The sequence below is a fragment of the Enterobacter cloacae complex sp. IR5450 genome, assembly GCF_049238665.1.
In the GTDB taxonomy this organism is placed as follows: Bacteria; Pseudomonadota; Gammaproteobacteria; order Enterobacterales; family Enterobacteriaceae; genus Enterobacter; species Enterobacter hormaechei_C.
Genome location: NZ_JBMKIC010000006.1, coordinates 112067 through 167763 on the forward strand (window position 1 = coordinate 112067; position 55697 = coordinate 167763).

Sequence of the window (55697 nt, forward strand, 5' to 3'; positions counted from 1 at the left end):
TGCATGTTATCGAGTACTGATAAAATCAGCTGGTTCTCCTCACTGACACTGTGCAGGTCAAGCCCGCCGGCGAAGTTACCGTACAGCATGTCATACAGAGACGGACGCGGCATCATTCCCCCTCCAGCGGTTTCAGCGTCAGACGATTATTACTGACTTCGATAAACTCAGCGCTCAGGATCACCGGCGGAGTGAATCCGGCGATCAGGCTCAGCTGTTTCATCTGCTGGCGCAACGCTTTCAGGGTCGCGCGCAACACCGCTTCATCCTGGTACCCGTCGGGATGGGAGGCATACATAACGGCGATCTGTCCGGCCTGGCGCGGCTGCCGCTCCTGAATATCGCGCACGAAATCACTGAGCCTGCTGACGTCATTCACCCGCAGCCACCAGCCATGCGCTGTTTTACGCAGAGTATGCTCCCCGAACAGGGCATCCAGCCTGTCTCCGCAAACAAGAACAACCGGACCCGCATCAGCAAGTACGGGCAGATCAAAACTAGTCCCGCCATTGCCCTGAGCCTGGCTGAAACGGCTTTTTCGCCGGATCTGCCAGACGGCCAGCGCAACAATGCACAGCGTCATCACGCCTTTAAACAGCGTGCCTGCCGGAATGAAGCCCCACAGAAGCCATAAAAGCGCCGCGGCACCCGCCAGTACGTGGAATATCAGAGAAACCATGACCGATTTACGCATTAATGGGGCAACTCCGGTAACTGCGCGGACAGCAGAGCCTGGAGCCAGAGATGACCGCCCCACCATACGGCACCGGTGATTACCGCCGCCGCCGCGATCCAGAACCAGACAGAGCGCAGCAGGCTGTAACGGTGTTTTCCGGTCCTGCGAACCACCAGAGAAAGGCCGGCATCAAGAGGCGGAACCCGCTCAGCAAGCGCTTTCATTGCCTCTTCACGCTGGGTCTGGCTGACAGAGCCCATGCTGTACAACCCCTGGAATCCCAGCGCGAGCACCCGGTGATAGCAGGTCAGAACGGCCATGTTTGGCGCTGGCTGGCGCAATACTTCCGCAATACGATCCCACAGGGCTTCACCTGCATGCAGCGACCCAAAATAGCGCGCCTGTAGCGGCGCTTTTCGCCAGGCTACCTGGCCCGCATCAGCATCTGCCCCGTCAGGCAGTTTTCTGCTCATGACCACTTCGTCAAGCAGCGCACATTGCGCATAAGAGATATGATCGACACTGGCTTCATCATATCCTGCTCGATCCAGCGCCTCGCGCACGCTTTCCACATGTTTGCAGCAGGTGTCGTACAGCACATTCCCGTCAGGCGTTGTTGCCCCCTGCTTAAGCAGGGTGACGGTGAGCCAGGTCTCCGCCATCAGAGCATCGATATCGGTTTCTTTTCTCATGATCGCAGTACCGCAAACAGTTCAAGTTCAAGCTGTCCCAGCAAAGCAGGCACATAGAACATACAGATCCCCTGCTCCAGCATGTCCCGTGCCGCAGCACTTTCCATGTCCAGCGCGAAGTACTGGTTCTCCATTCGCACCGGTAACGCAGCAGGCACGCGATTCACGGCAATGAGTGGGATCCCCTGCAGCGCAACGGTGGAAATCGCATTCACATCATCCGGGGAACCCGCCTTGCATAATGCCGGGAATTTCTCCGCCACTTGCCAGGCCGGAACGTCAGACCGGACAGAGAGCCAGAGATCGGCTTCTTCACGCAGCCGAATGTCGTGCAGCGAGGCTTTCCAGGTCTGGGCGTCAGGTCGGGACATCTCCAGCGCTATCACACGGGACGGCAGGCTGGCTTCCAGTAAACCGGCGATCAGTTCAAACAGCGGTGGAAACGTCATTTCAGGCCGGGCGTGGTCATAGCCAGGGATTGCGTCCAGATCGCTGTCCAGAGAAAACGTCAGCATACTGCCCGCAAGCCGCGCAAGCTCTGCCCACACCTGTTCCGGATGGCGAGCCGGAAAACGTTCAAACTCGACCAGTACCCTGGCATGAGAGTTAAGCGCATTGAGAAGCCAAAAAAGAGAAACATCCGCCACAGCAAAATCCGCCAGTCGCTCATTACTTTCCCGACGCATAGCCATCAACCGTTGGCGGCGGGAGCGAAGCTGGCGGTTCAGTAACACCAGCCTTTCCCGCATCGCCGGGCTGGCAGAAAACAGGGCCATAGGCGGAATGAATGCCGGATCATGACGCCAGCTCCCCTGTCCGTCCCGGATCAGCCGTGCAACCGGACAGCACTGCCACGACGCGTTATCCTCATGCTCAAAACGGATCGCCAGATTAAAGCGGGCAACAGCGACGGACTCCTCTTCGCTGCCAAACGCATCCTGAACATTGACCCACTCCTCACGATAGCGGAGCGGCCGATCAGCCACTGCCGCTTCCTGGAGCACGTTATTTAACCCGGACTGCATCAACGGCAGGGCAATCACCACCGTAACCGCGTCTGAATGAGGTGATAAATCCAGTTCACGCGGTTCCGGCGGCAGGTCGCTGACTACCGTATCCACCAGCGTGCCATCGGGCAGCCAGAGCCGCAGCTGTGAAATCTGTATCAGACCTGTTTCCAGCAGTCTTTCATCAATTTCAACTCGCTCAACGCCCCATGCAAACGGCGAGGCAAGTGCCGCAACGCCTGTGCTGCGAAAAGTTTCCCAGTCGGACTGTTGCTGGAATTGTTGAGGGGACAGCAACGCCCCCTCGTTCCACAGCGGACGATAAATTTTCATCCCTGCTACCGCCTTACGCTTTCGCTTTCGGCATCTGGCTCACCAGAGACAGGTTCACATCCATGCCTTCCACCTGGAAGTGCGGCACCGCAAACAGCTTCACGCGGAAGAAACCCGGGTTGTCTTCGATATCTTCCACCACCACCTTCGCGTCACGCAGCGGATGAGAAGCCTGCAACTCATCGCCCGGATCGGTCATTTCCGTCACCAGACTACGCACCCAGGTATTCAGCTCCAGCTCCAGCAGACGGCGGTCCTTGGTGGTGCCGATGTTCTCGCGCTGGATGAGCTTCAGGTAGTGCGCAATACGCGACAGCAGGAAGATGTACGGCAGACGGGCGTTGATGCGGCTGTTGGCCGTGGCATCTGCGGTGTCGTACAACGCCGGTTTCTGCGCGGAGTTCGCCGAGAAGAAGCAGGCATAGTCGCGGTTTTTGTAATACGAGAGCGGAATAAAGCCGAGGTTGGCAAACTCAAACTCGCGGGTCTCCGGGATCATCACCTCAGACGGGATTTTCACCTGGTTGCCGGTGCCCAGATCGTACAGATGAATAGGCAGATCTTTCACCGCCCCGCCCGCCTGCGGGCCACGGATCTGCACGCACCAGCCGTTATTGATGAAGCTCTTCACCATGTTTGACGCGAAGGAGAACGACGCGCTGGTCCACAGGTATTTCTCGTGATCCGGGCCTTTCACCTGCTCAACGTAGTTAAAGCTGCGTACAGGTACGGTGTCCGGGCCATACGGCAGACGCCCCAGCACGCGCGGCATCACGAGGCCGATGTAGCGGGCGTCGTCGGTGTCGCGGAAAGATTTCCACTTGATGTACTCGGCGCGGTCGAAGTAGTTGCCGATATCCTTAATTGCAGCGACCTCTTCCATCGAGTCTTTCAGGAAAAATTTCGGACCGACAGAGCCAATAAACGGCATATGTGCGGCAGCTGATACTTTAGAGATGTTGCGCAGCAGCGCCACATCCTGCGGGCTGGCGTCAAATTCATAGGATGAAATCACGGAACCAATCGGCTCGCCGCCCGGGGTGTCGTATTCGGCGGTATAGGTGTGCCAGTAGAGGCCGCTCTGAATAAGTTCCGGCGCGTCTTCAAAGTCCTGACGCAGATCTTCTTTCGACACATCCAGAATTTCGGTTTTCACATTCTGGCGGTAGTCGGTGCTGTCCACCAGCTGCTTCAGGCCGCGCCACAGGGACTCCACCTTCTGGAACTCCTGGTGATGCATTACGGCATCCAGCTGACGGCTGATCTGGAAATCCAGTTCAGCGATATGGTGGTCAATCAGCGTTTTGTCGAGCTTCTCCACCGGCTGACCGGATTTGCGGATGCAGTCCATAAACACCTGCATCGCCGCCGTCAGGCGTTCACCCGCCGGAGCGTCAGAAAGCGCGGCGTCATCCAGAAACGCATTGATATCCCCCAGGCTGGAGGCCGGGGTCAGGTTGATTTTTTCAAACAGGGAGGCGTAAACGCCCTCTTTTTCCAGTACGGTGGTCTGCCCCTGCGCGGAGGCGGTTTCAGTACTCACAGACATCAGCATATTCCCGGTTAATCCATTAAATTACACATGCCGCTTATTTCGGGGCCAGTGCACTCATTTCGTCGCGTAATTCCTGAGACAGCTCCGGGTCTTTGAGAATTTTCTCGAGTTCTTTTCTGAAAGTAGCGTTATCAAGGAGATTGGATTTGAGGTCGCGTAATAAATTACGCATGGCCAGCATGGCGCGGAGCTGGGGGATCTGGCGGGCAACCTGTTCAGGTTCGAAATCCTTAATATCGGAGAAATTCAGTTTTATGCTTTCTTCCGAGCCATCCCCGGCCATTGTGTTAGGAACCGTCAGATTCACTTCCGGGTTAAATTCCGAAAGTACGCTGTTGAAGTTATTTTTATTGACGTTGATTTTCTCCCTTTCCGATAATGGGCGATTCTCTTTTCCATTACTGAAATCACCGACGGTGAGGAGTTTAAGCGGCAGTTCGATTTTCTTCTGCGCGCCACCTGTATGCAGAGCCAGCTTTAAGTTTATGCGTGCCTTGGGCACCTCATTCTGGAATGAATCGGCCATAGCAATCCCTTTCTTTAAAAGAAATAAATGTTAAGTGAGTGACGTTTCTTTACAAAGCCATATTAGAGCAAATGTCCATTTGAAATCAAATTTTCAGATCAAAGATCTACAATTGGACTTTTCTTAAGAATATTCCACCAATAAGAATAAAAAAGAACGCCGCGTAGCGGCCTACCGAAATGCCCTTGCGCGCTTTTTGTGAGCCTGACAAAAAGTTGCTCAAAGGTTGGCTACCAGATTATTTTGTTACTTTATCGAAGTGATGGAATAGTCCAGCCACGGACTATTCCATCACTCACAGTTATAAAAAATAAGGATAATATTGGCCCCACTATATATTTAAATATCCTATCTCTTTTTTTAACCCCTATCACATACAGATAATCGATAAACCTGGGACCAAACAGTTATTCCTTTCAGAAAATCAGGCAGAATTATATCTAATCAGCAGGGTCAATTGAATTGACTTTCCCATAAATTCAGGAAGGGGCGCAACATCTCCTCTTCTAAACGTCTTAATTTCTCCCTTCATTGAATGACTTAGCCTTTCTCCTGCTACGCTTGTTGTATGGTTCAGAAACGCAGGAACGCTTTCGATGAAAAAAATCGCCATTATCGGCTCAGGCCCAACAGGGATTTACACCTTTTACTCACTTCTTAACAACGCAGCGCCGCTTTCGATCACCGTTTTCGAAAAGGCAGACCAACCCGGTGTCGGAATGCCCTACAGCGACGAGGATAATTCCCGGCTGATGCTGGCGAACATCGCCAGTATTGAAATACCGCCCATTTTCATCACTTACCTGGACTGGCTCAAACAGCAGAATGCGGCCCGCCTTGCTCGCTATAACGTCGACAGTGAGAAGCTGCACGACCGGCAATTTCTGCCCCGTATTCTGCTGGGTGAATATTTCCACGACCGGTTTCTCGCTGTCGCTGCCGAGGCGAAAAAGGCTGGGTTTCATATCGAGGTTCACCCCAACGCAGAAGTCACTGATATTAAGGCTGATGCAGACGGCGTGGCCCTTTCAGTGAACGATGCCCCTTTCTCAAGGCGGTTTGATCTTGCGGTTGTTGCCACCGGCCACGTCTGGCCTGATGAAGATGAAACCACCCGCGCATATTTCCCAAGCCCATGGTCAGGGCTGATGGACGCGGAGGTCCGAGCCTGTGAAGTGGGGATCATGGGTACATCCCTCAGCGGGCTGGACGCTGCAATGGCGGTTGTGATGCAGCATGGCCGGTTTAGCGGGAAGCAGTTCGTTGTCAATAAAGGCAGCGAAGGGCTAAAAATCATGCTGATGTCCCGCACGGGCGTTCTGCCGGAGGCCGATTTTTACTGCCCTATCCCTTATGAACCACTGTCGGTGTTAACGGATTGTGTGGTGGCAAGCGAAATCGACAAAGGCCCGGATGGGCTGCTTGACCGCATCTTTGCGCTGATGGTGAAAGAGCTTGAGCTGGCCGATCCGCGATGGTGTCAGGCGATAGCGCTCGGCACGCTGAATGCCGACACGCTCCGTGATGCCTGGTTTGAGGATCGTAAAAAGCACGGTCCTTTCACCTGGGCCGAAGCGAATCTGAAAGAAGTGGAGCGCAACAAGCGCGAAAAACGCACCGTTGCCTGGCGCTATACCGTGCTTCGTCTGCATGAAGTGGTACAGGCCATCGTCCCTTCACTCAATGAGCATGACAGAGAGCGGTTTAAATCGGGGCTGGAGCGTGTGTTTATCGATAATTATGCCGCCATTCCACCGCAGTCTATCCGCCGGTTACTGGCGCTGCGCGAGGCAGGGATCATTAGCGTGGTCGCACTCGGTGATGATTACGACCTGGATATCGGCAGCGATCAGACCGTCATCACCACGGCAAAAAAAAGTTACCGCTTCGACGTGTTTATCGACGCGCGCGGACAAAAGCCGCTCAGAAACAAGGACATTCCCTTCCCCACCCTGCGTAAACAGCTTGCGGGAACCGGCGATGACGTTCCGGACGTGGGGGAAGACTATACGTTGCTGGCGCCGGCATCACTGCGGGGGCGTATCGCTTTTGGGGCGATCCCCTGGCTGATGCACGATCATCCATTTGTTCAGGGTTTGTCTGAGTGCGCTGAAATTGGTAAAGCGATGGCGAAAGCGGCTGGAAAACCTGCGTCGGGGGTGCGAAGGAAGTTACCTTACATGGAGTTTTAACAGGGCTTCCCTGCCCTGCGGTGTCGGATTACTCGAAGAAAACTTCCGGGTTTTCCGACAACGACACGAACGATTTTGTGTTCTTGTCCAGGGCAAGGATTTTGCCGCTTTCGATGTCATATACCCAGCCGTGCAGGCGAATGGCATTGTTGCGCAGGCCTACCGCCACCGACGGATGGGTCTTGATGTTGCTCAGCTGCGCAAAGACGTTTTCCTGCACCATCGCATTCACTTTATCGATTGGCTTATCCCAGGTTTTCTTCTCCACCACCGCTTTTGCCGCATCAGAATAGCGCAGCCAGTGGGAAACGGCCGGCATCGGCTCCAGATCGGCGTTGTCAGCAATCGCCTTCATCGCGCCGCAGTTGGAGTGGCCGCAAATAACGATATCGGTCACGCCCAGGGCCACGACCGCATATTCGATGGTCGCAGAGACACCGCCAGGCTCCGGCCCGAACGGAGGCACAATGTTGCCCGCGTTTCGAATGACAAAGAGCTGTCCTGGCTCCTGTTGCGTAACCAGTTCCGGAACCAGACGGCTGTCGGAGCAGGAGATAAACAGCGCTTTGGGATTCTGACTGGACGCTAAACTACGAAAAAGCTCTTTACGTTGCGGGAAAATCTCTTTTTGAAAGCTGAGAAAACCTTCAATGATATGTTGCATAGCCATTTCTCTTTTATCTGTTTTAGTTTAGGTATGATCGCGATCACACTCGTAAAATTTAACCACCGCGTCTTAGCGGAGACAAGCAATATATTTCTGGCCCGACCGCTGCACGATCTCATCTGCGTTCACCGGGATGTTCTGCCCTTCAAAGGCCCCGTACAGGCGCTGGTACGTTTTCCCGGTCAGTCGGCCGATCACCGACTCAACGGTGCGGGCAGGCAGCGGCAGCATATTCGGATAACTCCACATAAACGACACGGCGTCTTTTCCGGGTGTAACCTGCAAAATATCACCGGCCAGCAGCACGCCGTCGCCTGACTGCCAGTGCAGCACCGTGCCGCCTGCAAAATGCCCGCCAAGCCTTAGCAGAGTCACCAAAGGCATAATCTCCAGGGCGTCCTCCTCCCAGAAGCGTATCGCCGGGCTGTCACGCATCACCCACTGCCGATCGCTGGCGTGCAGGTAGATCGGCGCGTTAAACGCGGCGGCCCACTCCTGCATGGTGGTGTAGTAATGCGGGTGCGAAATCGCGATCGCGCTGATGCCCCCGAGCGCGTCAACTAACGCTCTGGTCGCCGGGTCAAGATTGGCGATGCAGTCCCACAGAACATTGCCCTGTGGCGTACGCAGCAGAAGCGCGCGCTGGTTGATGGCAAAAGAGGGAACGGTTTTGATGCTGAACAGCTGCGGCTCCAGCTGTTGCCATTTGTTGGTGTGCGTGGTCGTAAGGCTGTCGAAGTCTGTCCATGCCTGGCCCGTCACCGGGACATACTGGCGCTCATCGTCGCAAATCGGGCAGTTTTTGGGCTGTTCATCGTAAGCGGTACCGCAGGTTTTACAGAGTGTAATCATCGGCTTTCCTCAGCAATAAAGCACTGAGTATGGCAGGGATTATCCATATGTGCTGAGGGGTGCCTGGCCCGCTTTTTTTGACTTATACTGTGCCAGTATCAAAAACTGAATAACGCAGGTGGCACATGGAAATTGATCTCGATAACTTAGTCTTTAACGGGCTGGATGAAGCAGAAGAGCGCAACGCGGAACGTCTCGACGATGCGGATAAAAAAGCCCAGGCGATTGTCGCCGATGACGACTGCGGCGATGCCTGCAAGATCTGAAGAAAAAGCACCGGGCTCCCCGGTGCTTTTTTTATGAATGCCTTTTGCTACCTGATATCAGATCTCCGGCGTTTTGCTAAACCCGGTCAGCATCAGGATCAAGCTTTGGGGAGATGAGCCCGTCTCAAACTGATAGTGATTTCCCTGACGATCGCCACCGATATACCACGAAATTTCGGTCTTCCCTTCTGCCAGCGCCTTACGCACCGCTTTATCCACGTCCACCATCCGGTATTCGCGGGAGTGGTTCAGGTAAAGCACCGCATCCGAGCGGTAGTTGCAGGACGGTCGTGAATGCCAGCTTACGGTGGCCGGATCCCAGTCGTTACTCGCCGGATAGAAGAAAATTTGATCCGCGCCGTTGGTTTCCACTTTCCCGCCAAAAATTCTTACGCGGTATTTAAACTGGGCAGGATCCTGTCCGGCAGGCAGCGGTGGAATGTGGAACTTCACCAGCGACAATGTTTCGCTGTTTTTCGTGCGTCCACCATTCTTCCAGTTATCCTGCACCAGTAAGATCTGGGGATCGGGCTGTGAAAGTGCGGGTTCCATGCTGCTGAGCCAGACGTTGGCCTTCGCTTTTGAATAACCATACGGCACGGTGGTGCCGCAATCCATTCCGCGGTTCATGCACAGGTCGGTCATAAAGCGCGCGGCATCTTCCGTCCAGCCGTTCATGAAGTCAGCATGTGCCGTATACAGGCTACCCCACCGCTCTTCACGCTCACTGCCATGCATGATGGGGTCGAGGGAAAGCTGGACTTTACTGGTATCCAGAGAGCTAATTGTCGGGAGCACGTACGCAATATTCATGTTCACCGTCGGGATCTTCACCGGGAAGGCGGACGGACACTGTCCTTTCGTATCGTAGGTGGCGTTAGCCAGGCCGTGGGCGGGCTTCAGGTTAACCCCGTCCCAGCAGTTCGGGAACTGAATGCCGATATTAAACTGCACGGCATCCTTCGCCTTGCGTAAGCCGCAGACTTCACCCGTTCTGGTGGTGTAACCCTTGCCATTCGCGCATAAAAAGGTGATATGCGGATTTGGCGCGGTGCCGTGGTGATCGCCCGCCAGCAGCGACAGCCCCGCCGGGAACGGGTGCAGCGGCCAGGCGTCAACGTTCGATGCTTGATAATAGGTTTTTTGATAGGCTGGTTTGACCACCGTTCCGTCCGGCAATTTTAGCGACGGAGCCCAGTAGGCCGAGCTGTCTGCTTTGTTATCGCAGGTGGTCTTTTCCTGGGTACGCAGCGATTCACGGCTGGAGTAAGCATCCGTATGCACGTTACCAAAAAAATCGTGCAGCATAGCCTCGTTGGGCATGCTGAACATCATAATGGCATCATCGCCGAGGGTGTGGGAATAACTGCATACAACATGTGCCTGTGGACCAGCGTGTGCCGCCTGCATGGCAAGCAGAAGTGCGGTGGCAGAAAGCGCGGGGGTTAATACTGTCCGTTTCATTATCATCTCCATCTGTGAAAGGAGATAGTGGTAACAAAACGGCCATCAATTACCGAGGATTAGCCTGGGTATTTTTCCCTTCATCCTCGCTTTACAGACACCACGCACAACTCATTCCAGTACATTTCGCGCGTCCGGCGCAGTTCAGCGTGACGTTTTATCATGGAACCACTCCGGGTCGATGTTGGCTACGTCCACGCCATACAGGCTGGCGACAGGCAGTATTGACTCAAGAACACGTTGCGCGCTGTTCTCCGCATTCACTGGTCGGGGCGCAAAAAACCGCCGTAACGTGCTTATCCATTTTTTCATCGTCATTACCCTTCTCGCTTAACCTGTCCTCAGTTAAACACCCAAATTGCGCCCGGGGGAAATATCAAAATCCACTGTCGATGTGCAGGATCTGCAAATAGCGCCCCGCCGTCTGCTCTCTTCTTTAACACCTTGTTCACTCATGCTTTTTTTCTCATAGCAAAGAACGATTTCTTATTTGGCGATAGCTTTCCCTTATGGGAGCGTAACGGGGTAAAACAAAAACAACGGGATGGCGTATGACTATGGCTGCAAAAATGAAAGGGTTTAAAAAACGGGCGCAGGTTCTGGGATTAGTGGCTGCCTGGGGCCTGGTTTCAGCGCAGGCGCAGGCCGATCGGCTGGCGGATATCAAGGCAGCAGGCGTGGTGAAAGTGGCCACGTTTGATGCTAATCCACCCTTTGGCTCGATTGATGCCAAAACGCATGAGATCGTGGGTTACGATGTGGACTTCGCCAAAGCGCTGGCGAAATCGCTCGGCGTCAAGCTTGAACTGGTCGCCACCAATCCGGCTAACCGCATTCCGCTGCTACAGTCCGGAAAAGCGGATCTCATCGTGGCGGATATCACCATCACCCCGGAACGCGCACAGGTCATTGATTTCTCGACGCCTTACTTCGTCACCGGCCAGCAGTTCCTGGTCCCGGCAAAATCACCGGACAAGCTTGATGACTATAGCCGGGCACGCATTGGCGCCGTAAAAGGTACGACGGGTGAACAGGCGCTGCACCAGCGTTTTCCGCAGTCCCGCGTCCTCTCTTACGATGACATCCCGCTGGCGCTGACGGCACTGCGCAATGGCAACGTGCAGGCCATTACCCAGGACAGCACCATTCTGGCTGGTCTGCTGGCGCAGGCGCCGGATAAAGCCGACTTCAAAATCCTGCCCGACCTGCTCAGTAAAGAAGAGATTGGCGTGGGGGTGAAAAAGGGTGAAACGGCGCTGCTGAAAGCCGTTAACGATGAGCTGGTTAACCTGGAGAAAAACGGCCAGGCGGCAAAAATCTATGACGTCTGGTTCGGTCCAGGCAGCCCTGCTCCACAGCCTCGTAACTTTAAAATAGAAGCCCGGTAATATGCTCTCAGGTTTATTTTCGCACTCCGCGGCCAATGCCGCGGATTTTTCACGTCTGGAACAGGCCAGCGTTGAGTTTCGCCATGTGGACAAACGCTACGGCGACCATCCGGTTTTAACCGACATTAATCTCACCATCATGCCGGGTGAAGTGGTTGCCATTCTCGGCCCTTCGGGTTCCGGAAAATCGACCCTGATTCGGCTTATCAACCAGCTTGAGAGCCTGAGCGGCGGGGAGATTCTGGTCGACCACAAGCCGACCGGACAGCTTTCCGGCAGCAGGCTACGTCAGTTACGCAGCCGCGTCGGGTTTGTATTCCAGCAGTTCAATCTCTATGCCCACCTTACCGCCAGCCAGAACATCACCCTGGCACTGGAGCACGTTCACGGCTGGAAACCCATGCCCGCCCAGGAGCGCGCGCTGGCGCTGCTGGAGAAGGTCGGCATGCTGGAGAAGGCGCACCGCTACCCTGCTGAACTTTCCGGCGGACAACAGCAGCGCGTGGCGATTGCCCGCGCTCTGGCCTCGTCGCCGCAAATCATTCTCTTTGACGAGCCAACGTCGGCACTCGACCCGGAGATGATTGGCGAAGTGCTGTTGGTGATGAAAGCCCTTGCCCACAGCGGGATCACCATGATTGTCGTCACCCATGAGATGCAGTTCGCCCGGGAAATTGCCGATCGAATCGTCTTTATCGACGGTGGACACATTCTGGAAACCGCGTCCCCGGCCCAATTTTTCAACCAACCGTCGCATCCGCGTGCGAGGCGGTTCCTGCAAAAAGTGCTGGATCCGCTGCGTCAGGAGCAACTGTAATGCCCGCTCTGGACTGGCAGGGGGTGCTGGCCGGACAGCCCCTGCACTGGATCCTCTCCGGATTTCTCACCACTCTGTGGGTGACGCTGGCGGGGATTATGCTGGCAAGCCTGCTCGCCTTGTTCTTTATGCTTTTACGGCTTTCCGGGGGACGTCTCGGGACCTCGTTCGTCAGCGGCTGGGTATCGCTGTTTCGCAATACGCCGCTGCTGGTGCAGCTGCTGTTCTGGTATTTCGCCGCCTGGAACGGGTTGCCGCAGGAGCTGCGTGACGCGGTGAATGCAGACCACAGCTGGTCCATTTTGCCCGGTGACGTCTGGTGGTTTACGCCCGAATTTTTATGCTCCGCCTGGGGGTTAGGCGTATTTACCTCAGCGTTTTTAATTGAAGAAGTCGAATCGGGGCTCCGTTCCGTACCTGCCGGGCAACGGGAGGCGGCGCTCGCCCAGGGATTTTCCTCATGGCGTCTGTTTCGCTACATTCTTCTGCCACAGGGACTCGCTAACGCCTGGCAACCCGTCGTTGGCCAGTACCTTAACCTGATGAAGCTCTCCTCGCTCGCGAGCGGAATTGGCTTCGCCGAACTGACCTACCAGGTTCGCCAGATAGAAAGTTACAACGCCCATGCCCTGGAAGCCTTTACCGTCGGTACGGTGCTCTACTTACTTACCGGGATGGTGACGGGGAGCGTGCTGGTGCGCCTCGGCCCCCATTCAGGGAGGAAAAATCATGATCCCCGGATTTAACGTTATTGTCGAAAACCTGGATTATCTGCTTTGGGGACGTGCGACTGCGGGAGAACCCGGCGGCGTACTGCTCTCACTGCTGATGGCCGCTGGCGCCGCCGCGCTTGCCCTGCCCGGCGGGATTGTGCTGGCATGCGTCGCCTGCCGCTATCCCGGCGTGGTGCGCAGTGCGCTGTTTGCGTGGGCAGAGTTGATTCGCGGGATCCCCCTGATCTTCGTAATATTCTGGATGTGGTATCTGCTGCCGCTGATAACCGGCAGGGATCTCCCTGGCGCGACGACCGTCACGCTGGCGCTGGCCTGGTTTACCGCGGCTGCGGTGATGCATTCGGTATTAGCCGGACTGAGAGCTCTACCGTCGGGCCAGAATGAGGCCGCGCTTTCTCAAGGGTTCAGTACGCAGCAAACGCTGTGGCGCGTGCTGCTGCCGCAGGCGCTGAGAAATATTCTGCCGTCGCTGGTGGGGATTTTTATCAGCCTGCTGAAGGATACGTCGTTGGCGTTTATCGTGAACGTTCCTGAACTGACCACGGTGGCGGGACAGGTCAACAACCGGGTGCAAATTTACCCGGCGGCCATTTTTATCTTTACGGGTGTGATCTATTACCTGCTCTGCTGCTCGCTTGAGCTGCTCGCGAAGCGCTGGCGCGTTAGCCGGCCAGCGCTTTAACCACCGTTTCCATCGCTTTGGTGGTCAACTCACTGCGCTTAACGCGCTGGTTCGCCAGCGCGGTACGCAGTACGCCCGCAATGACAATATGTTTCGGCTCCTGCCCTAAATCACGCATTTCGAGAACGACCTTGCCTACCACCCGACACATCTCCTGGTACAGCGCTTCGTCTTTGGTCACATTGCCCATTGCCATCACTCCGTTGCCCTAAACCGTCAGCTTAAATCATTCGTCGGCTGGATACAAAAAAGAAGCCCGGCGTGTTGTTCGCCGGGCTTCGTCTGGAAAATCAGTCGATTAGTTGTTAACCGGGATGACTGCGCCTTTGTATTTGGTGCGGATCCAGTCCTGAATTTCTTTGGAGTGCAGCACGTTCACCAGCGCGACGATATCCTTCTTCTTCTCGTCACCGCGATGAACGGTAATGATGTTGGCGTACGGGTTATTCTCACCGCTTTCAACCGCAATTGGATCGTGGACCGGATCCAGGCCAGCATCAATCGCGTAGTTGGCGTTGATCACCACCGCAGCACCTTCGTCGTTGTTGTACATCTGCGGCAGCAGAGACGCTTCGACGTTAGGGGTAAATTGCAGCTTTTTCGGGTTCTCCACGATATCGCTGATGCGCGCGGTCACTTTATCGATGCCCGGCTTCAGCTTGATCACGCCCTCTTTTTCGAAGATGGAGAGAATACGCCCTTCCTCGGAAACCGCATCACGCATGATGATTTTGCCGCCCTCCGGCAGATCCTTCAGCGACTTGTATTTTTTGGAGTAGATACCGATCGGCTCAATGTGGATTGCGCCCGCACTGACAAAATCATAATCCTTATCGCCCGCGTGATCTTTCAGCACGCTGTTCAGGTAAGGGATGTGCTGGAAATAGTTGGCGTCAATGTCATGCCCCGCCAGCGCAGTGTTTGGCAGTATGTAGTCCTGGAAGGGTTTAATCTCCAGATCGATCCCCTGCTTCGCCAGAATCGGCTTAGCCTGCTCCAGAATTTCCGCGTGGGGGGTATTGGACGCCCCCACGGTGAGCGTGTCCGCCCAGGAGGCAAAGCTCAGGGCGCTCAGGGTTGCGGCGGCGATCAGTGTCAGTGTCTTTTTCATGATGTGGTTCCTGTGTGTATTTATTAGCGTTTATCTAACAGTGAAGTAATGGCATCGCCGCAGTACTGGATAATGAACACGATGATCAGAATGGTCACCGTTGCCACCAGCGTGACGTCACCATGGTTGCGCTGGAATCCTTCCAGATAAGCCAGATTTCCCAAACCGCCGGCACCTATCACCCCTGCCATTGCGCTGTAGCTCACCAGCGCAATCAGCGTCACCGTCATACCTGAAACCAGTGCGGGTGAGGATTCCGGCAATAAAACCCGAAACACTAACGTGCTCAGCCGCGCGCCCATCGAACGCGTGGCCTCAATGACCCCTTTGTCCACTTCTCGCAGGGCAATCTCGACCAGACGGGCGTAGAACGGCGCCGCGCCCACAATCAGGGCGGGCAGCGCAGCGTTAGCGCCGAGAATGGTCCCCACAACGGTCTTGGTGAACGGGATCAGCAGAACGATGAGAATGATGAACGGAATCGAGCGGAACACGTTCACCACAATCGACATCACGCTGTAGACCGTGCGGTTGTGGAATAACCCGCCGCGGGCAGTTAAAAACAGCGCCAGACCGAGCGCGATCCCCAGGACAAACGTCGCCACGCCGGAAAGCGCAGTCATGTAGAGCGTCTCCTGGGTTGCAGCCCAAAGTTGATCCCACTTCAGGTGCGGAAAGAGTTGTTCAGCCATGCTTGATTACCTCGCCTTCAATATCGCTTTGCTTCAGGTCGGCGAGGATATTGTTCAGTTGTTCATCCGATGCCACCACGTGCACCCAGAGCTGCCCGAAAACACCGTGGGCGGTTTGCGTCATTTTGCCGTGCAGAATGTTAAACGGCAGGCCGTAGCGCAGGGTTAGTTCACCGACGATCGGCCTGTGCGTGCTGTGCCCGGTGAAGGTCAGCCTGATTACCGTGCCTTCCAGATCGTTTGCCAGTTCGGTATTGAAGGTCTCTTCCTCCGCGTACTGGCTCACCTGGCGGACAAACTGCCGGGTGATCGGCTGCTGCGGATGCGTAAACACGCTCAGTACGTCCCCCTCTTCCACCACCTTACCGTTCTCCATAACCGCCACGCGGTCGCAGATTTTGCGCACCACGTGCATCTCATGCGTAATGAGTACGATGGTCAGGTTAAAGCGACGGTTAATGTCCAGGAGCAGATCGAGGATCTGATCGGTGGTTTGTGGATCCAGCGCCGAGGTGGCTTCATCACACAGCAGTACGTCCGGATGATTGGCCAGCGCGCGGGCAATGCCCACACGCTGTTTTTGCCCGCCGCTCAGCTGCGACGGGTAAGCATTCTCGCGTCCCTTCAGGCCGACCAGCTCCACCAGCTCGGCAACGCGAGCCTGAATTTGCGCTTTTGGCACACCGGCAATTTGCATTGAAAAGGCGATGTTTTCCTTCACCGTGCGCGACCAGAGCAAATTAAAGTGCTGGAACACCATGCTGATTTTCAGGCGTGCCTGACGCAGCGCTTCTCCCTTCGCGGCGGAGATATCCTGACCGTTAATGGTGACGCTGCCGGCGCTGGGCTTTTCCAGACCGTTCAGCAGACGGATCAGCGTACTTTTCCCGGCCCCGCTGTAACCGATGATCCCGTAAATCTGTCCCTGCTCTATCGTCAAGTTGACGTTATCAACGGCTGTCAGCGCCAGCTTTCCGTTTTCAAAGACCTTCGAAATATTGCTGAGTACGATCATTCTTATTCGTTATCCGTTACGCATATAGCGGTTTAGCAGTATGGATGTCCAAAAGATAGTAAACAGCCGTTATCAGCTTTTAAATGACCAAAAAAGAATTTCTTATAATTCTGCGGAATAAGCAGCGAACTGGCGGGTGAAAAGCATTTAGATGAATATCGGCAATAATTATCTGCCATTTGCATATCAGGTCTCATTCACCCGACGAAATTGGCTAATTTTGCAGCACTTTATGCGGATATAGCCATCCTCACATCTGGACAACTTTACGTCTTGCTGTCTTTCCATCTGAAAACACAAGGATTATTCCTTTCCGTTCTAAAACGCAGTGAAACGTTCTTTATTGAGAAAATTTCATGGTTCTATCATCCGGTCATCACCTCTTCACAGGACATGACCATGACGCTTTACCACTCCGTCACCGAACTGATTGGCCGCACGCCGCTCATCCAGCTGCACAAGCTGGACGCCGGCCCCTGCTCGTTATTTCTGAAGCTGGAAAACCAGAATCCCGGCGGCTCGATTAAAGACCGCGTCGCGCTGTCGATGATTAATGAAGCCGAGCGTACGGGCCAGCTACGGCCCGGCGGCACCATTATTGAAGCCACGGCGGGGAACACCGGCCTGGGGCTGGCGTTGATTGCGGCGCAGAAGGGCTACTCGCTGATCCTGGTGGTGCCGGACAAAATGAGCCGCGAGAAGATTTTCCACCTGCGCGCGTTAGGGGCGCAGGTCGTGCTGACCCGCTCGGACGTGAACAAAGGGCATCCGGCCTATTATCAGGATTATGCCCGGCGGCTGGCGAACGAACTGCCAGGCGCGTTTTATATCGACCAGTTCAGTAACGCGGCCAATCCGCTGGCGCATCGCACCACTACCGCACCGGAACTGTTTGAACAGCTTGACGGCCAGATCGATGCCATCGTCGTCGGCGTGGGGTCCGGCGGTACGCTGGGCGGCTTACAGGCGTGGTTTGCAGAACATTCGCCGCAGACGGAATTTGTGCTTGCCGATCCGGCCGGGTCGGTACTGGCGGACCAGGTTGAGACCGGACGCTATCACGATGCCGGCTCGTGGCTGGTTGAAGGGATTGGCGAAGACTTTATTCCTCCGCTGGCGCACATCGAGGCGGTTAACCGCGCCTGGCGCATTACCGATCGCGAGGCGTTCACCACCGCCCGCGATCTGCTAAAAACGGAAGGGATCCTGGCAGGCTCCTCCACCGGCACGCTGCTGGCGGCAGCGCTGAAATATTGCCAGGCGCAGACTACGCCAAAACGTGTGGTCACCTTCGCCTGCGACAGCGGCAATAAATACCTCTCGAAGATGTTCAACGACGACTGGATGCGCCAGCAGGGGCTGATTTCGCGTCCGCAGGCAGGCGATCTCTCGGACTATATTGCCCTGCGCCACGATGAAGGCGCGACGGTCACTGCCGCCCCGGACGACACGCTTTCCACCGTGCTGGCCCGCATGCGCCTGTACGACATCTCTCAGCTGCCGGTGCTCGATAACAACAAGGTCGTCGGCATCATCGACGAGTGGGACCTGCTGCGACACATCGGGGGAGATGCCGATCGCTTCTCCCTCCCCGTGACGGCGGCCATGACGCGTCAGGTTGAATATCTGGATAAGCAGGCCCCGGAGAGCGCCCTGTACGCCATCTTTGACCGTGGCCTGGTGGCGATTATTTATGACGAAAACCGCTTTCTGGGTTTGATCACACGCAGTGACGTACTCACCGCCTGGCGTAACCGCCTGACAAAATAAAAGGAGCAAAAGATGAAAAACCTGGCCACCCTCAGCGTTCACAGCGGTGAGTATCACGACCCGCACGGCGCCGTGATGCCGCCAATTTACGCCACGTCGACGTTTGCGCAACCGGCACCGGGTGAACATACCGGCTACGAATACTCCCGGAGCGGCAACCCAACCCGCCACGCGCTGGAGACCGCCATCGCCGAACTGGAAGGCGGCACGCGCGGGTACGCCTTCGCGTCAGGGCTGGCGGCCATTTCCACCGTGCTCGAACTGCTGGATAAAGACAGCCATATCGTCGCCATTGACGACGTGTATGGCGGTACGTATCGCCTGATCGAAAACGTGCGCAAGCGCAGCACCGGGTTACAGGTGAGCTGGGTTAAGCCGGACGATGTAGCCGGACTTGAGGCCGCCATTCGCCCGGACACGCGCATGATCTGGGTGGAAACGCCAACGAACCCGCTGCTGAAACTGGCCGACCTGGAGGCCATCGCGGACATTGCCCGGCGCAATAATGCGATCAGCGTGGCGGATAATACCTTCGCCTCCCCGGTCATTCACCGGCCGCTGGAGGCGGGGTTCGACATAGTGGTCCACTCCGCCACCAAATATCTCAACGGTCATTCAGACGTGGTTGCCGGGCTGGCTGTTGTGGGGGCGAATAAGGATCTGGCGGAGCGTCTGGGCTATCTGCAAAACGCGATTGGCGGCGTTCTGGATCCGTTCAGCAGCTTCCTGACGCTGCGGGGCATTCGCACCCTCTCACTGCGCGTTGAGAAGCACAGCGCCAATGCGCTGGCGATTGCGCAATGGCTGGAGCAGCATCCGCAGGTAGACAGCGTGTTCTATCCCGGGCTGGCGTCACATCCCCAGTATGCGCTGGCCCGCAGACAAATGGCGCTGCCGGGCGGCATGATCTCCGTTGTGATTAAAGGCGATGCGCAGCGCGCGACAGAGGTGATCCGTCATCTTACGCTCTTTACCCTGGCGGAAAGCCTTGGCGGTGTGGAGAGTCTGGTGAGCCAGCCCTACAGCATGACCCACGCCTCCATTCCACTGGCGCAGCGTCTTGCAAACGGCATTGTGCCGCAGCTTATCCGTCTGTCGGTGGGGATTGAAGATGCGAAGGATCTGATCGCCGACCTTAAACAAGCGCTGAAAAAGTGAGCAAAAAACGGCGGGCGTTGCGCCTGCCGTCATAAGATGACATTAGGCCTTAACGCCTTGATAACAAACTTATGTGAATCTGCACAGATTGTTTTTGAAACGCTGTTTCCATTTTCCTTTTTACTGTAAATCAGCGTATAATGCGCGCCAAATCCCTGGTGAATGGTTTCAGCGCTTGGAATACAAAAAAAAACGTACAACTTCTCCTCTCCTTCGTTGGGCTGGCACTCAGGCACACTTTCTTCTGCACGCTCATTTGATGTCACCTATTCTTAGTGCGTGTCATATACTCTTTCGCAACACAGGTTTGACTCCGCGGCGGCGCGCCCCCGGAGCGAGATTTCCATATCCTTCCCAACTTAAAGACTAAGACTGTCATGAAAAAGACGAAAATTGTTTGTACTATCGGCCCGAAAACCGAATCCGAAGAGATGCTGAGCAAAATGCTGGATGCCGGCATGAACGTGATGCGTCTGAACTTCTCCCACGGCGACTATGCTGAACACGGCCAGCGTATCCAGAACTTGCGCAACGTGATGAGCAAGACCGGGAAAAAAGCGGCAATCCTGCTCGACACCAAAGGTCCTGAAATCCGCACCATCAAACTGGAAGGCGGTAACGACGTTTCCCTGAAAGCGGGCCAGACCTTCACCTTCACCACCGACAAATCCGTTGTGGGTAATAACGAAATCGTTGCCGTGACCTACGAAGGCTTCACCAGCGACCTGTCTGTTGGCAACACCGTGCTGGTAGATGACGGCCTGATCGGCATGGAAGTGACCGCTATCGAAGGTAACAAAGTTATCTGTAAAGTGCTGAACAACGGCGATCTGGGCGAAAACAAAGGCGTCAACCTGCCGGGTGTGTCCATTGCTCTGCCAGCGCTGGCTGAAAAAGACAAACAAGACCTGATCTTCGGCTGCGAACAAGGCGTGGACTTCGTTGCTGCCTCCTTTATCCGTAAACGTTCTGACGTGGTTGAGATCCGTGAGCACCTGAAAGCGCACGGCGGCGATAACATCCAGATCATCTCCAAGATCGAAAACCAGGAAGGCCTGAACAACTTCGACGAAATCCTCGAAGCGTCTGACGGTATCATGGTAGCGCGTGGCGACCTGGGCGTTGAAATCCCGGTTGAAGAAGTGATCTTCGCGCAGAAGATGATGATCGAGAAATGTGTTCGCGCGCGTAAAGTGGTTATCACCGCAACGCAGATGCTGGACTCCATGATCAAAAACCCACGCCCTACCCGCGCTGAAGCAGGCGACGTTGCGAACGCCATCCTCGACGGTACCGATGCCGTTATGCTGTCTGGCGAATCTGCAAAAGGGAAATACCCTCTGGAAGCGGTCAGCATCATGGCGACCATCTGTGAGCGTACCGACCGCGTGATGAAAAGCCGTCTGGATTACAACAACGACAGCCGTAAACTGCGCATCACCGAAGCCGTGTGCCGTGGTGCGGTAGAAACCGCCGAGAAACTGGAAGCCCCGCTGATTGTCGTGGCGACCCAGGGCGGTAAATCTGCGCGTGCCGTGCGTAAATACTTCCCGGATGCGACCATTCTGGCGCTGACCACCAACGAAACCACCGCGCGTCAGCTGGTGCTGAGCAAAGGCGTGATCCCACACCTGGTGAAAGAGATTGCCTCTACCGATGATTTCTATCGTCTGGGTAAAGAAGTGGCTCTGGAACTGGTTGATTGTGGCCTGGCTCAGAAAGGCGACGTGGTGGTTATGGTTTCTGGCGCGCTGGTTCCAAGCGGCACCACCAACACGGCATCTGTCCACGTGCTGTAATATTTCACGAACAAATTATTGTTTTGTTAAAAAGCGTCCTTCGGGGCGCTTTTTTTATTCCCGCCTTTAACCAGAACTATTCAAAAAGCAAATCGGGTTTTTCTATTTAATCGCGATTTATCTAAGATGAATCCGATGAAAAATGCCTTTTTTAACATAGCTTTTTCGTCAAAATTGCCGATTTCGTTGCTTCTTTGAGCGAACGATCAAAAATAGGCGTAATCCCATCAAAAAAATATTCTCAACCCAAAAAACTTTGTGTAATACTTGTAACGCTACATGGAGATTAACTCAATCTAGAGGGTATTAATAATGAATCGTACTAAACTGGTACTGGGCGCGGTAATCCTGGGTTCTACTCTGCTGGCAGGTTGCTCCAGCAACGCTAAAATCGATCAGCTGTCTTCTGACGTTCAGACTCTGAACGCTAAAGTTGACCAGCTGAGCAACGACGTGAACGCAATGCGTTCCGACGTTCAGGCTGCTAAAGACGACGCAGCTCGCGCTAACCAGCGTCTGGACAACCAGGCTACTAAATACCGTAAGTAATAGTACCTGTTAATAAAATGGCGCACATTGTGCGCCATTTTTTTTGCCTTAGTCAAACCTCTACTGAAGCGCTTTCTCTCCCTCGTCTTCCGCCACCGCCGCTGAGACACGACTATTCTGAACCGACAGGACAGAATTGCTGGCTGACGAACCATTGCCTGTTGAAACGGCAACCGGGATCCCGGCTCTGCGCGCCAGGGCTTTATCGATAAGCGTTTTATCGCTACCTGACTCCGCTGCAAAAGCGGTAAACGCCGCCGAGTGCGTGAACGGCACCGTCTGTGGGTTTTCGCCCTCTGCCTGCGCCAGCGGCCTGTGCACTTCGATATAACGTTTGCCGTCCGGCTCGACGGAGAACTTCACCGGCTCATTGATAATCTGCACCCGCGTGCCGACGCGCACTTGCTCAAACAACGCTTTGATATCCGGCGCGTTCATCCGCATACAGCCCGAGCTGACCCGCAGCCCTACGCTGTCCGGCGCGCTGGTGCCATGAATAAGATATTCCCCATTCCCGATACCCAGACGAAGCGCAAAGCGCCCCAGCGGGTTATTTGGCCCTGCGGGTACCACAGGCGGGAGTTTAATTCCCTGGGCCAGTGAGCGCGCTCTGATGCCCGCTGTGGGGGTCCAGGTAGGGTTAGGGATTTTCTGACTCACACGGGTGGTGCTGACCGGTGTTTCCAGCCCAAGCTGACCAATACCCAGCGGATAGACCTGCACGATATTTTCGCCAGGCGGATAGAAGTAAAGACGCAGCTCCGCCAGATTCACCACAATGCCCTCACGCTCGGTGTCCGGCAGTAGCATCTGGGAAGGGATCGTAATGACCGTTCCTGGCGCAGGATTCACCGGTGCAATGGTATTATTGGTTTCAAGGATGAGCTGTGCGGCGGTATTAAACCGACGAGCGATAGACTGAAGTTTATTGTCCCCTTCCTGAATGGTGTATGTCTGGTTTTGCCCAATCAGGCGGCTGCCTGCGGGCGGTAAAGGATAATCAACCGCCCTGGCTGAATTAACAGCACTGAGCGAACCAAGGAGTAATAGAGTTATTAGAGACGCGCGCTTCATGCTGAGATTCCTTATTCACTGACCAAACGTCAGAAAGCTGAAAAACCAGCGAGGTGGAAACCACCCCGCGAAACAGAATGAATGCTGTTCTGTCAGTTTAGCTAAGGATTGCGGCTTTGGCGCGTATGGCGCGGATCATCGCTTCCAGTCCCTGGGATCGGGACGGGGTGAGGTGTTGGGTTAAGGCCATTTTTTCAAACCACGGGCGAACGTCAAAGGCGACAATATCCTGCGCCGACATCTGGTGATAAAGAATAAATACGACGGCAATAAGCCCCTTCACAATGGCGGCATCGCTGTCACCCTGTAAATCGATTACGCCATCATCCGTCTGCTGCATCTGGATCCAGACCTGGCTCTGGCAGCCCTGAATGATGTTGTCCGGGTTATGCGCCTCTTCGCTGAGCGGCGGCAGGCGCTGACCCAGTTCGATGATATAAAGGTATTTCTCTTCCCAGTTCGCGCAACGCCCAAAGTTGCGCAGCAATTTATCTCTGTCCGGCAAATCTGCCATCTCTCGCCTCTCCGTTAGCCAAGCAGCTGATGAATACGTTTTAATCCCGCCACCAGTCTGTCGACCTCTTCCGTTGTGTTGTACATCACCAGCGATGCGCGGCACATGGCCGGTACCTCATAATACGCCATCAGCGGCATCGCGCAGTGATGCCCGGTACGCACAGCGACGCCGTAATTATCAAGGAAACTGCCCACATCATAGGCGTGATGCTTGCCGAGGTTGAAGGCTATCACACCCAGACGGTCAGCAGGACCATATAAGGTCAGGTCCGGGACGCTGACCAGCTCCTGCAAGGCGTAATGCATCAGCAGCTGTTCGTACTCCTGAATCGCCGCCAGCCCCGTTTCAGAGACATAGCTAATGGCCGCGCCCAGCCCGATGATCCCGCCCGTGTTGGGCGTACCCGCCTCGAAGCGCCAGGGCGCACGGGCGTATGTTGTGCCGTCCGTCAGGCTGACGGTGGCGATCATTGACCCGCCCCCTTCCCACGGCGGCATGGCCTGGAGAATGTCCTCTTTCACATACAACACGCCGATGCCCGTCGGGCCATACAGCTTGTGCCCGGAGAAGACGTAGAAATCGCAGTCCAGGGCCTGAACGTCAACCGCATGGTGCATCACCGCCTGGGCACCATCAATCAACACTTTCGCACCGGCCTGATGGGCTTTGTCGACGATCAGCGCCACCGGATTTTCCGTGCCCAGCACGTTTGAAACGTGGGTCACAGCCACAAGCCGCGTTCTGTCGTCCAGCAGAGCGTCCAGCTTTTCCAGCTGGAGCGTGCCGTCTTCATTCAGGGGGATCACCCGCAGTTGCGCCCCCACACGCTCACAGAGCATCTGCCAGGGCACGATGTTGGCGTGGTGCTCCATCTGGGTGATGATGATGTTATCCCCCGCGTGCACCTGCGCATTACCCCAGCTGTTAGCCACCAGGTTGATCCCTTCGGTGGTGCCACGCACGAACACCAGCTCTTCCGGCGAACGCGCGTTGAGGAAGGCTGCAACCTGCGTGCGCACGTTTTCCATGCGCTGGGTCGCCTCGGCGCTCAGGGTGTGGATCCCGCGATGTACCGCCGCATAACCGTGGCGGTAAAACTCGGCTTCCGCATCCACCACCTGATTCGGTTTTTGCGCGCTGGCCGCACTGTCGAGATAGGCCAGCGGCAGACCGTTCACTTCACGGGTCAGTACCGGAAAATCTGCCCGGACTTTCTCTACGGGAAATGTCATGCTTCGCCTCCAGGCAGTCGCTGACCGATACGGGCCAGCACCTGCTGTTTAAGTCCGCCATCGGGCAGCGCTTCCGTCAGCTCAGCCGCAAAGGCGTAAATAATCATCTTTTGCGCGGCCTGCTGGTCTATCCCGCGCGAGCGCAAGTAGAACATCTGCTCATCGTCAATACGCCCGACCGTCGCGCCGTGACTGCATTTCACGTCGTCCGCATAGATTTCCAGCTGTGGTTTGGTGTCCACCTCTGCCAGACGTCCCAGCAAGAGGTTGTTGTTGGTCATCTGCCCGTCAGTTTTGATGGCGTGCTGCGCCACGTTGATCAGGCCGTTGAACACCGCACGTCCTTTGTCGCTGACGATGGTTTTGTGCAGCTGACGGCTGTTGCAGTAGCCTTTGTTATGCTCAAGCCAGGTGCGCGTGTCGCACACTTCTGACTTCACCGGCATCGCCAGGCTGTTAATACGCAACGTAGTGTTTTCACCGTTCAGCTGGGTGCTGGTATTGTGGCGCAGCACCGCGCCGCCAAGCAGAAAACTGTGGCTGTACGCCGCGGCATCCTGGCCCAGCAGAATATCGTTGTGGGCGAAGTGGTGACTGAGCGGATTTTCAAACGCCAGCTTGATGTGGTGCAGTTGGGCATTGGCCGCCACGTTCATCGTCAGACGCGAACCGGTAAAATGACGGGTGTCGTTAAGGCTGACGTAATGCTCGATCACCGTCGCCTCCGCCCCTTCTGCCAGCTCAAGATGGTGGCGATAGTGGGCGGTGTTAATCTCATCACCCGCAACGCCCTGGGTGATATGCATCAGCAGCAGCGGTTTCGCCGGGCGCTGGTTACGCTTAACGCGAATATGGGTGACAGATTGCGACAGGCTCTCTGTCAGGTGCAGGAAGACTTCAGGCTGAACAGGCGCGTTCAGCGACTGACGTTCATCGTTAATGACGATATCGAACCCGCTCTCCTGTACGCTGTCGCTGAGTTCCTCACGAAACTGCCCGTCTACAAATACCAGAAGCACGGCATCCACACTCAGCGCCAGCACATCGCGCTGATCGAGGCTGACCTGCGCCAGACGGGTGACAAACTCGCCGTTCAGCAGGCCATCCAGCGGGGTATATTTCCAGTTCTCATGTTTACGCGTCGGTAAACCGAGACGCAGCATCTGCTGGAGATGGTGCTGAGCCTGTTCAGAGCGCGCTCCAGCCTGCGCTTCAAACAGCCGGTGCCACTGCTGAAGTGCATTACTGCTGTTCGGTAAGCCAGCCATAACCCTGCTCCTCCAGTTGTTTAACCAGCGTAAAGTCACCGGATTTCACAATGCGTCCCTGGTAAAGCACGTGGACATAGTCCGGTTTGATGTAGTCCAGAATTCGCTGATAGTGAGTCACGATGATAAATGAGCGGTTGCCGTCACGCAGGGAGTTCACCCCGTCGGCAACGATCTTCAGGGCATCGATATCCAGCCCTGAATCGGTCTCATCGAGAATGCACAGCGCCGGTTCCAGAACCGCCATTTGCAGAATATCGTTACGTTTCTTCTCACCGCCGGAGAAACCCACGTTTACCGAGCGGGTCAGCAGATCTTCCGGCATTTTCAGCAGCTTAATCTTTTCTTCCATCAGATCCTGGAAGTCAAAGCGATCCAGTGCCTCAAGGCCGCGATACTTGCGCACCGCGTTCAGCGCGGTTTGCAGGAAGAACTGGTTGCTGACGCCCGGAATTTCCACCGGATACTGGAAGGCCATAAAGATGCCCTCGCCGGCACGCTCTTCCGGCGACATCTCCAGCAGATCTTTGCCGTTAAACTCAACGGAGCCGCTGGTAACTTCATAATCTTCGCGTCCTGCCAGCGTCGCTGAAAGCGTACTTTTCCCGGAGCCGTTTGGCCCCATGATGGCGTGAACTTCACCCGGTTTGACGTCAAAATTGAGGCCACGCAGGATCTCTTTCTCTTCCACGCTAACCTGTAAATCTTTAATGCTTAACATGTGCTTTCCTTAACCGACGCTGTGTTCAAGACTAATGGCGAGGAGTTTCTGGGCTTCAACGGCAAATTCCAGCGGCAGTTCAGAGAACACGTCCTTACAGAAGCCGTTAACGATCATTGAAATCGCATCTTCTTCACTGATCCCGCGTTGCAGGCAGTAGAAAAGCTGATCTTCACCAATACGTGACGTAGTTGCCTCATGCTCAAGCTGGGCGCTGTTATTGCGGCATTCGACATACGGGAAGGTATGCGCCCCGCAGTCCGCGCCAATCAGCATGGAGTCACACTGGGTGAAGTTACGCGCGTTGGTAGCCGTCGGCATGATTTTCACCAGCCCGCGATAGCTGTTCTGGCTGTGACCGGCAGAGATCCCTTTGGAGATGATGGTCGATTTGGTGTTTTTACCGATGTGGATCATCTTGGTGCCGGTATCGGCCTGCTGATGACCGCTGGTCAGCGCCACGGAGTAAAACTCACCGATGGAGTTGTCGCCGCGCAGAATACAGCTCGGGTATTTCCAGGTAATGGCGGAGCCGGTTTCTGACTGCGTCCAGGACATCTTGCTGTTTTCGCCTTCGCACAGCGCACGCTTGGTAACGAAGTTCAGAATACCACCAGTGTTGCCGTCGCCCGGGAACCAGTTCTGTACCGTAGAGTATTTCACTTCCGCGTCTTTATGGATGATGACCTCTACCACCGCCGCGTGCAGCTGGTAGCTGTCGCGCACAGGTGCCGAACAGCCTTCGATATAGCTGACGTAGCTGCCTTCATCGGCCACCAGGATGGTGCGTTCAAACTGGCCGGTTTTTTCCGCGTTGATGCGGAAATAGGTCGAGAGCTCCATCGGGCAGCGCACGCCTTTCGGCACGTAGATAAAGGTGCCGTCTGACGCTACCGCCGCATTCAGTGCCGCGAAGAAGTTATCGTTACTCGGCACCACGGTACCGATGTACTTTTTCACCAGCTCCGGGTGATCGTGAATGGCTTCCCCGAAGGAGCAGAAAATAATCCCCTGCTCCGCCAGTTTTTCACGGTAGGTGGTTGCCACCGAGACGGAGTCAAAAATGGCGTCTACCGCCACCTCTTTGCCTTCGCGCACGGGCACGCCGAGCTGATTGAACGCCTCTTCCACCTCTTTACTCAGGAAGCTGTTCTCGGCACCGGTTTGCTGTACCGCGCCGGGTTGCGAGGCACAGGTATCATCACAGCTGCCGCAGGAGGGCGCGGAATAGTAGCTGTAATCCTGATAGTTAAGCTTATCGTAATGCGCTTTCAGCCAGTGGGGTTCTTCCATCTCCAGCCACGCGCGGAATGCGCTCAGGCGAAACTCCAGCATCCACTCCGGCTCGTTACGTTTCGCCGAAATGGCGCGCACGACCTCTTCGTTGATGCCTTTCGCCAGCTCATCGGTTTGCAGCTGCGTGAAGAAACCCTCTTTATAATTGAGGTGTCCGCCGCTCCAGGTGTTTACATCACTCGTTGCTTCAGTATTACGAGACATAGTACCGCCTATACCCCAAAGCTTTCGCCGCAGCCACATTCGTTCTGGGCTTTCGGGTTATGAAATTTAAATAACTGGTTTAAACCTTCCCGAACGTAGTCGACTTCGGTTCCATCGATAAACGGCATCGCCTGTAGCGCGACGTATAACTTTGCACCGTCGGTTTCAAAGACCAGATCGTCCTTTTCAGGTTCGGTTACGGTGTCCAGCACGTAGCCAAATCCCGCGCAGCCAGTCTGCTTAACGCCTAAGCGTACGCCGAGGATGTCGGGATTTTTTGCCACCAGCTCATGAATATGCGCCGCCGCCGCGGGCGTCAGCGTTAAGCCACGCCAGGCAAAGTCGGCCGGATTGAAGGTTTCTGAATGCAGTTCCATAGGTCCACCTCATCTGATAAGCCACCAGGGCATAACACCATGTTAGTGATAACGATTATCACTTCAACCCCCTGCGAGCAGGGGCTTTGGGCTAAACCGCCCTTTTTGGCTACTTTCATTAAGCATAGACCCTGTGACGGGATGCGGATGGGATGGTTAGATTTGTTCAATGCATTGATAAATAATGCATTTCATGAGAATGGCGGTAAGGCGGCGGGCAATGATAAAAATTGTATTGGAAATACCTATTTTTAAGATAGCCAAAGTACGCCCTGGCACCCTATACATTTTTTACGTATGCATCCCCCTTAAGCCAGGTTCTTTTTAATCTTTTTTGCCTTACCTGGGCGCGCATAAAGACGTTTGAGGGATGAGTTAACCATTATTTATCAGTCTGATAGTGGTTAAATTCCGATCATGATTAATTACATAAACTTGTCCCTTTTCGGCGTAATGTTTCCCTTTTTAACCACTCACTCAGTAAGGGATTAAATTATGTGGAGTGCCCATAAAGCCGCAGTTTATGCTCGCCAGCATGCAGGTCAGTATAGCCAAAAAAGATGTGCAGAATTTGTTTCAAAATCCATTCGCTCCGGCGGTGCTAATCTACAGAACACATTATGTTAAAGATATGAAAAGCAATTTAATTCTGGCGATCCTGCTTCTGCCCACTCTCGCATCAGCTGCACAGAAGTTACCCCCTGAGGTATCCGCTGCCCTTCAGTTTAATAAGTGGTACATCTCGCAAATTATTATCGGGAAAGAGCCCCTGAAAAACTATGAAGCGCTGAGGCCCTATGTAACCCGTAAAACCATCAGCAAACTCAAAGACATGGATAAGCTGGATCCAGATGAATATGACGTGCCTGACGTCGATATGTTCATCAAGGCTCAGGGATATGAAGATGACTGGGGCATCGTCAGTGCGCGGGCGCTGGATTACGATGCCGCCTGTATGCAGGTTTATATCTCATTCGGCAAAAAGCGGGATCACACCGTGATTGACTGCATGGTCAAGGAAGATGGCGTGTGGAAAGTTGAATCCGTGGCCAGTATGAATATTTCAGACAACCTGATGATGGAATAAACCGACGATATGACAGGGGTACTGATGCTATGCATCTTCGCGGATACCCCTGTCGTATCGCCAGAAGGCAAAATCCCGCACTGGCGGTTTACCGTTGGCCCCCTTAACATCAGTGATGGATCGAAACGGCGAAACCCTGTTCACGCCAGTGGTCGAGCTGCTCCTGTTGACGAGGCGTAGGCGCTTTACCGGTCCAGACGAAGATTTTTTGCCCGGGGAAGAGTTCAGGACGTGGAGAATCAATCGGCTCAGCCAGCACGTCGATATGCCAGCCTTTGTAGGCAAGACGGGCCGCTTCCAGCCACAAATGCGTACGGTCGTCGCACTCCCACCCAATCAGCAGCGCATCCTTACCTGCTTTTTTTCGCGACTCACCCAGGCTTGCAACGGCAAACTCAATCAGGACACCGTCCAGCAGGCTCGCCATGTGACGCACCGTATTCTGGTCCTGGTTCATTCGCTGCCGCACAGGGGTGATGATGTTATCTATCAGAACATCCATCGCATGGTCACGGCGGAACTCGCCGATTTTGGCGCGCAGTTTTGCCGGGCTGGCATAGCGCAGAACGGTTAACATCTCTTCCTGAAACGATGCCCAGTTCCCCTGAGTCATCACTTCTGTATTTTCAAGAAGCGCTTTTACTTTACCGACCGAAACACCCGTTTTCATCAGGCGTTTGATCTCTTCGATACGCAGGATATCTTCATCGTCAAACTGACGATGGCCCCCTTCGCTTCGCTGCGGCTTCAACAATCCATAACGGCGCTGCCAAGCACGCAACGTAACGGGGTTGATACCGCATCGTTCGGCCACTTCGCCGATACTGTAATAGGCCATTAACTCCCTCACGCACAATACTTCCATACCTAACCAAACCAACCTTATCAGATTGTACAAATCATTTGTATAACTAACTCCTCGTTCTGAGACAAGTGAATGGCTCAAAGAACCACTCACTCGTTAATATATTGTTGTATAAATTTAGCCGTACGTACAGGTCACTTTTAACAGTTACGTACAGGTTTTTTATAAATCGTACTTTTTCTCGGGCCAGGCAATCGCCGGAATGCCCCCCAGACGCGGGCTGGCGAAAAGGTGACCCTGGAACTGAGAAATCCCGGCAGATTCCAGCCACATCCACTCTTCAGCTAGCTCTACGCCTACCGCACAGAACAGAATTTCCAGGGAGGCGCAGCATTTAATGATTGACTGAATGATTGCCTGACGCGGGCCGCTCTTGTGCACGTTAGCAATCAAATCACGGTTGATCTTGATTCTGTCCGGCTGGAACTGGGCCAGCAGTTGCAGACCGGCGAATCCCGCGCCAAAGTGATCGATGGCCACGCTGATCCCGGCGCTTTTAAGCTGTCTGACCGCGCTGGTGAACTCTTCGAAGCGCGAGATCGCCTCGCTCTCGGTGAACTCGACCACAATTTGCTCCGGCACAAAACCGTTCGCCTCAATTGCCGTCAGTAAAAAATCGACGGCGCCAGGAACATTAACCAGCGTCATCGGCAACAGATTAATGGACAACGTTTGAGTCTGTAGGCCCAGCGCGCTGGCCATCGACAAAGCCACCTGCTTACTCTTCAGATCCGATTCGTACAGCGCCTCACGCGACAGGTTGGCAAAGTAGCTTTCCGGGGACTCACCGGACGGCGTGCGGATCAGGGCTTCCCAGGAAACCACCTGCTGCATAAACGGATCGACGATAGGTTGAAATGCGAAACTACAGTCCGCGCCCTTTGCCACTACCGTTGGCTGGGAGGATAATGGCGTGTTTTCGGTGACAAACTCCCAGGCGTCAGCCGGAGGCAGCTCAAAGTAGTTGGCTTTTTCAGTGGCCTCAACGAAGGTGCGGAAAAATTGTAGGGCGCGATCGTTATAGGTCAGCTGATAGCGGGTTGTGCCTTTATCGAGTACCTTTTGTAGCACTTCGTCGGTGTCGTACTGACGAAGGTCAAAGAGCTCCATACCTACGTTGCCAAAACGTCTTGAAGGCCCGTGATCGCTTAATAATTCGACCACGTTGTGATGCCGTGGGTCACGGCAGATGAGCTGATAGATCTCCTTAACGTTATCAGCGGGCCCTTCAAGTAACTGAAAGAAGTGTGTGCCGTTAAACAGCAAAATCCCCGTCACATCGAACTGGCGATTTCTACAATTTGCAGCAGCGACCATGTCTTCCAGCGCTTTCACTGGAACGTCCTCGCAGATATGACTGCGGTAAATAATGGTTGTGAGCATGCTAATCCTGAAGATTGAGGGGGTGACCACGAAAACACGTGGGGAGAACTCTGTTATAGCACATTAATTACCCAATAAATAATTTACATCTCAACAATTTACATGACTTCTTTGCGCCTTTTCCGGGCTTGTACAACTCTGCAACGCCACTTCGAATGGTACAATATATTTTGTGAATTTAGCAGTAAACTGTATACATATAACCATATGATAAATATATACTTTATCAAATATATAATAAAATATTTAAAAAATTGTACATTTTTAATGTACAGATTTGAAAATTATGTATACCTTAAATGTAACGTTACTGATTACGAAAATTTACAGGAGCGAAACATGCAGCAGAACGGACACCTCGCAGACACAGCAACAGCAATTGCGCAGTACTTCGAAAAAGCCGCGCTTCCAACCCAACAGGAAACATTGGGTCAGGTTGTTGTTGAAATCTTTAGCGACGGGCGGAATCTGAATCGCAAATCGCTCTGCACAAAACTGTTAAGTCGCCTTGAAAAGGCCAATGGCCCGGAAGAGGAGCATCATTATCACATGCTTCTTGGCCTGCTCTTCGAACGTTAATGTTATGAACAGCAGTGATGCGGACAGACTGATCGACCAGCTTATTGGAGAAGCCGCTCTTTCACTTTTGAAGGAGCGCGGTCCTGTAACGACCGAGGGATTGGTTCTGCGTCTGCGTAACATGCAAGCCTGTGAGACGGATCCCCAGCGGCGGGAGACATTAGCGAGGGTGATAGCTGAAATCAGCTCTGGCACGGTCGCTTTTAAAGGTCGCAGAACCGCACAAGGACGAATTCAGAGAGAGGGATCTCTCAAAAATAACCGAGACAATGTAGTGCCGTTATTTGGAAATGGAAAACCGTCCGATCCCAAAAAGATACATTGACTACAACTTTACAGCTACGGTGAGAACAAATGAGACAAAATATTCAGCTTCAACCCGAATACCACTCCGCCTTTTTAGATAGCGCGTTGTCGGAGTATTTCCGTCACGCAGGCGATCGCTTTGCTGAAGAGTCTGCCATTTTTTCGACTGCGGTTCGTTGTGTTCTTGCTTCCGAAGGTCATCTGACCAACAAAGCGATCATTCTCTGGCTGATCCAGACGCTGGAATCCACCGACGATGTCGTTAAGGCGGATGTGATCCGCAAGACGCTGGAAATTGTCGTCGGTTACACCATGGACGATCTTTAACGCCTCTCTCTTCCCATCTCTTCGGATAGCGTGTCATCGTCAATTCTGACGAACGGACTGACGATGACACGCCCTCTCTCCCCTAACGCCCTGTTAATCAAGCACGCCGAATGTGGCATGGATCCTGCTTAGTCCGCTAAGGGACTGGGCTTTCCAGTAAACATTGCTTCATTTCTTAACAGGTCTGTTATTGATGAAAAAAATCGCCAGCGTCTGCCCGTACTGCGGTGCAGGCTGCAAACTTAACCTCGTCGTTAAAAATAATCGGATTATCCGTGCCGAAGCCGCTGATGGCGTAACTAATCAGGGCACGCTTTGCCTGAAAGGGTTCTACGGCTGGGACTTTCTTAATGATACTCAGCTGCTTACCCCCCGCCTGACGCAGCCCATGATCCGCTACAGCAAAGGCGAGGCCTTTACCCCTGTTACCTGGGAAGAGGCCATTCGCTATACCGCTTACAGGCTTAAAAGCATCAAAGAACAGTACGGCCCTAGGTCCATTATGACCACGGGTTCCTCGCGGGGAACGGGCAATGAGACCAACTATGTGATGCAAAAATTTGCCCGTGCGGTGCTGAATACTAACAACGTCGACTGCTGCGCCCGCGTCTGTCACGGTCCGTCCGTTGCCGGTTTACAGGAGACCCTCGGCAACGGCGCCATGAGCAATTCCATTAACGATATTGAAAACTCAAAATGCCTGCTGGTATTCGGCTATAACTGCGCCGACTCTCACCCCATCGTCGCCCGACGCGTGCTTAAAGCACGTGAAAATGGCGCTAAAATCATTGTCTGCGATCCGCGTCATATTGAAACGGCACGCATTGCCGATCTTCATCTTCAGTTAAAAAATGGCAGTAACATGGCGCTGGTCAATGCCTTTGGCTATGTCCTGCTTGAAGAGGAATTGTACGACAAAAACTACGTTGCTCGCTTTACAGAAGGGCTTGAGGCGTACCGACTGACGGTAAAAGATTACGCACCCGAGCAGGTTGAACATCTGACGGGGATCCCCGCGCGGGATGTTCGTCAGGCAATTCGCATGTTCGCAGCGGCGCCTTCAGCAACGGTGATGTGGGGTATGGGCGTCACGCAGTTTGGTCAGGCGGTCGATGTGGTGAAAGGTCTCTCCAGCCTGGCACTGCTGACCGGCAATCTGGGCCGCCCTGCCGTCGGCGTGGGGCCGGTTCGCGGGCAAAATAACGTTCAGGGCGCCTGCGATATGGGTGTTCTGCCCAATATGTTCCCCGGCTACCAGGACGTCACTGATCCGGCGGTCAGACTGAAATTTGCCGATGCGTGGAAAATCAATGTCAACCGGATGGACGATCGCGTCGGAACGCGTATCACCGAAGTGCCGCATCTCGCGCTGGAAGGTAAGATCAAAGCGTATTACATCATGGGGGAAGATCCGCTTCAGACAGAAGCCGATCTGGGTCAGGTCCGCCGCGGCTTTGAGGCGCTAGATTTTGTGGTGGTTCAGGACATCTTTATGACCAAAACGGCAGAGCTGGCTGACGTGCTGCTCCCTGCCACCTCATGGGGAGAACACGCCGGTGTGTTCACCTGTGCCGATCGCGGCTTTCAGCGTTTCGGCAAAGCCATTGAGCCCAGCGGCAATGTCAGGCGCGACTGGGAGATCATCAGCCTGCTGGCCACGGAAATGGGCTATCCCATGCATTACGAGGATAACCAGCAGATCTGGGACGAAATGCGCGAGCTGTGCCCCCTCTTCTACGGCGTGACCTACGAAAAAATGGGCGAGATGGGTCATGTGCAGTGGCCCTGTCCAACCCTCGATCATCCCGGCACTCCCTACCTGTACAAGGATAATCAGTTCGACACCCCCACTGGCAAAGGCCAGCTATTTGCCGCCCCCTGGCGCGCCCCGGCGGAGACACCGGATGCGGATTACCCGCTGGTACTGTGCACAGTGCGCGAAGTGGGCCACTACTCCTGCCGCTCCATGACCGGGAACTGCGCCGCGCTGCAAAGCCTGGCCGACGAGCCGGGCCGGGTGCAAATTAACCCGGCCGACGCGGATGAACGGGGGATTGCCGAAGGCCAGCTGGTCTGGGTACGTTCACGCCGGGGTAAAGTGATCACCCGCGCCAGCATCAGCGAGCGCATCAATGCGGGAGCAATCTATATGACCTACCAGTGGTGGATTGGCGCCTGTAATGAGCTGACGCAGGATAATCTCGACCCGATCTCCAGAACGCCGGAAACGAAGTATTGCGCCGTGCAGCTTGAGGCAATCGAGGACCAGCGCTGGGCGGAGGATTTTGCGGCTTCCGCGTACCAGACCATGAAGACGCGGTTGATCGCTGCGGTTAACGTTTAAATGCTTGCCGGGTGGCGGCTATCGCTGCCCGGCCAGCTATCCGCTGCCGTTTCAGGCTATTTGTTGTGCATAATTATTTTCCAGGTAATCGCGAAGCAGGTTCGGCCGGCTCTTTTTCTCCATCAGCCTTCTCAACAGTACGATCAGCTCGTAATCGCTTCGCAGATTAAATTTTTGCATCATCATATATTTATGGGTAAAGACCGTTTTTTCGCTCATCTCCAGCGCCTGAGCGGTCTGCACTACCGACAGCCCTCGGTAAAAATTGACCAGAATACGAATTTGTTGCCGGGATAACCCTTTATGCTGGCAGTCGAAACAGGTCTTTTTATTCCAGGTGTAACCCGGTAATTGCGTCGTGAACCACGCAATAAACAGAACGCCGCTAATACGATCAAGCGATGCCCGGCGAGGAAGAAAAATAATGTCCTGAAAGCAGGAAGGCAGCGCCGAAAAGCGCAGCTCATCGTCGACGAGACCTATCACAATTCCTTTTTGCCGGGCCAGTAATTCCGGAAAACAGGTCAGCGTTTCCCCCTGACATAATGAAAGAACAATAATATCGGCCTGGCTGACGTTTTCATTGGTCAGCGCCAGGTGAAAAGTGATGGAGCGATGAAAGTTATGCTTAAAAAAATCTTCGAAAAAGCTCTGTAGCCCAGCCTGAAAAAACAGATCCGTTTCCTGAATCAGAATATTTAACATAGTTCACACCAACGTCTTTAAAAAAGGCTTATCACCGGCATTCAGTTGTACTGCATCGTCATCACCACAACCGCGCGGATGCTTCCCGGCGTGGCGCCCCCCGTCATGGATTTTACCGAGGCCAGCATAGCTAATGTCGCGGTTCTGTCCGCGGCAATGGTCTGGGTCATGCTGGAGCCTGTTCCTTTAAGCGCACCGGTTTGGGCATCGCGCATGGCTATCGCCACATGTGTGGCCGAACCGCTGTTCATAAAATAGTCCGCGCCCGCCTCAGGATCGGGGCTGCCGGTGAAAGCGACGGTCACACTCTGCGTTCCCGTTGGGCACTGGGTAAACAGCAGACTGAAAGGCACCGGATCCGATGTTGAGCCCGGCGTCGCCATATTGGTTGCCTGAATATTGCCCAGATTGACATCGAGATTGTTATTGCCGCCATTAAATATGCATGGCGACGCCACGATATTTCCCGTCACACCGATGTTGACGCTATCAGCGGAGCATACCTTCCCGCTGAGTAAGGCAAGTAACAGCAGTGTCCTGCATCTTATTTTCATCTTCTTACCTGCTACTGGTAGGTCAAATTCAGGGTGGCGGAGGCATTCGCTGAACCTGACTCCACGCGGGTTAACGTCTGGTAATATCGGGCCGTTAATGGCAACGTCTCTTGCCCCCCGGCAGACTGTCGCAAAAATAGTCGGCTGTTCATCGCCAGCGGTGCACCGTTATAGATTAGCTGCACCCCCACCCCTTTTGCAGTGCCGGCATTTCCCTGCCCGGTTAAGGCCATCACGCTGGTATTGGCGCTGTCCGGATTCTGTATTCCACTGAGCGAGACCGTAATATTGGTTCCGGCGGCGCAGGTTAAGCCCAGGTTTTGCGTGTTCTGTGCTCCCGCTGGCGTGGTGCCCACCACGGTGCCGAACGCCGAAGCGGGAATATCCCCTATCGGAAACGTCAGCTGGGCCGTATTCACCGTGCACGCCAGGGCATTGATGTTGCCGGAGGTGAGCTGCGTGGTCAGACCGTCACGGTAGAGGCCGTCGCTTCCCTGAAGCGTCACGACGCCAATCACCCCCGGGGTTAATGCCCCCGATGAGACCGGGCCGGTCACCACCAGCTCAATCCTCCCGCCGTACCAGTCCACATAGGAGGTCTGCGCATTGTAGGAAAATGTATTGCTCGGGTTTTCAAAATAGCCGTTGGAAGAAAAGCGTATCCCTATCCCGCTGACGTTCGTGTTGTAAACATGGTTGCCGTAGCTGCTCAACGTGGCGCCGTTGTAGCGCAGGCTGAATCCCAGCATCAGCGGATTCGTACACCCGGTAAGATAGGAGCCTGTGGCTGACGCCGCGCCGGAAAATACCACCGTGCCGACAGGCGCATCGCGCTGCACGTTGATCGTCCCCACGGACAGGGTGGAAAGCTGCGGGGTGATGGTGGTGCAGGTACCGGCACGAGCGATACTTCCCGCCGCGAGCAAACAGAGCAGCAGCATCGTGTTAAGACATTTCATGTTAGCGTTCCTGACGGCAGGTGGTGTGCATATCAGCGATCCCACCGTACGTTGAGTGATTCGGCAGCGTGAAATCAGCGCGGCATTGCTGGCTGGATTGACTTCCCCATGTGGCGACTAACGTTCCCTGCTCGCGCATCCCGGTTAAATAGACCTGACCGCGATCGCCGACAATAAAACTGCCGCTTTCATCACCCACAAGGGTGACCACCGCCCCAAACGGAACGGCGCGGTCGTTATCGGTCAAGGTCATCAGCACCCGGCGACCTGACTTCGGCAGATAATCGGCTCTCACCACCGCTCCCCGCGTCGGCGTTACCGTGCGGGTGTTGATCTCCAGCTCGACATCGTCCGGCATCGTTTCCGGGTCGAGGGTGAGATCGTTTTTCCGGTAGACAGAAAGGTTGCTCACGACCGTATATCCGCGAAAATCTGTCCGTACACCGGGCTGATTGCGGATATCCACGTAGTAGGCGCCTGGGGCTTTGATTAAGACGCTGGTCTCCCCCAGCGGCTGGGAAAGCGTGATGCCATCAGCATGGGCGAGAATGCCGCCTTGCAGCCCGTAATTCAGGCGTTCACTGTTTTTGTCATAACCATAACCTGCCGTGACTTCGCCATAGGTGCCTTTATAGTCCGCGTTCACGTTGCCGGTATTCCCCACGCCCTCTGTGCCATATCCCTGCTGGACGTTCCAGCTCAGGGCACGGTTCTCGAGTGCCACCCCGTTCAGGCCGACGTTATACGTCGTCCCGTTATTGCTGCTGGCGTTCATGCCATAGTTAGCCCATGTCTGCGGCAAAAATTTATCCAGCGGAATGCTGACGTTGAACGACAGAAGCTGGTCGTGGTCAGCGTTTTTTTGGCTTTTGCGGTTTTCTGACGCTGAGCGGACATTTTTGCTGTAGGTCCATGTCAGGCCATAGCTGATGTTGTGCCAGTAGTTGCTATAGCCGACGCTCCACGAAGCCATCGACTTACCGTCATTCCAGTAATCTTCCCGCGCCGCACTGAGGGTAAGCGCGCCCAGGTTGTCCCCCAGCGTCTGGCTCATCGTCAGCTCGGCACGGTTACGTCGCCTGTCCTGAAGCGCGCTGCTGTCTCCGTACGAACCGAGGACGTCCTGCATCCCGTAATAGCCGCGGGTCGAGTAGCGATACCCGGCAATCGAAAAGTTGGTCCCGGTAGTGATAAAATTCTTGCTGTATCTGGCCCGCCACGACTGACCGCTTGTTTTCGCGGTATGCTCCGGCGTTGACCAGCCCTGAGTGACGTCTGCGGATACAGCCCCGAGATCGCCCATGTTCTTGCCCATCCCCAGAGCCGCCGACTGGTACTTATCTGCCCCCTGGACGCCGCCATAGAGCGTGATCCCGTGAGGGAGGCCGTAAATTCCGGTCAGTTGCCCGAAGGGGGTTTTCTCCACGCTACGGTTATACGAGCGATATTGCCCGGCGGTAAGGGCATATTTCAGTCGCCCCTCCCGTTGCAGGACCGGCAGCGAAGCGTACGGCAGGGTGAAATGTTGCTCACTGCCATCGGCTTCGACGATCGTGACATCAAGATCGCCCGCGCCGCCGGTGGGATACATATCCGCGATCTCAAACGCGCCCGGCGCCACGTAGCTTTGGTAGATTTGATAGCCATTCTGACGCACCACGACCTGCGCGTTAGTTCGCGCAATACCGCGCACCACCGGCGCATAGCCTTTCAGGGAATCCGGCAGCATATCGTCGTCGGACGCCAGCTGGACGCCGCGAAACGGCATGCTGTCAAAGACATCGGCAGGCGCGGAACTGTCTCCGAGCGTAAGCTGGGCTTGCAGGGGAATAATCGCGCGCTGCATCAAGGTGTAGACGTTGTCCCACTTATCCTGGCCGGACGCATCGCGGGACCAGGTGGTGTAGTTGCGTAACCGCCAGGGACCGACGTTGATCCCCGGCCGCAGGTTTGCATACTGGCTGTCGCTGCGGGTGCCTGCCCCGCTTCTTGCCCGGCTGTTTGCCCCGCTCAGGCTGTAGTTGAGCATGGCCGCGGTAATGCCTTCATCCCACATATCCGGCGGAACGTAACCTCTCGCTGGCAGGTCTATGGCCGCCTGTGGGATGCTGATCGCCAGGCGCTGGGCGCCAAACTGGAAATCCGCGCTGGCCTGTGGAATCGCCCTGAGATCGGCGCATTCTCCTTCCCCGGCGTCGAGCTGCGGGAAAAGCGCCGTTTTCACGCCCCACGCTTTTAACTGCCCGATACTCAGGCACGGCTGCAACGTTTCACTGCCGTTAGCATCCTTCACTGCCATGAAACGAATATCCCGCGTTTCCAGCAGCCGATCGTCAAGAATAATATCAACATGGTATGTCCCGGGCGCCTGCGAGCCGGATTCAAAGGCAGATAAATCCGCTTTCCCCATTCCGGGATTATCCAGCTCTACCAGTTCCGTATTAAACGTCTCACTGGCATACAGTGTGGGAGAGACACCAGCAAGCGCGAGGGCAATAAATATAGCCAGGCGCGCAGGCTGCATTGTATTCAATGCCGTTGTCATGACGAGCACCTGATTAATGCGTAAGGATCACAAACTGGCCCGGTGTAATTCACCAGGGCTGCCATAATCGTTAATGACTTTAAACGTCAGCGTATTGCCACTGGTTCCATTCGGTAACGGGAAACGAGCTGTGGCCGAAGGCATCACATACGTGACATCGTCAAGTTTCTTATTACCCAACGTAATTTCATTGAAATTGATAACGTACGGCGTTGGATTATTAACCAGAAGGGTATTTCCCGCACGACGCCAGGTTAATTTATTGGCCTGCTCCTCGGGGGTAGACGCACGAAGAGCCTCTGGTCGATAAATTAATTTGATGCGCGTTTTGACGGCAATTTGCAGCGAGTTCATCTGCTTAGAGGCTGACGGAATAGCTTTGATGTTCAGCCAGAATAAACTCTCCTGCCCTTGAGGCAGAGAGCCTGTCATGACAATACGCTCGAGGTTTTTTTGTCCGCCGTCCAGCCGATACAGCGGAGGAGTAATAATAAAAGGCGCTTTACCCGATTGTTCATCCTGAACATCTATCCACGACTGAATTAAATATGGACCGTTATCAGGATTCGTAATATTTATTGACGCTTCTTTTTTAGCCCCATCAAAAATAACACGGGTGCCGCCAATAATTACTCCTGCACTGGCGGATGTTAACGTCAGCGGTAACAGCGCCATAGCCAGGCCCGTTGTGGTGATAAAACGCATTTTTTTACCTCATAAAACAAGGGGCCAGGCGGCCCCCTGCTAATTACTGCCATTGACTTAGTTGTACACCACAGAGAAGTTCGCGACCGAGTTAGCCGGGCCCGCGGTAATGGATGCCGCGGTGGAAATATACTGCGCGTAGAAGCTCAGCGTATTATCAGCCGTACTGCTGAGTGCGTAGGTATAGCTGTTGCTGCCGTGCAGCGGCAGATCGGCTTTATCTGCCGTCATCAGGTTAATCGCCACCCCGGTAGCCGCTCCCGCCACGGACGTATCAATCGCCAGCAGGCTGGCGTTGGTTAAATCCGGCGTGCCATCAAAACGGACTTTTGCATTGGTGACCGTTACCGGACAGTTTTTCAAAATAATATTAAACTGCGTTGCAGCCGTTCTCGCCCCGGTTGTCGGGAATTCCGTTTTATAATAATCGCCCAATACCACCACCTGATTCTGGGATGCCACATCAACGTCGCAGGCAGAATCCAGAATATTTCCGTTAAAATTAACGGTACCGGCCGCTGCCAATGCATTGGTCATAGTGAGTACAGAACCTGCCGCTAACATTGCCATCATCAATTTCTTATTCATAATTTTATATCCCGTATTACTCTATTTATTACCGACATTCAGTTGCAGAAATTAAACCCCTTCCGACGAGTCAAAATTTATACAACTCCTTTTCCGCATACAATCAATTTTGAGGTCTAGCTGTAGACCCTCTTTTAACAAATAAAAAACATATTCACTCGGGAATAGCTTAAGAATAATGTCCACAGTCTACTTTTAGACCTGAACAAAAAAAGTTGCAATTTCAATTAATTAACACTTAAAAAAAGATAAGTCTATAATTAGACTCGCTGCTAACATTCCCTGACCTGCTGTTTTTTAAGATAATTCTTTATGCCGATCAAAAAATGATCGCATCAGTCAGTGAGGTCTCAAATGAATACCCGATTCGCGCCTGAGTCAGAAATTGATAAATCAACAGTGCTCGGCGCTAAGCCTTTTAAGCACATTGAAAAAATAATCGATAATGTTTTGCCGCATGCGGAGAGAGGCATTATTGCCAGAGGAGAAATTATCCATTATTGCTCCGGCGATACCCGTCAATGCTTTTTACTGTTGCATGGCAGCGTGGCGTTGCACCGTCGCGGGGACGGTATCGTCTTAAATTCTGAATCTGCGCCATTTATACTCGGCGTGAGCAGCCAGTTATCGTCTGAGCACCTGTACGTCAGAGCGCTGGAAACCTCAGAGGTGGCCAGCGTTTCGCTGGCGCGTTTCAATCATGTTGTCGCACAACAGAATTTATGGGAGCACTTCTCAAACCTGCTGATCTATACCGCATCGCGCGTTTACGAACATTGCGCCCAGATATCGCAAATGTCGGCTTATGACATTATCCGCTTTCAGCTGGTTGAGTTGATGCAGGAGCCGGAAGCCATTAGACAAAACATTACCGCCGCAGCCTATATCAAAAGCCGCACCTATCTTTCACGCAGTGGCATTATGCGGATCCTCGCGGAGTTGCGGACGGGGAAATACATCACCATGGAGCGTGGCGTTCTAGTAGAGATCCATCACTTACCCCGTAAATACTGAGGCTGTATTTATCTCTGGAGAAGGTGGAAAAGAAGAGCGACACTATAGAGAGTACAGTCTCTTTCCAGGTTAACGCTATGTCTTCTGACAAACCATCGCATCGCGGATCTCCCTATGCTCAGGAACTGATTTCTCATTTACAGCCGCACTGCACCACGCATAAAACCGATCCCGGCGAGCAACTTAATCTCCAGGTAAACGGGCAGAGCATGTGTTATTTAATTCTTGACGGCACGGTCGCAATATACAGAAGAAGCGACGACATGATGCTTTCGACGGCGCGCAGTCCCGCCCTGTTTGGCCTCGCTAACCTGACGGACATCTATTTTACCGACTACCTTCGAACGGTAACGCCTTGCCTGGTTGGTGTGCTCACGACCGAGCGGGTGGCTGAAATTATCAAAGAGAAGGCGCTGTGGGGGCTGCTTTCTAATCATCTGATGTTTGTCTATAACCGGCTTTATCACAACGTCATGCCGAAAGGCGCGCCAACCGCGTACGAGATGATTCGCCAGCAGCTCGTGCTGCTGATGCAGGAAGATGACAGCTACCGACGTAGCGTGACGGCGGAAAGGTATATCAGGGATAAAACCCAGCTTTCCCGCAGCGGCGTAATGCGGATCCTGGCTGACCTGAAAACGGGCGGGTTCATCGAAATGGAAGAAGGCCGGCTGATTAAAATTAACAAACTGCCTGCCAGATACTGACTGTCAGACACAAAAAAGGCCGCGCTTGCGGCCTTTTCTTCACTGCTTAATGGACGTGAACGCCCAACCGCCAGGCAAAGTAGATCTCTTCTTTCAGTTCGTTTGAAGAGAGCGCCAGCAAATCCGTAAATTCCAGCTCAAGCTGTTTCAGCTTTTTCAGGTACTGCGCGGGAGACAGATTGCTTTTATCGCGACGTAAATATTCAATTGCCAGCTGTGTTGGGGTTATTTCAGTATCCATGATGTCCTCGCTTATGTTCAAAACGTGACCAGTATATCACAATCAGGCGGCTAATTTTTGACCAAAAGCAAGACATCCGGAAACTTTACACAACGGCCGTCGTCAGCCTTGATGAACAACACAGGCGATCCTGCTCGTCCAGGATATCAATCTGCCACACCTGATGACGGCTTCCGGCATGCAGCGCCCGGCAGACGCCGCGCACGCGCCCGCTGCGAACGGAGCGGATGTGGTTGGCATTGACCTCCAGACCTACCACCTTCTGCTCTCCTTCCGTACACAGGTAGCCCGCCACCGATCCCAGCGTTTCGGCCAGCACGACGGACGCGCCGCCGTGTAACAGGCCAAACGGTTGATGAGTACGGCAGTCTACCGGCATCGTCGCTTCCAGTTCGTTGTCGCCAATGCGCGTGAACTGGATGTCCAGCAAACCGACCATGTTCTCCGCGCCCATGGCATTTAAGCCCTCCAGCGTGACCGCACGTTTCCAGATCATCCGATAATCTCCAGTAAAGCCTGCAATGGATGGCGGACGCCGTTACCTTCTACCCGTTTCACCTGGCTGCGGCAGGAGTAGCCCGTCGCCAGACAGCGGTTGCGTGGCAGGCGCTGCATCGCCTGATGCCATGACAGATCGTAAATGCCGAGCGAGTTGGCGTGGTTTTTCACTTCATGGCCGTAGGTTCCGGCCATACCGCAGCAGCCCACGTTGACGCTTTCCAGCTTCGCGCCAAACCGGGCGAAGATAGAAGCCCACTGGGCAGGCGCCGTCGGCAGCGCCGTCACTTCGGTGCAGTGCCCAAACAGGTACCATGATTCTCCGCTGACCTCCTGAGGGGGCGTTTGCGTCAGCACCGCAGGCAACCACTCGTGTACCAGTAAGACCTGAAAATCACCGCGCTTATCGCCGAGCGTCTGCTTATATTCGTCCCGGTAACAGAGCACCAGCGCCGGATCGACGCCCACCATCGGCATGCCGAGCTGCGCCACGCGATTCAGAAAATCTGAAGTTTTCTGCGCGGTTTTCGCAAAGCGGGTGAGGAAGCCTTTAATGTGCTGCGCCTTGCCGTTCGGCGAGAACGGCAGCACCACCGGCTGGTAGCCGATTTTCTCGGCCAGTCGGACAAAATCGGCCACCACCTGCGCATCGTAATAGCTGGTAAACGGATCCTGCACCACCAGCACCACCTTCGCTTTCTGCTCAGGGCTTAATGCTTCCAGTTGTTCCAGGGTCATATTCGCCGAGCGGTGCCCCACCAGCCGACGCTGGAGCGATGGCACCGACAGCAGCGGCAGATCCACCATGCCGATATGTTTTTCAGACAGTTTTCGCACCAGTGGCTGGTTGATAAAGAAGTTGAAGGTTTTTGGCGCACGGGCCATCAGCGGCGCGTAACTCTCCACCGTCGCTACCAGATGATCGCGCATCGGGCGCAGATAACGCGTGTGGTACAGCTGGAGGAAGCGGGAACGGAATTCCGGTACGTCAATTTTAATTGGGCACTGGGTTGAACACGCCTTACACGCCAGGCAGCCGGACATCGCCTCTTTCACCTCATGCGAGAAATCGTATTCGCCTTTGTTCGCATGCCAGCTGTTGCGGGTGCGTTCGATAAGCCCGCGCAGGCTGGCGCGTTTTTCCGGCAGCTCCTGTTCCAGCTTGAGCGGGTCAACGCCGCGGTCGGCCAGCAGGCGCAGCCATTCGCGCACCAGCGTGGCACGCCCTTTTGGGGAGTGGATGCGGTTGCTGGTGATTTTCATCGACGGACACATCGGGCTTTTCACATCGAAGTTAAAGCACAGCCCGTTGCCGTTACACTCCATCGCGCCGCGCCAGGAAGCGCGTACCGCAATCGGAATTTGGCGGTCATAGGTGCCGCGCTTAACGGCATCCACCTGCAACATCGGCGCATCAACGCCCTCTGGCGGGCAGATTTTTCCCGGATTGAGGCGGTTATCAGGATCGAACGCGGCCTTCACCTTACGCAGCTCGGCGTAGAGCTGTTCGCCAAAAAAGGCCGGGCTGTACTCGGCGCGGAACCCCTTACCGTGCTCGCCCCACAGTAAACCGCCGTATTTGGCCGTCAGGGCCACAACCTCGTCGGAGATCGCCTTCATCAGGATCTCCTGCTGCGGATCGCACATATCCAGCGCCGGGCGCACGTGCAGCACGCCCGCGTCAACGTGCCCGAACATGCCATAGCTCAGACCATGGCTGTCGAGCAGCGCGCGAAACTCCACGATATAATCCGCCAGATGTTCCGGTGGCACGCAGGTATCTTCCGCAAACGGAATCGGCTTCGCCGCCCCTTTCGCGTTGCCGAGCAGCCCCACCGCCTTTTTACGCATCGCGTAGATTCGCTCGATGCCGGAGAGATCGTTACACAGCTGCCAGCCAATGACGCCGCCTTCCCCCTGCGCAATCAGCTCGTCCAGACGCTGGCAGAGCGTGTTTACCTGGCTCTCAATCAGCTCTGCGTCATCCCCGGCGAACTCGACGATGTTCAGGCCGAGCATCTCTTTATCCGGCACGTCGGTAATCAGTTCGCTCACCGAATGCCAGACAATATCCTCCCGGGCCAGGTTCAGGACTTTTGAATCGACGGTTTCCACCGACAGCGCCCGCGCCTCCACCATAAACGGTGCATTACGCAGCGCCGAGTCAAAGGAGTTGTATTTGACGTTCACCAGACGGCGCACCTTTGGCAACCGGGTGATATCCAGACGCGCTTCGGTGATGAAGGCCAGCGTCCCTTCTGACCCGGTCAGTACGCGGGTAAGATCAAACTGGCTCATATCGTCATTGAAGACATGTCGCAGATCGTAGCCCGTCAGGAAGCGGTTTAGCTTCGGGAATTTGTCAAGGATCAGCTCGCGATTTTCGCGGCAGCGCTCCAGCACGGTGCGATAAATCCGTCCGCTGGTGGTGCTCTCTGCTGCCAGCGTTTCGGCCAGCTCGATCGGCATCGGTTGGGTATCGAGGATATCGCCCCCCAGCAGCACCGCCCGCACACCCATAACGTGGTCGGAGGTTTTGCCGTACACCAGTGAGCCCTGCCCCGAGGCATCGGTGTTGATCATCCCGCCAATGGTCGCGCGGTTACTGGTGGAAAGCTCCGGCGCAAAAAAATAGCCGTAAGGTTTCAAAAACTGATTCAACTGATCTTTGATCACCCCCGCTTCCACACGCACCCACCCCTCTTCCGGGTTGATCTCAATGATGCGGTTCATATAGCGGGACATATCAATGATGATGCCCTGGTTCAGCGCCTGCCCATTGGTACCCGTCCCGCCGCCACGCGGGGTGAAGACCAGGGAGCTGAAACGCTCCTGCGATGCCAGACGGGCGATGAGCGCCACATCGGCGGTAGAGCGCGGGAAAACGACGGCATCGGGAAGAAGCTGGTAAATACTGTTATCGGTCGCCATCGTCAGCCTGTCGGCATAATCGGTAGCGGTGTCACCTGTAAAACCCTGTTGCTCCAGTGCCTGCAAAAAATTAAGCACCAGCTGAACGACGCCCGGTGCCTGAGAAATCTGTGGGATCATTGCTGTCGACCCTAATGAGAATAGTGTGAAATCGTTTGCGTTGTGTCTGGAAAGTTTTATCACATTTTTTTCTTATGTGCTTTGTAGAATTACGGGCAAAATCCGCCTGTCAAAATCGCTGAAATCACTAATGATTAGAGAGATGCGGTTTATATTCCCATCAGCCTTGCTGGTGTTCATTTAAGGAAAGTTTCGTTTATGGTCAATCTTCGTCAGCCCAGGGATGTCGCGCAGATACTGCTGTCGGTGCTGTTCTTAGCCATTATGATTATTGCGTGTCTGTGGATCGTTCGTCCTTTCGTGCTCGGATTTGCCTGGGCCGCGACCGTCGTCGTCGCCACCTGGCCTTTACTCTTGCGTTTGCAGAAACTGCTGTTTGGTCGCCGCGGCCTGGCCGTGCTGGTGATGACGTTGCTGTTGTTCCTGCTGTTTATTATTCCCATTGCACTACTGGTTAACAGCCTGGTTGACAGTAGCGGCCCGGTTATTCGCGCGGTCACCAGCGGTGATATGACGCTGCCGGATCTCGCGTGGCTGAACAGTATTCCTGTTGTGGGCGCAAAACTGTACAGCGGCTGGCACAGCCTGCTGGAGATGGGCGGTAGCGCCCTGATGGCCAAAGTGCGTCCGTACATCGGCACAACCACCACCTGGTTTGTGGGGCAGGCTGCGCACATTGGTCGCTTCATGATGCATTGTACGTTGATGCTGGTCTTCAGCGCCCTGCTGTACTGGCGCGGCGAGCAGGTTGCGCTGGGGGTACGTCATTTCGCCACCCGACTGGCAGGTAAACGCGGCGATGCGGCCGTGCTGCTGGCAGCCCAGGCCGTCCGCGCGGTGGCGCTCGGTGTGGTGGTCACAGCGCTGGTGCAGGCTGTACTTGGCGGAATCGGGCTGGCGATTTCCGGCGTACCTTATGCCACCATTTTCACCGTCGTCATGCTGATGACCTGTCTGGCGCAGCTCGGTCCGCTGCTGGTGCTGGTTCCCTGCATTATCTGGCTTTACTGGACGGGGGATACGACCTGGGGCACGGTGCTGCTGGTCTGGAGTTGCGTGGTGGGCACCATGGATAACGTGATCCGTCCCATCCTCATCCGCATGGGCGCTGACCTGCCGCTGATTCTGATCCTGTCCGGGGTAATTGGAGGGTTAATTGCCTTCGGCATGATTGGCCTGTTCATCGGTCCGGTGCTGCTTGCGGTGACCTGGCGACTCTTCTCCGCCTGGGTGCATGAAGTGCCGCCGCCGGGAACCGACCCTGACGTCATCTTAAGCGAACTTGAAGAGCTGGAAGATAAGAACGCGCAGTAAGAACGGATGCCGGGTGGCGCTAACGCTAACCCGGCCTACACTCTCCACAGCAATACTTAAACGTTGCTAAACTATTTATTCTCTGCACACTGGTCAGACCCGCCTTTTCCTGCCTAAAACCGTCATTCTCTTCAAGAAATCTTTACCTGCCTTTAACTATTGAGACGAATCCGATCGACTCAAAATCCTGGCATGCCTACTATTAAGACACGGTTATAAATCAACACCTTGATTTATAAGCATGGAAATCCCCTGAGTGAAACAACGAATTGCTGTGTGTAGTCTTTGCCCATCTCCCACGATGGGCTTTTTTTTATCCTTTTTACGCCAATGTAATGTCACAGCGACTAAGCATCCGCCAATCCCCCGCCAGCACCCGCGTTTCCCCGGTCACCAGCACGTTCACCACCTCGCGAATATCCGCCGAGGACGCGCCAACCTGTAGCTCAAACTCCCCTGGCTCGACAATCCGCTTCCCGTCCCGGCGGGTGAAATTAAACATCTCCACTGGCAGGATAAAGGTCAGCGTGGCGGTTTCTCCCGGTGAAAGCGTCACGCGCTGGAACGCTTTCAGCTCCTGAAGCGGACGCACCTGCGTGGCGACCTTATCGCGTACGTACACCTGTACCACTTCGCTGCCGCTGCGCTCGCCGGTGTTGGTGATATCGACGCTTAACGCCACCTCTCCGTCGATCGGGACGCGGCTTTCAGCCAGGCGGGCCGCGCCCCAGCGAAACTGCGTCCAGCCGAGACCGTAACCGAACGGGTAAAGTGCGCCGAAATGGAATGCAAACGGCGTGCCGCCGCTTTTCAGCTTGTGGTTATAGTAGTACGGCATCGCCCCGGCGTTTTTCGGCACGCTCACTACCAGCCTGCCCTGCGGCTCCGCGCGGCCGGTTAAGATATCGGCAATCGCCCAGCCCCCTTCCTGCCCCGGCGCCCAGGCCATCATCAGCGCGGCCACCTTCTCTTCCAGCCCCTGAAGGTTATAAGGACGCCCGCCCGTCATGACGACAATCACCGGCTTACCGGTTGCCACCAGCGCCTCCAGCAGCTGTTGCTGCACGCCTGGCAGATCCAGCGAGTCGGTATCAGATCCTTCCCCCACGGTGCCGCTCTGGAACAGCCCGGCAAGGTCGCCCACGCAGGCCACCACCACGTCACTCTCTTTTGCCGCGCTCACGGCGTCGGGGATCAGATCCATACGTTGTGAAACCGGCGATTGCTGCATCGGTTTACCGCCGCTGTCGCCCGGAAATACCGGCGCCCCCGCCATCCGTTTTTCGATAATGTGGCACCCTTTCGCGTAACGAACCTGCGATGCGCCAAGATACTGCTCCAGCGCCGCGCGCGGCGTCGTTACCTGTGAGGTCTCTTCAACCATATCGCTGATGATCAGGTGAACCGGGAAGCTGTAGCCGCTCAGCAGCGCCAGCGGATCGTCAGCCGTCGGCCCCACCACCGCTACACGGGGTTTTCCGCCGAGAGGTAATATGCCGTTGTTTTCCAGCAGCGTGATCGATTTTGTTGCCACCTCGCGCGCCACCTGCCGGGTCGCCTCACTCTGCAAATCGATGCCGTCTTCGTCGGCGTACGGTTTTTCAAACAGCCCGAGACGGAATTTTTCACTTAGCACGCGCGCCACAATCTCATCCACTTTCGCCATTGAGATAAGCCCACGCTCTACCGCTTCCGCCAGATGACGCGCGCAGTCATCCTTCGGCAATTCCACGTCCAGCCCGGCGTTAAACGCCAGCGCCGCCGATTCCGCTGGATCGTGAGAAATTCCGTGGTGCTGGTGCAGCAGGCTGACGCCGCCGTAATCCGCCACGATAATGCCGTCGAAGCCCCACTGTTCACGCAGCACGGTAGTGAGCAGGAAATGGTCGCTGTGCCCTGGCTGATTATCAATGTCGTGATAGGCTGGCATCACCGAACCGGCGTTGGCCAGCTTCACCGCCATCTCAAACGGCAGCAGGAAGGTATCGTTTAGCTCGCTGAAACCGAGATGGACCGGCGCATGGTTGCGCGCCCCTTCGCTGAAGGAGTGGCCGACGTAATGTTTCAGGGTCGCCAGCAGATCGCGCTTATCGCCCTGCAACCCCTTCACGTACGCCGTCGCCATCACCCCTACCAGCCACGGATCTTCCCCAAATGTCTCTTCCGTCCGTCCCCAGCGCACATCGCGCGAGACATCCAGCACCGGGGCCAGCCCCTGCTGGCAACCGACGGATCGGGCCTCTTTACCAATCTGCTCCGCCGCGCGCTGCACCAGCGCCGGGTCCCAGGTGGAACCGTAGTTCAGCGACGACGGGAACAGGGTTGCATCTTTGCACAGCAGCCCCACCAGACACTCCTCATGAAACAGCGCCGGAATGCCGAGGCGGGTCTCCTCCATCATCATGCGTTGCAGGCGGTTGGCGGCACACACGCCGGTTTTTGCATTAACAATGTGCGTGCCGAGCGGACGGGTGATCTGCCCGACGCCGAGCTTCAGCCTTTCGTTGAGGGACGCCTGTTCGCTCACGCCAGCGAATTCATCGCTCAGATCGCTGCGCTCGCGGTGGTTGCCGTGTTCATCGAGGATCAGCCAGTACGCGTGCATCTGGGCAAATTTCTCTTCCGGCGTCATACGCGCCAGTAAATCAGCGACACGCTCGTGTACGGGACGTCCCGCGTCCTTGTAGATCGCAGTCATGGTTTACTCCTGTAGTGCGGATTGGGTTGCCGGGCTGAGCTGCCCCGCATCGTTTCGACTATCGCGTTTGCTGGCCAGCTCGCGGGCGATGCTGTCCACCAGCCGGCTGTTAAGTTTGTAGATGGCAAGGAGCGCCACCATGCAGAGGAACAGCACGCAGGGGATCAGGGTGAACAGGGCATTGATGGTTGCAAGAACGTGAGGCGCCTGGTTTGCCTGACCCGGAGCGTAATCCACCATGCCAAGCACCCAACCGACCACCGCCCCACCCAGCGCCAGCCCAAACTTGATGGCAAACAGGGCGGTTGAAAAGACCAGCCCGTCCAGGCGGCGGCCGCTACGGTGTTCTTCGTAGTCCACCACATCGGAGAACATGGTCCATTGCAGCGGCGTGGTCAGGTTCTGAATAAAGCTAAACACAATATTCAGACCGAATATCAGCCACACCTGCGAAGGCGGAATGAAGAAAATCAGCACGCCAAAAATAACGAAAGAAATAATGGTCCACTGATAGGCACGCACCCGGTCAAATTTCCCCAGCAGGCGTTCAGATAATAATGCGCCACTTAAGGAGGCCACCATGCCGGAAACAATAAAGGCAAAAACCAGTTCCGGACGTAACAGAACATAGTTAACGTAATACATGGTCGCAGAGCCACGCGTCACGACGGCGGTTAACAGTAAAATATTAAATAGAAAAACAATTCGCCACTGGCTATTGGCGGCCAGCAGTTTTAAATCCGTCAGCATCGAACCGGAGGTGTCATTGCGCGGCGAGTAACGCTCCCGGGTCATAAAGAAGCAGCAGAAGAATAAAACAATGCCCAGCAGCCCCATCAGGCTCATGGCATAGAAATAGCCTTTTTGCACATTCCCCTGGCCTAATAATGAGACCAGCGGCAGCGCGATGACCGTTACAATCAACCCGCCGATAAACGACAGGCCAAAGCGCCAGGATTGCAGCGAGTGGCGTTCGCGCGGGTCGAGCGTCAGCGCGCCGGGCATGGCACAGTAAGGGACATTAATCGCGGAATAGATCAGGCTCAGGATGGCATAGGTTACGCAGGCATAGACAATTTTCGCCGTCTGCCCGGCATCCGGTACGTAGAAGGTAATCAGGCAGCTCACGCCAAACGGAATGGCAAACCAGAGCAGCCAGGGACGAAAACGACCGTGGCGGGTCTGAGTGCGGTCCACCAGCGCGCCAATGCACGGGTCGACAAACGCATCGACCACGCGCACCACTAAAAACATGGTGCCCATAATGGCGGCAGGCAAACCGAATACGTCCGTATAGAAATAAGCGAGAAATAACGTTGCCGTTTGCCAGACCAGCGCGCTGGCCATATCGCCGAGGCCATAACCTATTTTATCTTTGGTACGTAATACAGAGGAGATTGTCATTGTTATTTGCCTTTTTATCAGGTTAAAACGTATTTCAACCAGTCGCGCATCATCCCGACGGATGTACGCGGTAAGGCTCAAGTATTAGCAACGCCCTGCCCGCTAACAATTGTCTAAATTAACAGATAAATTATGATATTTGGTTTTTTGCTTTATTTGTGATGGTGAGCATATTCGCAGGAAAATAAAAAAGGCGAGGACAGATATCCTCGCCTTTTTCAGATTATGCAGGTTTTACTTGTTCAGCTCTGCCAGGCTCAGCCAGGTCTGCACCACGGTGTCCGGGTTCAGGGAGAGGCTATCAATTCCCTCGTCCATCAGCCAGGCCGCAAAGTCTTCATGGTCAGAAGGACCCTGGCCGCAAATCCCGACATATTTACCCTGTTTCTTCGCCGCGCGGATGGCCATGGAGAGCAGCGCTTTCACCGCCTCGTTACGCTCATCGAACAGCTCAGAGACAACGCCGGAGTCGCGGTCCAGGCCGAGCGCCAGCTGCGTCATGTCATTCGAGCCAATGGAGAAGCCGTCGAAGTGCTCCAGGAACTGCTCTGCCAGCAGGGCGTTGGACGGAATTTCACACATCATGATGATCTTCAGCCCGTTCTCGCCGCGCTTCAGCCCCTGACGCGCCAGCTCATCTACCACCGCCTTCGCCTGATCCACGGTACGGACGAACGGGATCATGATTTCCACGTTGGTCAGCCCCATGTCGTTGCGCACGCGTTTTACCGCCTCGCACTCCAGCGCGAAGCAGTCGCGGAAGCTTTCCGATACGTAGCGTCCGGCGCCGCGGAAGCCCAGCATCGGGTTCTCTTCTTCCGGCTCGTAGCGTTCGCCGCCCACCAGGTTGGCGTATTCGTTCGACTTAAAGTCCGACAGACGCACGATCACGCGTTTCGGGTAGAAGGCCGCGCCGAGCGTGGCGATCCCTTCCGTCAGACGACCAACATAGAACTCTCTCGGCGAGTCGTAACCCTTCATCATCTCGCGGATTTCGTTTTGCAGTTTTGCGTCCTGGTCGTCGAACTCCAGCAGCGCACGCGGGTGCACCCCGATCATACGGTTAATAATAAATTCCAGACGCGCCAGGCCCACGCCTTCGTTCGGCAGGCAGGCGAAGTCAAACGCGCGGTCCGGGTTGCCGACGTTCATCATGATCTTCAGCGGCAGATCCGGCATGGTATCCACGCTGGAGCTTTTCACGCTGAAGTCGAGGATATCAGCATACACGTAACCGGTATCACCTTCGGCACAGGAGACCGTCACGTTCTGGTCGTCCTTCATGCGTTCGGTCGCGTCACCACAGCCGACTACCGCCGGGATCCCCAGCTCACGGGCAATGATTGCCGCGTGACAGGTACGGCCGCCGCGGTTGGTGACGATGGCAGCCGCTTTCTTCATGATCGGTTCCCAGTCCGGGTCGGTCATGTCGGTCACCAGCACGTCGCCGGGCTGAATGCGGTTCATCTCGCTAATGTCGTGGATCACTTTCACCGGACCGGCACCGATGCGGTGGCCGATTGCGCGTCCTTCCGCGACAATTTTGCCCTGCGCGTGCAGGGTGTAGCGCTCCATGACCTGACCGCGTGAACGGACGGTTTCCGGACGCGCCTGCACGATAAACAGCTTGCCGGTGTGTCCGTCTTTGGCCCACTCGATGTCCATCGGACGGCCATAGTGTTTTTCAATCTGCACCGCCTGCTTCGCCAGCTCTTCCACTTCGGCGTCGGTCAGGGAGAAGCGATCCCGCTGCTCCTGCGGCACATCTTCAATGGTGACCTGCTTGCCATGTTCTTGCGTCGGGGCATAGATCATGCGGATTTTTTTTGAGCCCATGGTGCGGCGTACCACTGCCGGACGGTTAGCCGCCAGCGTAGGCTTGTGCACATAGAATTCGTCAGGGTTCACCGCCCCCTGCACCACCATTTCGCCCAGACCCCATGCGGAGGTGATAAACACCACCTGGTCGAAGCCGGATTCAGTGTCGATAGAGAACATCACGCCGGAAGAGCCCACGTCGGAGCGCACCATGCGCTGTACGCCTGCGGAGAGCGCGACGCCGCGGTGGTCATAGCCCTGATGGACGCGATAGGAGATGGCGCGGTCGTTGAACAGGGAAGCAAACACATGCTTCACCGCCACCAGTACCGCCTCGTAACCCTGGACGTTGAGGAAGGTTTCCTGCTGCCCGGCGAAAGAGGCATCCGGCATATCTTCTGCGGTAGCGGAAGAGCGCACGGCAAAGGAGGCCTGCGCGTCGTCAGCGGAGAGCAGGTTGTAGGCGTCATGGATGGCTTTTTCCAGTTCCGGCTGGAAAGGTGTGTCGATAATCCACTGGCGGATTTGCGCGCCGGCTTTGGCAAGCTCGGTGACATCATCAATATCCGTTTTATCCAGCAGGTCGTAAATGCGCTGGTTTACACCGCTCTGGTCTAAAAACAGGTTAAACGCATCGGCGGTTGTGGCAAATCCGTTAGGTACGGAGACACCCATACCGGACAGATTTGTAATCATTTCACCCAGGGAGGCATTTTTGCCCCCAACTCTGTCTACATCATTCATGCCGAGTTGGTTATACCAAAGCACCAGCGGTGACGAGCCATTGTTGGACATCGAAACAATCCTTTTGTGATATTTGATCGGAGTAAGAAACACCTGACTACGTATTTATACTGGCATATTTATTTCCGCTAAAAAAACGGTGAATCGTGTAAGCAATTTAAATTTTCAACTTTTCGGACAGTTTCCCCGCACTCGCTAACCCGATGATTCCTATAGATTCCGGCAAAAACCTTAGAAATAAAGCCGCTAATCGAAAAATGAAATCCACTTTTCAGGAAAATCAAAAACACCATTTCATTTTAAATTCAGATAAGTTCTTTGCTGTGAAATTAACTTTTTTAATTTATGCTTTCAGGCAATTACGTACGCTATTCAGGGTGGATAAAATGGATAATGCTGTCGATCGCCACGTTTTTTATATTTCTGATGGGACGGCGATTACCGCCGAGGTGCTGGGACACGCGGTGATGTCGCAGTTTCCGGTATCGATAAACAGCATCACGCTGCCGTTCGTGGAAAATGAGAGCCGGGCCAAAGCGGTCAAGGACCAGATCGACGCCATTTACCAGCAGACCGGCGTTCGTCCGCTGGTGTTCTATTCCATTGTGATCCCTGAGATCCGCAATA

At 54.8% G+C, this 55697-nt stretch carries 56 protein-coding genes and 1 other RNA gene (2 of these 57 running past the window's edge); 22 read left to right on the plus strand and 35 right to left on the minus strand.

The window, feature by feature from the left end; all coding sequences use genetic code 11:
• The 6 genes in view from tssE to tssB are tightly spaced (at most 40 nt apart) and all read right to left on the minus strand, a layout consistent with a single transcriptional unit that may run on beyond the window.
• Positions 1-113, minus strand: partial view of a type VI secretion system baseplate subunit TssE gene (gene tssE / locus ACOTYB_RS07590; protein ID WP_126524980.1) — the beginning only. Its footprint begins 331 nt before the window's first position; 113 of the gene's 444 nt are visible here — the first part of the coding sequence; it begins with the start codon at positions 111-113; the stop codon falls past the left edge of the window.
• A complete protein-coding gene (locus ACOTYB_RS07595; RefSeq protein WP_220316867.1) occupies positions 113-694 on the minus strand; it encodes a hypothetical protein in 582 nt (193 codons plus the stop codon). Before ACOTYB_RS07595 ends, tssE begins: the two co-directional genes overlap by 1 nt.
• A complete protein-coding gene (tssL, locus tag ACOTYB_RS07600; protein ID WP_045895871.1) occupies positions 694-1368 on the minus strand; it encodes a type VI secretion system protein TssL, short form in 675 nt (224 codons plus the stop codon). The genes ACOTYB_RS07595 and tssL overlap by 1 nt, the downstream gene beginning before the upstream one ends.
• A complete protein-coding gene (tssK, locus tag ACOTYB_RS07605) occupies positions 1365-2708 on the minus strand; it encodes a type VI secretion system baseplate subunit TssK (protein WP_045895872.1) in 1344 nt (447 codons plus the stop codon). The genes tssL and tssK overlap by 4 nt, the downstream gene beginning before the upstream one ends.
• 13 nt (positions 2709-2721) lie before the next feature.
• Complete coding sequence (gene tssC, locus ACOTYB_RS07610) at positions 2722-4257, minus strand: type VI secretion system contractile sheath large subunit (RefSeq protein WP_220153766.1); 1536 nt, start codon at positions 4255-4257, stop codon at positions 2722-2724.
• Between the two features lie 40 nt (positions 4258-4297).
• Entirely contained in the window at positions 4298-4789 is a 492-nt protein-coding gene (tssB, locus tag ACOTYB_RS07615) for a type VI secretion system contractile sheath small subunit (protein ID WP_220153765.1), read from the minus strand.
• A gap of 596 nt (positions 4790-5385) precedes the next feature.
• On the opposite strand from tssB, the gene ACOTYB_RS07620 reads away from it, so the two are divergent.
• Positions 5386-6981, plus strand: a complete 1596-nt coding sequence (locus ACOTYB_RS07620) for an FAD-NAD(P)-binding protein (protein ID WP_058674744.1) — start codon at positions 5386-5388, stop codon at positions 6979-6981.
• 28 nt (positions 6982-7009) lie between these two features.
• On the opposite strand, the gene ACOTYB_RS07625 is transcribed toward ACOTYB_RS07620, so the two are convergent.
• Positions 7010-7645 carry a carbonic anhydrase gene (locus ACOTYB_RS07625; RefSeq protein WP_003857662.1) on the minus strand — a complete coding sequence of 212 codons (636 nt, stop codon included), beginning with the start codon at positions 7643-7645 and terminating at the stop codon, positions 7010-7012.
• Positions 7646-7717: 72 nt separating this feature from the next.
• The gene (locus ACOTYB_RS07630; protein ID WP_126524927.1) at positions 7718-8500 is read right to left on the minus strand and encodes an MBL fold metallo-hydrolase; all 783 of its coding nucleotides are present in this window, start codon (positions 8498-8500) and stop codon (positions 7718-7720) included.
• 125 nt (positions 8501-8625) lie between these two features.
• Here ACOTYB_RS07630 and ACOTYB_RS07635 point away from each other — a divergent pair, with 125 nt between their 5' ends.
• Complete coding sequence (locus ACOTYB_RS07635) at positions 8626-8766, plus strand: hypothetical protein (protein ID WP_003857665.1); 141 nt, start codon at positions 8626-8628, stop codon at positions 8764-8766.
• 57 nt (positions 8767-8823) lie between these two features.
• Here the strand turns inward: ACOTYB_RS07635 and ACOTYB_RS07640 are convergent, their stop codons facing one another.
• Entirely contained in the window at positions 8824-10230 is a 1407-nt protein-coding gene (locus tag ACOTYB_RS07640; protein WP_045342716.1) for a DUF1996 domain-containing protein, read from the minus strand.
• A gap of 144 nt (positions 10231-10374) precedes the next feature.
• Entirely contained in the window at positions 10375-10542 is a 168-nt protein-coding gene (locus tag ACOTYB_RS07645; RefSeq protein ID WP_032653328.1) for a hypothetical protein, read from the minus strand.
• Between the two features lie 245 nt (positions 10543-10787).
• Here ACOTYB_RS07645 and ACOTYB_RS07650 point away from each other — a divergent pair, with 245 nt between their 5' ends.
• The 4 genes from ACOTYB_RS07650 to ACOTYB_RS07665 are packed head-to-tail and all read left to right on the plus strand — an operon-like array spanning position 10788 to position 13851.
• A complete protein-coding gene (locus tag ACOTYB_RS07650; protein ID WP_045342718.1) occupies positions 10788-11618 on the plus strand; it encodes an ABC transporter substrate-binding protein in 831 nt (276 codons plus the stop codon).
• 1 nt (position 11619) lies between these two features.
• Positions 11620-12435, plus strand: coding sequence for an amino acid ABC transporter ATP-binding protein (locus tag ACOTYB_RS07655; RefSeq protein ID WP_045342719.1), 816 nt, complete (start codon positions 11620-11622; stop codon positions 12433-12435).
• Positions 12435-13181: an amino acid ABC transporter permease gene (locus tag ACOTYB_RS07660; RefSeq protein ID WP_045342720.1), complete on the plus strand. Its 747-nt coding sequence runs from the start codon at positions 12435-12437 to the stop codon at positions 13179-13181. The genes ACOTYB_RS07655 and ACOTYB_RS07660 overlap by 1 nt, the downstream gene beginning before the upstream one ends.
• Positions 13165-13851: an amino acid ABC transporter permease gene (locus tag ACOTYB_RS07665; RefSeq protein ID WP_045342721.1), complete on the plus strand. Its 687-nt coding sequence runs from the start codon at positions 13165-13167 to the stop codon at positions 13849-13851. Before ACOTYB_RS07660 ends, ACOTYB_RS07665 begins: the two co-directional genes overlap by 17 nt.
• Here ACOTYB_RS07665 and fumD read toward each other — a convergent pair.
• From fumD to ACOTYB_RS07685, 4 genes are all read right to left on the minus strand, one after another.
• Positions 13832-14041: a fumarate hydratase FumD gene (fumD, locus tag ACOTYB_RS07670; protein WP_003857676.1), complete on the minus strand. Its 210-nt coding sequence runs from the start codon at positions 14039-14041 to the stop codon at positions 13832-13834. The genes ACOTYB_RS07665 and fumD overlap by 20 nt on opposite strands.
• Before the next feature lie 108 nt (positions 14042-14149).
• Positions 14150-14962, minus strand: a complete 813-nt coding sequence (locus tag ACOTYB_RS07675; RefSeq protein WP_003857677.1) for a MetQ/NlpA family ABC transporter substrate-binding protein — start codon at positions 14960-14962, stop codon at positions 14150-14152.
• Positions 14963-14985: 23 nt separating this feature from the next.
• Entirely contained in the window at positions 14986-15654 is a 669-nt protein-coding gene (locus tag ACOTYB_RS07680) for a methionine ABC transporter permease (RefSeq protein ID WP_045342722.1), read from the minus strand.
• A complete protein-coding gene (locus tag ACOTYB_RS07685; RefSeq protein ID WP_045342723.1) occupies positions 15647-16669 on the minus strand; it encodes a methionine ABC transporter ATP-binding protein in 1023 nt (340 codons plus the stop codon). Before ACOTYB_RS07685 ends, ACOTYB_RS07680 begins: the two co-directional genes overlap by 8 nt.
• A 399-nt stretch (positions 16670-17068) precedes the next feature.
• Here ACOTYB_RS07685 and ACOTYB_RS07690 point away from each other — a divergent pair, with 399 nt between their 5' ends.
• From ACOTYB_RS07690 to lpp, 5 genes are all read left to right on the plus strand, one after another.
• Positions 17069-18439 (plus strand): pyridoxal-phosphate dependent enzyme, encoded by a 1371-nt coding sequence (locus ACOTYB_RS07690; RefSeq protein WP_220153763.1) that lies wholly within the window; start codon positions 17069-17071, stop codon positions 18437-18439.
• A gap of 12 nt (positions 18440-18451) precedes the next feature.
• Positions 18452-19597, plus strand: a complete 1146-nt coding sequence (locus ACOTYB_RS07695) for a trans-sulfuration enzyme family protein (RefSeq protein ID WP_190269137.1) — start codon at positions 18452-18454, stop codon at positions 19595-19597.
• A gap of 73 nt (positions 19598-19670) precedes the next feature.
• Positions 19671-19967: a hypothetical protein gene (locus ACOTYB_RS07700; protein WP_421765789.1), complete on the plus strand. Its 297-nt coding sequence runs from the start codon at positions 19671-19673 to the stop codon at positions 19965-19967.
• A 7-nt stretch (positions 19968-19974) separates the two neighbouring features.
• The gene (gene pykF / locus ACOTYB_RS07705) at positions 19975-21396 is read left to right on the plus strand and encodes a pyruvate kinase PykF (protein ID WP_220153762.1); all 1422 of its coding nucleotides are present in this window, start codon (positions 19975-19977) and stop codon (positions 21394-21396) included.
• 312 nt (positions 21397-21708) lie between these two features.
• Positions 21709-21945, plus strand: a complete 237-nt coding sequence (gene lpp / locus ACOTYB_RS07710) for a murein lipoprotein Lpp (RefSeq protein WP_001082307.1) — start codon at positions 21709-21711, stop codon at positions 21943-21945.
• A 60-nt stretch (positions 21946-22005) separates the two neighbouring features.
• Here lpp and ldtE read toward each other — a convergent pair whose 3' ends face one another.
• The 7 genes from ldtE to sufA all read right to left on the minus strand — a co-directional run bounded on the left by ldtE (position 22006) and on the right by sufA (position 28634).
• Positions 22006-23019: a L,D-transpeptidase LdtE gene (gene ldtE, locus ACOTYB_RS07715; protein WP_022650923.1), complete on the minus strand. Its 1014-nt coding sequence runs from the start codon at positions 23017-23019 to the stop codon at positions 22006-22008.
• Positions 23020-23116: 97 nt separating this feature from the next.
• A complete protein-coding gene (gene sufE / locus ACOTYB_RS07720) occupies positions 23117-23533 on the minus strand; it encodes a cysteine desulfuration protein SufE (RefSeq protein WP_003857730.1) in 417 nt (138 codons plus the stop codon).
• 14 nt (positions 23534-23547) lie between these two features.
• Positions 23548-24768 carry a cysteine desulfurase SufS gene (sufS, locus tag ACOTYB_RS07725; protein ID WP_003857731.1) on the minus strand — a complete coding sequence of 407 codons (1221 nt, stop codon included), beginning with the start codon at positions 24766-24768 and terminating at the stop codon, positions 23548-23550.
• Positions 24765-26036 carry a Fe-S cluster assembly protein SufD gene (gene sufD / locus ACOTYB_RS07730; protein WP_063979150.1) on the minus strand — a complete coding sequence of 424 codons (1272 nt, stop codon included), beginning with the start codon at positions 26034-26036 and terminating at the stop codon, positions 24765-24767. Before sufD ends, sufS begins: the two co-directional genes overlap by 4 nt.
• On the minus strand, positions 26011-26757 hold the full coding sequence (gene sufC / locus ACOTYB_RS07735; RefSeq protein ID WP_003857736.1) for a Fe-S cluster assembly ATPase SufC: 747 nt from the start codon (positions 26755-26757) through the stop codon (positions 26011-26013). The genes sufD and sufC overlap by 26 nt, the downstream gene beginning before the upstream one ends.
• Before the next feature lie 9 nt (positions 26758-26766).
• Positions 26767-28257: a Fe-S cluster assembly protein SufB gene (gene sufB, locus ACOTYB_RS07740; protein ID WP_003857739.1), complete on the minus strand. Its 1491-nt coding sequence runs from the start codon at positions 28255-28257 to the stop codon at positions 26767-26769.
• 8 nt (positions 28258-28265) lie between these two features.
• Positions 28266-28634, minus strand: a complete 369-nt coding sequence (gene sufA, locus ACOTYB_RS07745; protein WP_003857741.1) for a Fe-S cluster assembly scaffold SufA — start codon at positions 28632-28634, stop codon at positions 28266-28268.
• 39 nt (positions 28635-28673) lie between these two features.
• Here sufA and ACOTYB_RS07750 point away from each other — a divergent pair, with 39 nt between their 5' ends.
• Positions 28674-28889, plus strand: a complete 216-nt coding sequence (locus ACOTYB_RS07750) for a hypothetical protein (RefSeq protein ID WP_234829353.1) — start codon at positions 28674-28676, stop codon at positions 28887-28889.
• A gap of 376 nt (positions 28890-29265) precedes the next feature.
• Positions 29266-29721, plus strand: a complete 456-nt coding sequence (locus ACOTYB_RS07755; RefSeq protein ID WP_045342811.1) for a DUF3828 domain-containing protein — start codon at positions 29266-29268, stop codon at positions 29719-29721.
• A 109-nt stretch (positions 29722-29830) separates the two neighbouring features.
• Here the strand turns inward: ACOTYB_RS07755 and ACOTYB_RS07760 are convergent, their stop codons facing one another.
• Positions 29831-30559 carry a MerR family transcriptional regulator gene (locus ACOTYB_RS07760; RefSeq protein WP_003857744.1) on the minus strand — a complete coding sequence of 243 codons (729 nt, stop codon included), beginning with the start codon at positions 30557-30559 and terminating at the stop codon, positions 29831-29833.
• Positions 30560-30748: 189 nt separating this feature from the next.
• Entirely contained in the window at positions 30749-31969 is a 1221-nt protein-coding gene (locus tag ACOTYB_RS07765) for a diguanylate phosphodiesterase (RefSeq protein ID WP_003857746.1), read from the minus strand.
• A gap of 339 nt (positions 31970-32308) precedes the next feature.
• On the opposite strand from ACOTYB_RS07765, the gene ycgZ reads away from it, so the two are divergent.
• From ycgZ to fdhF, 4 genes are all read left to right on the plus strand, one after another.
• Complete coding sequence (ycgZ, locus tag ACOTYB_RS07770; RefSeq protein ID WP_220153760.1) at positions 32309-32548, plus strand: regulatory protein YcgZ; 240 nt, start codon at positions 32309-32311, stop codon at positions 32546-32548.
• A 4-nt stretch (positions 32549-32552) separates the two neighbouring features.
• Positions 32553-32873: a hypothetical protein gene (locus tag ACOTYB_RS07775; RefSeq protein ID WP_045350525.1), complete on the plus strand. Its 321-nt coding sequence runs from the start codon at positions 32553-32555 to the stop codon at positions 32871-32873.
• Between the two features lie 29 nt (positions 32874-32902).
• Complete coding sequence (locus ACOTYB_RS07780) at positions 32903-33181, plus strand: biofilm/acid-resistance regulator YmgB/AriR (RefSeq protein ID WP_003857748.1); 279 nt, start codon at positions 32903-32905, stop codon at positions 33179-33181.
• A 193-nt stretch (positions 33182-33374) separates the two neighbouring features.
• Positions 33375-35525 carry a formate dehydrogenase subunit alpha gene (fdhF, locus tag ACOTYB_RS07785; protein ID WP_126524933.1) on the plus strand — a complete coding sequence of 717 codons (2151 nt, stop codon included), beginning with the start codon at positions 33375-33377 and terminating at the stop codon, positions 35523-35525.
• Positions 35526-35576: 51 nt separating this feature from the next.
• Here the strand turns inward: fdhF and ACOTYB_RS07790 are convergent, their stop codons facing one another.
• The 6 genes from ACOTYB_RS07790 to ACOTYB_RS07815 are packed head-to-tail and all read right to left on the minus strand — an operon-like array spanning position 35577 to position 41581.
• A complete protein-coding gene (locus ACOTYB_RS07790; protein ID WP_023324523.1) occupies positions 35577-36230 on the minus strand; it encodes a helix-turn-helix transcriptional regulator in 654 nt (217 codons plus the stop codon).
• A 41-nt stretch (positions 36231-36271) separates the two neighbouring features.
• Entirely contained in the window at positions 36272-36784 is a 513-nt protein-coding gene (locus tag ACOTYB_RS07795; RefSeq protein ID WP_022650916.1) for a fimbrial protein, read from the minus strand.
• 11 nt (positions 36785-36795) lie between these two features.
• Positions 36796-37743 (minus strand): fimbrial protein, encoded by a 948-nt coding sequence (locus tag ACOTYB_RS07800; RefSeq protein ID WP_126524935.1) that lies wholly within the window; start codon positions 37741-37743, stop codon positions 36796-36798.
• A 1-nt stretch (position 37744) separates the two neighbouring features.
• Positions 37745-40288: a fimbria/pilus outer membrane usher protein gene (locus ACOTYB_RS07805; protein ID WP_023324521.1), complete on the minus strand. Its 2544-nt coding sequence runs from the start codon at positions 40286-40288 to the stop codon at positions 37745-37747.
• Between the two features lie 27 nt (positions 40289-40315).
• Entirely contained in the window at positions 40316-40993 is a 678-nt protein-coding gene (locus tag ACOTYB_RS07810; protein ID WP_126524937.1) for a fimbrial biogenesis chaperone, read from the minus strand.
• A gap of 57 nt (positions 40994-41050) precedes the next feature.
• A complete protein-coding gene (locus ACOTYB_RS07815; RefSeq protein ID WP_126524938.1) occupies positions 41051-41581 on the minus strand; it encodes a fimbrial protein in 531 nt (176 codons plus the stop codon).
• A 354-nt stretch (positions 41582-41935) separates the two neighbouring features.
• Between ACOTYB_RS07815 and ACOTYB_RS07820 the strand changes: the two genes are divergently transcribed.
• On the plus strand, positions 41936-42595 hold the full coding sequence (locus ACOTYB_RS07820; RefSeq protein ID WP_003857763.1) for a winged helix-turn-helix transcriptional regulator: 660 nt from the start codon (positions 41936-41938) through the stop codon (positions 42593-42595).
• 77 nt (positions 42596-42672) lie between these two features.
• Complete coding sequence (locus ACOTYB_RS07825; protein ID WP_023315938.1) at positions 42673-43302, plus strand: helix-turn-helix domain-containing protein; 630 nt, start codon at positions 42673-42675, stop codon at positions 43300-43302.
• Between the two features lie 46 nt (positions 43303-43348).
• On the opposite strand, the gene ACOTYB_RS07830 is transcribed toward ACOTYB_RS07825, so the two are convergent.
• From ACOTYB_RS07830 to ydiJ, 3 genes are all read right to left on the minus strand, one after another.
• Positions 43349-43543 (minus strand): YdiH family protein, encoded by a 195-nt coding sequence (locus tag ACOTYB_RS07830; protein ID WP_003857766.1) that lies wholly within the window; start codon positions 43541-43543, stop codon positions 43349-43351.
• An 85-nt stretch (positions 43544-43628) separates the two neighbouring features.
• On the minus strand, positions 43629-44039 hold the full coding sequence (menI, locus tag ACOTYB_RS07835; RefSeq protein WP_045336604.1) for a 1,4-dihydroxy-2-naphthoyl-CoA hydrolase: 411 nt from the start codon (positions 44037-44039) through the stop codon (positions 43629-43631).
• Positions 44036-47092, minus strand: coding sequence for a D-2-hydroxyglutarate dehydrogenase YdiJ (gene ydiJ, locus ACOTYB_RS07840; protein WP_220153757.1), 3057 nt, complete (start codon positions 47090-47092; stop codon positions 44036-44038). The genes menI and ydiJ overlap by 4 nt, the downstream gene beginning before the upstream one ends.
• Before the next feature lie 198 nt (positions 47093-47290).
• Here ydiJ and ydiK point away from each other — a divergent pair, with 198 nt between their 5' ends.
• Positions 47291-48406: an AI-2E family transporter YdiK gene (gene ydiK, locus ACOTYB_RS07845; protein ID WP_003857772.1), complete on the plus strand. Its 1116-nt coding sequence runs from the start codon at positions 47291-47293 to the stop codon at positions 48404-48406.
• A gap of 209 nt (positions 48407-48615) precedes the next feature.
• Positions 48616-48723, plus strand: an RNA gene (rprA, locus tag ACOTYB_RS07850) — antisense sRNA RprA.
• A 5-nt stretch (positions 48724-48728) separates the two neighbouring features.
• Here rprA and ACOTYB_RS07855 read toward each other — a convergent pair.
• From ACOTYB_RS07855 to ppsA, 3 genes are all read right to left on the minus strand, one after another.
• Positions 48729-51104, minus strand: a complete 2376-nt coding sequence (locus ACOTYB_RS07855) for a glycoside hydrolase family 3 N-terminal domain-containing protein (RefSeq protein ID WP_409249010.1) — start codon at positions 51102-51104, stop codon at positions 48729-48731.
• 3 nt (positions 51105-51107) lie between these two features.
• Positions 51108-52508: an MFS transporter gene (locus ACOTYB_RS07860; RefSeq protein WP_409249011.1), complete on the minus strand. Its 1401-nt coding sequence runs from the start codon at positions 52506-52508 to the stop codon at positions 51108-51110.
• A gap of 234 nt (positions 52509-52742) precedes the next feature.
• Positions 52743-55121 (minus strand): phosphoenolpyruvate synthase, encoded by a 2379-nt coding sequence (gene ppsA, locus ACOTYB_RS07865; RefSeq protein WP_003857777.1) that lies wholly within the window; start codon positions 55119-55121, stop codon positions 52743-52745.
• Between the two features lie 335 nt (positions 55122-55456).
• Here ppsA and ppsR point away from each other — a divergent pair, with 335 nt between their 5' ends.
• Positions 55457-55697, plus strand: the 5' end (the start) of a protein-coding gene (gene ppsR / locus ACOTYB_RS07870; RefSeq protein WP_017384644.1) for a posphoenolpyruvate synthetase regulatory kinase/phosphorylase PpsR. The gene runs 593 nt beyond the window's last position; the window shows 241 of its 834 coding nt (coding positions 1-241); its start codon is at positions 55457-55459; its stop codon lies beyond the right edge, outside the window.

Excerpts from the sequence above, each read along its gene's own strand:
- ACOTYB_RS07595 (WP_220316867.1), bottom strand. The coding sequence starts at position 694 with ATGCGTAAATCGGTCATGGTTTCTCTGATATTCCACGTACTGGCGGGT.
- tssL (WP_045895871.1), bottom strand. The coding sequence starts at position 1,368 with ATGAGAAAAGAAACCGATATCGATGCTCTGATGGCGGAGACCTGGCTC.
- tssK (WP_045895872.1), bottom strand. The coding sequence starts at position 2,708 with ATGAAAATTTATCGTCCGCTGTGGAACGAGGGGGCGTTGCTGTCCCCT.
- tssC (WP_220153766.1), bottom strand. The coding sequence starts at position 4,257 with ATGTCTGTGAGTACTGAAACCGCCTCCGCGCAGGGGCAGACCACCGTA.
- tssB (WP_220153765.1), bottom strand. The coding sequence starts at position 4,789 with ATGGCCGATTCATTCCAGAATGAGGTGCCCAAGGCACGCATAAACTTA.
- ACOTYB_RS07620 (WP_058674744.1), top strand. The coding sequence starts at position 5,386 with ATGAAAAAAATCGCCATTATCGGCTCAGGCCCAACAGGGATTTACACC.
- ACOTYB_RS07625 (WP_003857662.1), bottom strand. The coding sequence starts at position 7,645 with ATGCAACATATCATTGAAGGTTTTCTCAGCTTTCAAAAAGAGATTTTC.
- ACOTYB_RS07630 (WP_126524927.1), bottom strand. The coding sequence starts at position 8,500 with ATGATTACACTCTGTAAAACCTGCGGTACCGCTTACGATGAACAGCCC.
- ACOTYB_RS07635 (WP_003857665.1), top strand. The coding sequence starts at position 8,626 with ATGGAAATTGATCTCGATAACTTAGTCTTTAACGGGCTGGATGAAGCA.
- ACOTYB_RS07640 (WP_045342716.1), bottom strand. The coding sequence starts at position 10,230 with ATGAAACGGACAGTATTAACCCCCGCGCTTTCTGCCACCGCACTTCTG.
- ACOTYB_RS07645 (WP_032653328.1), bottom strand. The coding sequence starts at position 10,542 with ATGAAAAAATGGATAAGCACGTTACGGCGGTTTTTTGCGCCCCGACCA.
- ACOTYB_RS07650 (WP_045342718.1), top strand. The coding sequence starts at position 10,788 with ATGGCTGCAAAAATGAAAGGGTTTAAAAAACGGGCGCAGGTTCTGGGA.
- ACOTYB_RS07655 (WP_045342719.1), top strand. The coding sequence starts at position 11,620 with ATGCTCTCAGGTTTATTTTCGCACTCCGCGGCCAATGCCGCGGATTTT.
- ACOTYB_RS07660 (WP_045342720.1), top strand. The coding sequence starts at position 12,435 with ATGCCCGCTCTGGACTGGCAGGGGGTGCTGGCCGGACAGCCCCTGCAC.
- ACOTYB_RS07665 (WP_045342721.1), top strand. The coding sequence starts at position 13,165 with ATGATCCCCGGATTTAACGTTATTGTCGAAAACCTGGATTATCTGCTT.
- fumD (WP_003857676.1), bottom strand. The coding sequence starts at position 14,041 with ATGGGCAATGTGACCAAAGACGAAGCGCTGTACCAGGAGATGTGTCGG.
- ACOTYB_RS07675 (WP_003857677.1), bottom strand. The coding sequence starts at position 14,962 with ATGAAAAAGACACTGACACTGATCGCCGCCGCAACCCTGAGCGCCCTG.
- ACOTYB_RS07680 (WP_045342722.1), bottom strand. The coding sequence starts at position 15,654 with ATGGCTGAACAACTCTTTCCGCACCTGAAGTGGGATCAACTTTGGGCT.
- ACOTYB_RS07685 (WP_045342723.1), bottom strand. The coding sequence starts at position 16,669 with ATGATCGTACTCAGCAATATTTCGAAGGTCTTTGAAAACGGAAAGCTG.
- ACOTYB_RS07690 (WP_220153763.1), top strand. The coding sequence starts at position 17,069 with ATGACGCTTTACCACTCCGTCACCGAACTGATTGGCCGCACGCCGCTC.
- ACOTYB_RS07695 (WP_190269137.1), top strand. The coding sequence starts at position 18,452 with ATGAAAAACCTGGCCACCCTCAGCGTTCACAGCGGTGAGTATCACGAC.
- pykF (WP_220153762.1), top strand. The coding sequence starts at position 19,975 with ATGAAAAAGACGAAAATTGTTTGTACTATCGGCCCGAAAACCGAATCC.
- lpp (WP_001082307.1), top strand. The coding sequence starts at position 21,709 with ATGAATCGTACTAAACTGGTACTGGGCGCGGTAATCCTGGGTTCTACT.
- ldtE (WP_022650923.1), bottom strand. The coding sequence starts at position 23,019 with ATGAAGCGCGCGTCTCTAATAACTCTATTACTCCTTGGTTCGCTCAGT.
- sufE (WP_003857730.1), bottom strand. The coding sequence starts at position 23,533 with ATGGCAGATTTGCCGGACAGAGATAAATTGCTGCGCAACTTTGGGCGT.
- sufS (WP_003857731.1), bottom strand. The coding sequence starts at position 24,768 with ATGACATTTCCCGTAGAGAAAGTCCGGGCAGATTTTCCGGTACTGACC.
- sufD (WP_063979150.1), bottom strand. The coding sequence starts at position 26,036 with ATGGCTGGCTTACCGAACAGCAGTAATGCACTTCAGCAGTGGCACCGG.
- sufC (WP_003857736.1), bottom strand. The coding sequence starts at position 26,757 with ATGTTAAGCATTAAAGATTTACAGGTTAGCGTGGAAGAGAAAGAGATC.
- sufB (WP_003857739.1), bottom strand. The coding sequence starts at position 28,257 with ATGTCTCGTAATACTGAAGCAACGAGTGATGTAAACACCTGGAGCGGC.
- sufA (WP_003857741.1), bottom strand. The coding sequence starts at position 28,634 with ATGGAACTGCATTCAGAAACCTTCAATCCGGCCGACTTTGCCTGGCGT.
- ACOTYB_RS07750 (WP_234829353.1), top strand. The coding sequence starts at position 28,674 with ATGTTAGTGATAACGATTATCACTTCAACCCCCTGCGAGCAGGGGCTT.
- ACOTYB_RS07755 (WP_045342811.1), top strand. The coding sequence starts at position 29,266 with ATGAAAAGCAATTTAATTCTGGCGATCCTGCTTCTGCCCACTCTCGCA.
- ACOTYB_RS07760 (WP_003857744.1), bottom strand. The coding sequence starts at position 30,559 with ATGGCCTATTACAGTATCGGCGAAGTGGCCGAACGATGCGGTATCAAC.
- ACOTYB_RS07765 (WP_003857746.1), bottom strand. The coding sequence starts at position 31,969 with ATGCTCACAACCATTATTTACCGCAGTCATATCTGCGAGGACGTTCCA.
- ycgZ (WP_220153760.1), top strand. The coding sequence starts at position 32,309 with ATGCAGCAGAACGGACACCTCGCAGACACAGCAACAGCAATTGCGCAG.
- ACOTYB_RS07775 (WP_045350525.1), top strand. The coding sequence starts at position 32,553 with ATGAACAGCAGTGATGCGGACAGACTGATCGACCAGCTTATTGGAGAA.
- ACOTYB_RS07780 (WP_003857748.1), top strand. The coding sequence starts at position 32,903 with ATGAGACAAAATATTCAGCTTCAACCCGAATACCACTCCGCCTTTTTA.
- fdhF (WP_126524933.1), top strand. The coding sequence starts at position 33,375 with ATGAAAAAAATCGCCAGCGTCTGCCCGTACTGCGGTGCAGGCTGCAAA.
- ACOTYB_RS07790 (WP_023324523.1), bottom strand. The coding sequence starts at position 36,230 with ATGTTAAATATTCTGATTCAGGAAACGGATCTGTTTTTTCAGGCTGGG.
- ACOTYB_RS07795 (WP_022650916.1), bottom strand. The coding sequence starts at position 36,784 with ATGAAAATAAGATGCAGGACACTGCTGTTACTTGCCTTACTCAGCGGG.
- ACOTYB_RS07800 (WP_126524935.1), bottom strand. The coding sequence starts at position 37,743 with ATGAAATGTCTTAACACGATGCTGCTGCTCTGTTTGCTCGCGGCGGGA.
- ACOTYB_RS07805 (WP_023324521.1), bottom strand. The coding sequence starts at position 40,288 with ATGACAACGGCATTGAATACAATGCAGCCTGCGCGCCTGGCTATATTT.
- ACOTYB_RS07810 (WP_126524937.1), bottom strand. The coding sequence starts at position 40,993 with ATGCGTTTTATCACCACAACGGGCCTGGCTATGGCGCTGTTACCGCTG.
- ACOTYB_RS07815 (WP_126524938.1), bottom strand. The coding sequence starts at position 41,581 with ATGAATAAGAAATTGATGATGGCAATGTTAGCGGCAGGTTCTGTACTC.
- ACOTYB_RS07820 (WP_003857763.1), top strand. The coding sequence starts at position 41,936 with ATGAATACCCGATTCGCGCCTGAGTCAGAAATTGATAAATCAACAGTG.
- ACOTYB_RS07825 (WP_023315938.1), top strand. The coding sequence starts at position 42,673 with ATGTCTTCTGACAAACCATCGCATCGCGGATCTCCCTATGCTCAGGAA.
- ACOTYB_RS07830 (WP_003857766.1), bottom strand. The coding sequence starts at position 43,543 with ATGGATACTGAAATAACCCCAACACAGCTGGCAATTGAATATTTACGT.
- menI (WP_045336604.1), bottom strand. The coding sequence starts at position 44,039 with ATGATCTGGAAACGTGCGGTCACGCTGGAGGGCTTAAATGCCATGGGC.
- ydiJ (WP_220153757.1), bottom strand. The coding sequence starts at position 47,092 with ATGATCCCACAGATTTCTCAGGCACCGGGCGTCGTTCAGCTGGTGCTT.
- ydiK (WP_003857772.1), top strand. The coding sequence starts at position 47,291 with ATGGTCAATCTTCGTCAGCCCAGGGATGTCGCGCAGATACTGCTGTCG.
- ACOTYB_RS07855 (WP_409249010.1), bottom strand. The coding sequence starts at position 51,104 with ATGACTGCGATCTACAAGGACGCGGGACGTCCCGTACACGAGCGTGTC.
- ACOTYB_RS07860 (WP_409249011.1), bottom strand. The coding sequence starts at position 52,508 with ATGACAATCTCCTCTGTATTACGTACCAAAGATAAAATAGGTTATGGC.
- ppsA (WP_003857777.1), bottom strand. The coding sequence starts at position 55,121 with ATGTCCAACAATGGCTCGTCACCGCTGGTGCTTTGGTATAACCAACTC.